This is a genomic window from Chthonomonas sp. (assembly GCA_016788115.1).
Taxonomy (GTDB): Bacteria; Armatimonadota; Fimbriimonadia; order Fimbriimonadales; family Fimbriimonadaceae; genus UBA2391.
This window is the reverse complement of record JAEURR010000005.1, coordinates 229,267-286,342: the sequence shown is the minus strand read 5'-3', so window position 1 is coordinate 286,342 and position 57,076 is coordinate 229,267. Positions and strand designations below refer to the sequence as shown.

The window sequence follows — 57,076 nt, the reverse complement described above, 5'->3', positions numbered from 1 at the left end:
ATAGACCTGGAACTCGTGGTTACCGGCAAGCCCGGCTGGGGCCCGGAGCTTTCGCACCCGCGGATCCGCCGAGTGGGGTACGTTTCCGATGCCCAGTTGGCAGCACTCTATGCTGCCGCCGAGGTGTATCTCGCTCCGAGTCGCCACGAAGGGTTCGGCATACCTTTGCTTGAGTCTTGGGCGGCTCGTACCCCGGTGATTGCGAGCTCGGGCGGGGCGTTTTCTGAGGTTGCAGGCGAGGCGGCGGTTATCGTTCCCAGTTGGGAGGCCGAGGCGTGGGCTCAGGCGATCACCTCACTGCTGTCCGATTCGACTAAAATAGAGCGTCTGAAATCGCTTGGCACGGAGCGGCTGCGAGAGTTCTCGTGGCAGCGAACTGCCGAGGCGACCGCTGCGGTGTACGCCGCGCTTGTACCGTGATGGAACCCGACTTTCTCGAACTGCTCGCTTGCCCCCGATGTGCCACTCGCCCGGCACTGGAGTTGCGGAGCGACCTGCTTGTCTGCACCGAGTGCGGATGCGGTTATCGAGTCGTGAATGGGATCCCTCATCTTTTGCCGGAGGACGCGATCGAATCCGAATCGCTGAAGGAGTTGCTGCGTGACCAATGAATCTCTGAAGGTGCTCGTCCTGCACGGGCCGAACCTGAATCTCACCGGATTTCGTGAGCCCGACCTGTACGGCAAGGAGCCTCTGGACAAAATTGACAGCCGGATCCAAGCGGCGGCAGCCACGCTCGACATTCAGGTCCGGATCGTCCAATCGAATCACGAAGGCACCCTGATCGACACCATTCAGGATCAGCGCAAGTGGGCGAATGCCATCGTCATCAATCCCGGCGGCCTGACCCACTACTCCATCGCCTTGCGCGATGCGCTTGCCAGCGTGCGCATTCCTGTCTTCGAAGTCCATCTCAGTAACACGTTCGCGCGCGAAGAGTTTCGACACCACTCGGTAGTCGCGCCGATCGCAGCGGGCGTCATTGTCGGGTGCGGTGCCATCGGCTACGTGCTCGCCCTCGAAGCGGCGAAAGACCACATTGCGGGAGTCGTCTAGTGAATCAAATCGACCGTATCCAACGACGACTGCTCGATCTCGATGCGCCCGCGGCCCTGATTGTCGATCCAGTCCACGTGCAATGGGCCACCGGATTTTCGGGCTCGTCCGGTGCCGTGATCGTGAGCGAGGCGGGCTCGGCGTTCGTGACCGACAGCCGGTACGGGGTTCAGGCGCACGAGGAAGTGACCGGTTGCTCTATCACGATCTTCCAAACGCCAAAGACGCTCTACCAAGTTGTCGCGGACGAACTCAAATCGCTTGGCGTCTCCGCGCTGATCGTGGAGGATTCGATGTCCTTGGCGGCCCTGTACGGTTGGCAGAACGCGCTGCAGGGCGTCGAGCTCACCCCGACCAAAGACATGCTCGCTCCGCTGGCGATGATCAAGACCTCGGAGGAGGTCGCGATCATTGAGGAGGCTTGCAAAGTCGCCGACGCGTGCTTCGACCACGTTCGCCGCATGATCCAAGTTGGAGTCAGCGAGATCGACATCGCCATAGACATCGACTTCTACATGCGCCGGCAGGGTGCAAGGAGCTCATTTGAGACGATTGCAGTGAGCGGACCGAACAGCGCAAAACCGCACGGCAAACCAACAGAGCGCAAGCTTCAACCCGGCGACTTCCTAACCCTCGATTTCGGCGCGATGGTTCAGAACTATTGCAGCGATATGACGCGAACGCTCATGATCGGCGAGCCGACGCCAAGGCACCTCCAAATCTACAATCGCGTGCTTGAATCGCAGGTCGCGGCGATCGAGGCGATCGCCCCGGGCGCAAACGGTAAGGAGGTGGATGGATTGGTGCGGACGATCCTCGACAAGGACGACTTTGCCAAGTACTTCGGGCACGGTCTCGGGCACGGCCTGGGGCGGCGGGTCCACGACCCAGGCGCGCTCAGCATGACTCGCGATCAGCCCATCGAGGTGGGACAGGTGTGGACGGTCGAACCCGGCGTGTACATCGAAGGGTTCGGCGGTGTTCGGATCGAGGACGACGTGGTCGTTACCCCCGAGGGGTGCCGGGTACTCACCCATAGCCCCAAAGAGCTCATTGTCTGCAGCTAGAAATGCACGTCTTGCTTGACTCGGTTGCCCTGAGCACACAGGCGTCCCCGTTGAGCCTCACGCTCTCGGCGGGCGGGAGTCTTGCGATCATGGGACGTCCTGGCAGCGGCAAGACGCACTTCCTTGAGGTCCTCGTGCGACGGAAGCGTGCGCCGCGGGGCGCGGTTCGACTCGATGCGCCGGTTTGCACCGCAGGCAATGTCGCGATGGATCGGCGCTCCACACCCCAGTCGATTGCGACTGAGCTGGTCGGTCGGCGTGCGACCGAGAAAATCGCCGAAGCCCTCACCCGGCTCGGGCTTTGGGAGGTGCGCCGTTCCTCAGTGACTGGGCTGAGCCCCGGATTTCGCGCAGCAGCCGATCTGCTTGCGATCTTCTTGGCCGACCCCGGCGTGCTCGTCATCGACGGGCACCTGGACTTGCTTGATCCGTGGAACCTCGAATCGGTCCTCGAAGGCTTGGCCATGCGTTGCCAACGCGGTTCCAGCCTAGTGCTGACGACCGCGCGTCCGGACATCGCCGAAAGGTGCGAGCGTTTGCTGGTTCTCGCCAGCCAGAGGGTGGTTTTCTGTGGCACGCATGCGGAACTCAACGCTCGGTTTGGGCCGATCGTCGTAGAGGTCCAGACGAACGATTCCGCGCTTGTGCGCCAAGCAGTGCGCCCATTCCAGGTACGGGCCGTGACCCAGGCGGAAGGCACCGTCCGGTTCGAAGCCGAGGCGGGCCAAGCAGTGGTGGCGTCACTGCTCCGAGACGGGTACGGCGTCGTCCAGTCGGTGACGACCCGCCAGCGGTCGTTCGCCGAGATTCTGAGCCAGCTAGACCGAGATACAATGGTGCGATGAGCCTCGCTTTTCTCGCTGGACTCGCGTTCGCCCAACAGCCAGTCTCAATGACGTTCGCTTGGGGCGATTCGGGCGGGGGCAAGCGACCGCTCTATGCCGTCTCTGACACGTTCTTGAGCTCAGCTGAGCCACACCGAAATTTCGGGAAGGACCCGCTCCTCGAAGGTGGACCCGGAAAAGTCATCCTGATCCGATTCGATGACCTCCGTCAGCGGCTGGGATCCATGAAGCTGACCTCCGCGAGCCTCATGCTGACCAAGGTCGAAGGATCCGATTTCAGCCTGCTCGGTGTCGCCGGGCTGAACTCGCCGTGGGTGGAAGGGGGCGATCGAAGGAACTTCGCGACGATGGGCTTCACGCGTCCCGGCGCGCCGCGCGTAGAATCCGGCGCGACTTGGAGTTCGCGCTGGGGCGGCGCCTCGCCCGCTGCGTGGCAGGCACCTGGCGCAGGCGGTCCGAGCGATGCGTCGGGGCTGAAGGGCCTGACGATCCTGGATGAGGGACCAGTTGTCACGCTCGACGGCCTCGCCGAAACCCTCAACGACCCTCGCGCCTGGGGCATCGCGTTACGCTTTGCAAAACCGGTTTCATTTGTCAGTAGCAACGGACGGACGGGCAAGCCCCGACTCACCTTGAGCGTTGGCGGGGGCCAGACCGACGGGGCCAACCTGGCCATCGACCAAGTCGACGCGCCTGCGGGCGAACTGCGAGTCACCGTCCGAAACCTCAGCGATCGGGCGACAACGGGCCGAGTTACCGCATGGATCGATGGGCGCGCTCAGAACGAAATGAATCTGCCGGCCATCAAGCCCGGTGAGACCGCTTCGGTGCGCATGGCAACCGCCAGCTTGAATGTGTCCCAGCGCGTCTTCCTGCGAGTCGAGCCCGAAGGCGACGACACCGATTGGAGCGATAACACGCTTGAGTTTCGCGGCGACCCAAAGCCGCTCAACGCGCCCTTGGCGATGATCCAGTACGCCAACACCACGATGTTTCCCCGAAGCCAATTCAGCTTTGCACCGGACGGCGCGTTGGCATCGTTCGTTCCGTCCAGCAACGGCCCCAAGTGGGACCCCGCGAGCGGGCTGGCAGGACTCCGTGCCGCGCTTGCCTTGCCGAATTGGAATGCGATGGTGCGCTCGACGCTTCTTGGCACCGATCATAGCGGACCCACCGACGTCTTTCCCGGGCTGGCTGGCGGCGATTCGCGCGACGACACCGAGGTGTCGCCGCTCATGTCCATCCCATACGATTTCGCTCAGAGCAACCTCATCGACGGTGCTTACATGCCCGCCACCGAGTTGCTCAGCGCGACAGACGTCGCGGTGTTGAATTCGCGACTCCCTTGGACCAAGCTGATGCCGCAGAGCATCGCGGTCAAGATCTTGGCGGAGGGCGGGGCACCGCTCGGAAACACCAAGGTCGAGATCTTTGGGATCGGTGCCGAGGGGAAGCCCGATCAAGTCACCGTCACCACCTCAAGCGGGCTCGTTTCGCTAGACCCTGCGGCATTCGCCGCTGCGGGCTGCCTGGAGATTCGCGCGCGCACCAGCGACGGACTTCGCTCGGGGGTGGTCAAAGCCTGGCAGGCGGTTGATTCTGTCCAGCGCTCGGGCGGCACGCTCGCGATCCTGACCGTCGCCACACGCCGTGTGCTCCTGCCCGAGATGCTCGGCGAGGACTTGGCGGCCGACCGACTGGTGCTGGATTCGGCTGGCAGTCGTCCTGCTGAACTCGCGTCCCTTGTGGACGGTAATCCACAGACGGCACTGGATGTTTCGCCTGGGCAGTGGGTGGAGATCGATCTGAGCCGGGACCGGACAATTTCGGCGGTGGAGCTTCAGATTGACGACTCTTCGACTGCGACAAGCGTTCAAATCTCCGGGCGCAACACGGGCATGCGCGCTAGCGAGGCGACATCGCTTGCCTCACTGACACCCGTGGTATGGTGGGCACGAAACTTTGGGACCAGTCGAGACGGTCGATCCGCGGTTTTGATTCCGCTCGCGACGCAGACCACGCGCACCGTCCGGATCTCCCCGACGGGCGGGACTCTCAGGCTGGCGGGAGTTCGCCTGCTTCCGCTCGCGCCAACCAGGTAAACCATGCAGAGAATGAACCGACTGATGACCATCGCGGCCCTCTTCGCGAGCACCTTGGCCATGGCCCAAACAGACAACCCCATCAAACCGCTAGAAGGACGCTTTGATCTCGACGCCCCACTGCCCACCTTGCCCGCGCTCAAGCTTGAAACGGGATACAACGCTATCGGCGTCGCTCAGCAGACGGCGAAGAGCAAAGGCGTCCAAGCCCGAATTCTGTGGGTGGACGCGACCGCAAACTTGGACCGGGTCAACTCGGTCGCCAAGATCCAGAGCCTGGTCCGCACCGTCAAATCCGCAGGATTCAACTCGATCGTTTTCGATGTCAAGCCGATCGTCGGCTACACGCTCTATCCGAGCAAGCTCACCGACAAGCTCACCAAGTGGAAGGGACAAACCCTGCCCATGGACTTCGACCCGCTCAAGGCGATGGTCGCCGCGTGCAAGGCCGAGGCGATCCCGCTGTACGCGAGCATGAATACTTTCTCTGAGGGGCACCGCAGCGTGGTATTGGATCCGAATGGGCGCGACCTTTTCGGTCTCCCGGGTCCAGGTTTCGAGCGCCCTGAGGACCAAACCGTTTTGTATGAGCCGGAGCCGGTGCTTTCGCTCGTCTGGGGTGGCCCCGAGTATCCGGTGTTGGCTGAACCGAACAAGCTCGATCCCTCTGGTCAGAAGCTTGCGGTGTTCACGCGGGTTAGCGCGCCACGCACGGCCCCTGCCGGAGCATACGGGGTGATCGTCGATGGCGACGGCATCGTATTGATGGCGGTCACAGGTGAGAACTGGTCGTTCCCTGGCATCCCCGAGGGGGGGAGCCTCATTCTGGGTCAGGGTGCAGCCGCGGATTATCTGCGTGCGAACCTCGGCGGCGGGGCACGCGTCCGGTTCAAGTCAATTCCGAAGTTTGTGAAGATCTCCGAGCGACTGGACCAACAGACCCCACTCATGTTGAATCCGCACAAGCAGAGCGTGCGCGAGCGGGTGTGGTCGTTCGCTGAAGAGATCGCCGAGAACTACGATGTGGCAGGGGTCGTCTTTGACGATCGCTTGCGCTACGGCAACCTCAATGCCGATTTCAGTCCGGAGGCGCGTGCGGGATTTGAGGCCTTCGTCGGCCAGCAGATCAACTGGCCAAACGACGTTTTCGAGCTCAGTTTCAACTTGGACCTAACGAAGGGGATGCGGGCTGGCCGATTCTTCGATGCATGGTGGGCTTGGCGGGCTCAGCAGATGACCGATTGGGTCGCCGAGGCCAAGCGGCGTGTAGCGAAAGCCCGCCCGGGCACCCAGCTTGGGGTGTACGCGGGGTCGTGGTATGGCGAATACTGGCGATACGGCAACAACTATGCCTCGCGGCAGTTCCAGGCCGGGTTCACGTTCTTGAACGATCAGTACCGAAAGACCGGTTTCGCCCAGGACATCGACTTCTTGATGACCGGATGCTACTATCCGACCGCGACGGTCTACGATGCTCTCTCTCGGAACTTGCCAGCGGGCCGGACCGTGGAAGCCGCGGGGCAGCTAAGCAATCGTGCGGTCCGCGATGAGACCTGGGTCTACGCAGGAATCGAGCTCATGAAGTTTAAGGGGCGCCCCAACGCTCTCATGGACGCCTTGCAGGCGGCGTGTGGAGCGACCCAAGGGGTGATGGTCTTCGACCTGTCCCACGATATCGAACAATTCTGGCCCATCTTCAAGCGGGCCTTCGCCCAACCCAAGGTTGCTCCGCACTCGGTCGCGGGATTGCTGGACGAGGTGCGCCACCGCCGGGCCTCCATCGACGCGACCAGAGTGCGCGACTATCCCGTCGTGATCCGAGAAGGTGCCGCTGGGACGGGAATGTAGTCGGTGCGGATTTGGATACTGACCGTCGGAGAACCGCTCCCGGTCGACGGTTCGAACGAACGGCTCTTCCGGAGCGGGTTGTTAGCCCAGGAGCTCGCACGTCGTGGCCATGATGTGACCTTTTGGTCTAGCGCATTCGACCACGTCCGAAAGCAGTGGCGGACTGGGCAAACTGAGACCCGGAAGATTCACGATCCCGCGCCGTACGAGCTGGTGCTACTCAAGGGCACGGGATATCGCCGCAACATCTCGCTGGCCCGGATGCGCGACCATCGTGCCGTCGCCCGGGAGTTCGCCCGACTGTGGCCTTCGCTCCCTCGGCCCGACGTCATCCTGTGCAGCATTCCCATTGTCGAGCTCGCGACCGAAGCACTCAAAGTCGGATGTCCCGTGGCCCTGGACTGCCGCGACATGTGGCCGGATATCTTCGCCGATGCGGGGCCGAGTATTGCGCGGCCAGCGATCAAGAGGCTCCTGTCGCCTCTTGCCAGGGAGACCACGGCGGCGTTCCGCAAGGCGGATGCGGTGCTCGGGCACACCGCGCCGTTTGTGGACTGGGGATTGCAATACGCGGGACGCGCGAAGACCAAGTGGGATCGGGACTTTCCGTTTGGCTACACCAGCCAAGAGCCCGACGCGCAGCAGCTTGAGGCGGCCAAGGCGTTCTGGGATGTCCTAGGTGTCGGCACCGACCCCCATCGCAAGGTGCTCTGCTTTTTTGGAGCGATCTCGCACCAGTTCGAGTTTGACGAGCTGGTGATGGCGCTGCGCACGTTGAGCCCCGAGCGCAGGCGGTCTGTGCAGATGGTGCTGTGCGGCGACGGCGAAAACCGCGCCGGGCTTGCAGCGGCGGCAGCAGACTTGGCCGACGGTTCGCTGGTGGTGCCCGGGTGGGTAGACCGAGCAGCGATCTGGGAGCTCATGCGCCGGAGCTCGATGGGGCTCGCGCCGTATCAGGATGAGCCGATGTACCACAGTTCGATTCCGAACAAGGTCATCGAGTACTTCAGCGCCGGTCTTCCGGTCGCGTGGCGGTTGAGCACTGGGCTCGTGGCGGATATGGTCGCCCAGACCGGCTGCGGGATGGTTTACGGCACGGCGCAGCGTCTTCTGAGCACCGAGTTCGTAGATGGACCTGCGGCACGCCAAGCGGCCGCAGCTCTCTTTGATCACCGGTTCAAGGCCGACATTGTCTACCCGGCATTCGCCGATCACCTCGAGGCTCTCGCAAAGAAATAGGGTGCCTCCGACTCAGAGTCGAAAGCACCCTATGGGATCCTCGTTCTGAACTTACGGTCGAACGGTGATCTGCGAGGTCTTGGTGATTCCCAAACGAGCCGCGGTGAACGTGACGTTCGTGGCTGCAGATACAGCCGACGTTCGTACGTTTACGACCACCGTCTTGCGTCCCGCCGGGATCTGAACCGAAGCAGGGACTGGCGCTATCGCCGAGTTGCTGCTTGACAGAGTCACGGTTGAACCGCCTGTCGGTGCCGGGCCGTTGAGGCTGACCGTCAGCTTGAGCGTCTGGCCACCGACCGGGTCGCTCGGCGACGAGACCAGCGAAGTGAGCGACGTTCGGAGCACGGTCAGATCCGCCTCGGCTTCGCTACCCAAGCGGCTGGCTCGGATGATGACCGTCGATTGCGACGTGACCGGCTTTGTGCGGATCTTGAATTCACCGGTCGTCTTGCCCGGCGGGATCAGGATCCAGTTGCGGGTTGACTTGGCAACGCCAGGTAGGTCGCTCGTGATCACCACAGCTGCGCCGTACTGAGCCGCGGGAGCGTTCAGCGTGACGAAGCCGGTCGCGGTGTTGCCGCCGACGACTGCGTCGGGGTCGAGCGTCAAGCTGCCGATGCCGATCGGGAGAACGTGGAGGAGCACGCTGCGGTTGCCAAGGCTACTCGCGGCGATGATCGTCACGTCTACCGAGCTTCGACCCGGAGCCGGGCGTACCGACGCGGTCGTAATCGGAATAGTGACCGAAGACTGGCCTTGCGGGACGGTCACGGTGGACGGGACCGACGCTGCGCTCGGATTGCTGCTCGTGAGGCTGACGACGTGATCATCCGTGGCAGGGTCGACCAGTGTCAGCGTGGCGGCCGCGTTCTCGACACCACCTACGGCTGCGCTTGGGGCCAGCGTGAGTGCCTCATATCCATCAGGAGCGATGGCCGTGGTGACGACGCTAACCGCTTGGCTACCCGTCGGCAACAGCGAGCCACCCTTGTGGCTAATCTCAACGGTGTACAGACCGGGCGTCGGGACCGAGATGTAGACTTGCTCCACATTGTCGCGGAAGTTGTCCCCGAACGTCGCAAGGTTGCCCGGGTTCGCCGGGTCTAGGACCCAAGGCATGAACACCTGGTTGTCTGAATTTCGAACGACTCGGAGATCCAGGTCGTTGACCAGCTTCGGAGTGCGGTCATTGGCTGCGATTGGGCCGCTTGTACCCGCGGGGTCGGTCCAAGCAATCGTCACCTTGACTGGGCCCGCATTGGTTGCTGCGATTGGGAACTGTAACGTCTGCCCTTGATTCAGGACCAACTCCTGAATCGCTAGCGGATCAAACGAAGCGCGGTTGATCTGCTGGGCAGCAGCTGCCGCATCCACCAATCCCCAGCCGAACAGGTAGTCGGGACCGACGCGAGGCTGAACGAGGAACGGCTGATTCACCCGACCTGCTTCCTTGGCAGTGTGGATGAGCAGTGCCTTCATGGTTGCTGCCAGCGGTCGCGAGCCGATGACCTGCTTGTAATGTTGGTTCACCAAGCCTGCGGTACCGGCCACGTTTGGCGAGGACATGCTGGTGCCGCTAAATCGCGCGTAGCCGTTACCCGGGACGGACGAAAGGACTTGGACACCGACGCCGACGACGTCGGGCTTGATGCGTCCGTCATCGGTTGGTCCGGTGCTCGAAAAGTCGGCGAGTCGAACACTGGAGGGGTTCAGGTAGTTTCCGTCGGTCGTTTCGACCGCGCCGACAGAAAGCACGTTCTTGGACGACTGCTCACCGGTAATGGTGTCATAGTACTCCTGCGCATCGCGAGCTGCGGTGACGTCGGTCCAAGCGGTACCGTTCCACACCTTGTGCTGGAAAGCCGTCGTCGGAACGCCGGGATAGCGCTGGTTACCCGAGGACCAGCACGACAGGTAGTACGGTGCGGCGTACAGAAGGTCGTCCCACTGGCGGCAACCGAAATCGTAACGTCCAAACGTGTAGTCGTAGAAGGCGTCAACGCCCGGGTCGCCGTACCAGTACCACTCACCGAGCCATTGGAAACCGCTGCGGGCACCGTACGAGTGGTTCGAGATTTCCAGCCCGCCAGCAGCCTCAATCGCTGCTTCACTCGCATCATTAAACGCGTCGTACGCGCTCAAGTTCGCCTGGTACGACATCCCCTTTGCCAGCGGATTGATTCCTCCCGCTGCCATGATGCCCGCGACGTGGGTCGCGTGGTCGCTGACCGTTACGTTTCCATCCCGGATTGTGATTCGGCCACCGAACTCAACATGAGTCGTTTCGGGGTTTCCACCTGCTTCCCAGATACCCAGTGTTTCACCCGCACCCGTGAGGCCCAATCCCAAGTCACCGCCAGGCCACAGTCGATCCACTTCTACCGTCTTGGCGTCCGAGAGGCCCCAAGTCTGAACGTAGATCGGTCGGTTGTTTTCGATGCGGCTCAAGATGCTGATTCCCCCGTTTGGGAGCACCTGCCGCATGGGTAGACCCGTGCGCTCGGCAAATTTCTGGACCGCCGCCTGCTCGCGATCGGCTTGCCGCTTTGAGCTCGCCTCGATGCGCTTGAGCGCTGTAACGTTTGTGAATGTCTGCGCGTGCGCAACGTTACTTACGGCCATGACGCCCAGCAACGCTGTGGTCAGCGCGCCAAGCCTGAGCATGGGTGGGCAGGATCGGGTGCGCTGCCTCAGGTTGAAAATCGGGATTCGCCGTTTCATGTTTGCGTGTTTACTCCAGTCTGCTTGTCAGGCGCAAGCACATGCTATCTTACACCGCATTTTATCCGGCGACGCTGAGAACTTGTCTGCATTGTTCTAGGACCTGTCACCCAGATGTCGAATCATCGGGACTCGTTTCTTGTAAACTACTCGCCAATGGGAGATTCGGTGCTAGGCGATGTTCAAAGACGAGTCTGGGGCAGCCTGCTGTTTTGCCATGCCACGCTCACGCGCAAGTTCAACGCCGAGCTGGAGCAACGGGGGCACCTGACACTGGAGCTCTATGATGTGTTGCTGGCTCTCGAAGACGCGCCCGATCAGCGCATGACGATGAGCGAGCTGGCTCGGCGCGTCGTTTTCAGCCCCAGCGGCCTGACACGGTTGGTGGACCGTCTTGAACGGAAGGGATTTGTCCAGCGAATCGTCCATCCTCAAGATCGTCGCAGCTACCTCTGTGCGCTCCTCCCGCAAGGAGAGCAAGCGCGCAAGGAGACTTGGCCGTGCTACGCCGCGCTCATCCAAGAACATTTCGCAGTGCACATGAGCCCCGATGAGGCCGCGTGCATGCGCTCAGTACTTCATCGAACTTTAGGCAATCCTCAGAACCCGCTCCTGTAAGTTGACCGGGGTTGGTACACTCCGCATTGCACGATGTACCCTGTCCGCGATAACGCGCACTCCCGCCAAACACCCGTGGTGACGTACACGTTGATCGCGCTCAACGTGATCATTTACTTGTGGGACCGGAATGGTGCGCTGCTCGGACCGAGCGTCGTCTTTTCGGATCTCACCATGAAGCCGCGCGATGTGGTCGCCGCCGTCACGGGCCACGGCGACTGGAAGGCGATGACGACCCTGTTCACATCGCTGTTCCTCCACGGCAACCTCACCCACCTGATCGGCAACCTGATCTTCTTGCTGACCTTTGGCGAGAACGTCGAGGCGGCCATGGGCCCAGCACGCTACACCGTGATGTACTTGTTCTGGGGCTTGTTTGCCTCGGTCGCGCACGTACTCGTTCTGGCAAGCTCGGGCGTCCCCACTTTGGGCGCATCGGGGGCCATCGGCGGGGTTCTTGGAGCCTACTTCCTGCTTTTCCCCGCAAACCGCATTACACTGATCGTCTTTCCGTTCCTGTTTTGGCCCGTCGAAGTTGCCGCATGGATCCTTCTTAGCCTTTGGTTCCTGTGGCAGATCATTTTCCCCCAGCAGGGCGTAGCCAATTGGGCCCATGCGGGCGGGTTCCTCGCTGGCATGCTGACCGTGATCATCGCAGGGGGACCTCAGCGATTGCTCAGAGGAAAGCAGTTCTCATTTGACCATGACTGATTCTCGTCCTCAATTCCCTCGCTGGGTCGCGATCGTGATGGTCGTTACTGCCCTTGCGGCGCTGCTTTCGATCAAGGAACGCATTTCGGTCGAATCGCACAATGAAGCGACGACGCTGGCCATGGAGATGTCAATCCTCGAAGGGTCCGCCGCCGGCGATGTGGGCGGGCTCCTTGCTCGGGCCAAACAGGCTGGGCTCGGCGCAGTGGTGCTGTCCGAAGAGACCATCGGCGAAGCCCTTGATGAGGGAAAACTGTGGGCAGTTCCCACTGATGCAGGGATCACTGTTCGCGGCATCCCGTCGGTGGTCGCGCGTGTCAAGGTGGTTTTGGATCGCCGGGCTCCGAAGAGCTACATCAACCTCATCCCCGACCAAAGTCAGGGGCTCCAATTGGTGAACGTCTCCCTCGAAACCATTCGCGGCTATTCGCTGGGGATCGATCCAGACCGTGCGCGCGTCATCGTCACTGCCGGACTTCCGATCATCGCTCGACATTCGAATGGATTCGGGCTTGATGCGACCGAGATCGCGGAGCTGCTGAAACTTTCGAAAGCGCGCGGAGCGATTGGTTACCTGCCGGAAGGCGAGCAGGTGCTGGGCCAGCGGGGGCTTGTGAAGGAGACTGCAGAATTGCTCGCGCAGCTTCAGCTGAACTATTACTCGCCAGAGTTCGCCAAGATCGCTGGGGATACCTGGATGGCCGAGTTGTGCGAAGATCGGCTGATCCGGCTCCACAGCATGCAGTCCGCGGAAGTCGACAAGGCCTCGCCCGCCGAGTACGTGGAACGGTACAGCAAGGCCGCCCGGGAACGGAACATTCGGACTTTGCTCCTTCGGCCCGTCACCACCGCGAGCGCGGCATCGGACGAACCGATCCTGGAGTCGCTACGACTGGTCCGGAGTGGCCTCGGTCGAGAAGGTGTTGCCATCGGCCCGGCCAAGCCGTTCGGCGAAACAGAAGTTCCGCGAGTGCTCAAACTGCTGATCGCTGCCGGGGGTGCGCTCGTCGCAGTGTGGCTGGGACAGACCCTGTTCCGATCGTTTTCGTTACAAGTAGCCATCGGCGTCATGGCCCTGCTCGCTGCGGCAGCGAGCCAAGTCCCTTCGGTGGCGTGGGTCCCTGCATTCCTCGCGGCGCTCATTTTCCCGGTGGCAGCCATCGTTTGGCTGGAGTCGCGCGAGCGCGTAAGCCCGTGGCTCTGCTACCTCGTCTTGACCGCCATCAGCCTTGTGGGTGGCCTCAGCATCGCGGGGATCCTCAACGGTCGCGCCTACTTCCTGCACATAGATGAGTTCTCGGGGGTCAAGGCGGCGCACTTCCTGCCGCTCCTCGTCATCGGCGTCTATCTGCTGCAGCGGCGCGTTTCGATGCGTGCTCTTCTTGCCAAACCCGCGACGTGGCTCGGAATCGTAGCTGGCCTGGGTGCACTCGTCGTCGTGAGCATGCTGCTCGCCCGCACCGGGAACGACAATCCCGCGGCGGTCAGCGGTTTGGAGCTCAAACTCCGAAGCTTGCTCGACTGGGTCCTCTACACCCGGCCTCGCACTAAGGAGTTTCTGATCGGCCACCCTGCGATGGTTGTCGGACTGATGCTCTTGGCTCTTGGCCACAAGCGCGAAAGCAAAGGCCTCGAATTGGCGGCGGTCGCGTGCATCACCGTGGGGACCATCGCCCTGACAAGCGTCGTCAATACGCTCTGCCATCTGCACACTCCGATCTTGCTAGGTCTGGCCCGCATCGGCATCGGGTGGGTCATCGGCGGGCTCTTTGGATATGCGCTGTGGCTTGTGTTGAGACGGCTGGTGCCAACTCTACGGGAGGCGAACTAGCCGTGCGAAAGGTCATTTTGGCAGGCTACTTTGGTGAGGGCAACCTTGGCGATGACGCCATCATGGGCGGCTGTCTCGAAGCCCTGCATGCAGCTCAGATAGAACCGGTCGTCATGTACGGCGGCCAGGCTGGCTCCGTCCAGGGGTACGCGGTGCGGTGCATTCCGCGGCGAACCATGTCCGCCTACGCGCAGGAGATCCAAAACGCCGATGCGCTGGTCCTCGGCGGCGGAAGCATCTTCCAGGACGTCACCAGTTGGCGAAGCACCCTGTACTACGCGAACCTCGTGAAGGTCGCCAAGAAGGCGGGAAAGAAGGTCGTGATGTTGGGCCAAGGAGTCGGCCCGCTGACCCACTGTCTCGGAAAGAAGGCGGCAACCGCCGCCTTCAATGCCGCCGATGCCATCGTCGTTCGCGATCCTGGTTCAGTGCAGACTCTGAAGAGCCTAGGTGTCAAGCAGATTCCGCGCGTGGGGGCCGACATGGCTTACTTGCTGCCGAACGCCGAGCCGGGGGGAGCGGTAGAGAGCTTTTCCGTTGGCGGCATGCCCGCCATCGGCATCTCTCCGCGTCCATTTGGCAATGACGATTCCACCATTGCCCTCTTCTCAGATCTCTGCTCGCTCTTCATCAAGGGCAAAATGGTGCCCGTGCTCATCGCGATGGACCGTGGAGAGGACGCCAAGCTCATCGCTGCAATCCGCGAGAAGAGCGGGGGGCGCATTCCCACGCTGAAGGACATCACGACTCCCGGCGACTTCCAACGCCAGATCATGCGACTGGATGGTTTGGTCGCGATGCGCTTGCACGCGGGGATCCTCGCGGCGTGCGCGGGGACCGCCCCCTTCATGCTTAGTTACGATCCCAAAGTTTCGGCGTTTAGTCAATTGATGGGATTGCCAGCAGCCATGTCGATGAAAGGGATCAGCGCGCAGCGTGTGTTCGACGCGTACGCGTCGTTCTACGAAGCCCGGGAGAAAATGCAGCGCGCCGTGACGAACGCGGTCGCGAAGCAACGGGTTGAGGCCCAAAAGAACATCGACGTCCTTCTCGGGTGCCTTGGTTGAGAGCGGCGTTCCCGTGCCTGATCTTGCTGGCTTCAGGGGTTGCGCTGGCGCAGACACCACCACCTACGGCTGAGACGCCGGTTCAAACGCTCCCGCCTGTTGTCAAGAAGAAGCCCAAGAGGACGCTGATCCAAGAGGTTCAAGCCCAAGTGGTCAAGCGGATCCAGCTGAGCGGCTACCGCCGGCTGAGCTACCACAACCACCAAGTGAGCGGGGACCGCGGCGCGTATGACTCGCTGAACTACTTCGGGCAGGGGCAGAAGCGGTTTACCGACTTTGGGCAGATCGACTTCACAGGCCGGAACGTTTTGGGGCTATTCAACTTTGAGGGGACGCTGCTTGACTCCCGCCTGAACGATCCGCAGGGCCAGCGTTTCAGCCTGGACTACATCAAGCGCGGCGTTACCGTTAATGCCGGTGATATCTACGCCTCGCTACTCAACACCAACCGATTCGCGACGGTGAACAAGAGCTTGCGCGGGATTCAGGCGAGCGTGCGCACGGGCAACTTGACGACGAAGGTCCTTCAGAGCAAGGTGCGGGGCACCGCGAGGACGATTTCGCTGCAAGGGGCCAACTCTGCGGGGCCGTACTACCTCCAGTCCAACCAGATTTTGCGGGGCACGGAGCGGATCCAAGTAGACGGGGTTACGCAGGTCACGGGCACGGACTACGTCATCGACTACGACGCAGGCGCGATCCAATTCGTGAACCGAGTCATCGCGCCAACGAGCACGATCGTCGCGACCTACGAAGCACTCGGGTTCGGTACCAAGGCGGGGACGCTGCGTGGCGGGGCAGTGAACTACCAGATGGGCAAGGCCGGGCGCATCGGCGCGAGCATCGTCCAGCAGATTGCGGCAGGAGGCAGCCAATCGAGCCAGCGACTTGAGAAGTTCGAGGGGTTCGGGGCACCGAGCACGCCGTACTTCCTCCAGTTTGAGCCGATCAACGCGGCGAGCGTGACGATCCGCGTGAACGGCATCATCCAAACGCTCGGCTTGGACTACCGATTTGACCAGGACAATCTTGCCGTCTTCTACTTCTCGCGATTCATGCCGTCGACGGATCGGATCGACGTGATCTACACGCCTAAGCCGCGCAGTACGGTTGACGGGGATCGCCAAGTGCTCGGCCTCGACTACTCGATCCCGTTGGGACGTCGCGGAAATCAGGGCGAATTCTCGATCTACCAAGCCACGGGCCGCTTGATGAAGACGGTCACTCCGAGCAGCGGAACCGCGCGGGGAGCGCAGGTGCGCTACCAGTCAGGCAAGGCGATCTGGACCGCCAGCGTCCGCAATGTACCCACGGGGTTCGTCGGTATCGAGACCACCGGTTTCAACCGCAACGAGCAGGCGCATGACGCCCGCGTGGAACTACGCCCGAGCGATCGGATGACGCTGGCCCTGAGCGAAAGCAACGCGCGGATCAGCACTCGAAGCACGAGTACGACCGGCAAGACGGTTTTCAATGCTGCGCGCGTAACGTCCGCCATTGGGACCGCGACCTACCGCCCAACAGACGACACGCGCTGGACGATGCAGCATGCGCGGTCTCGCACAAACTTGGCGACCAGCCGCTCACAGTCCGACGCGACCGACCTTACGGGCAGTCACCGGCTCGGTCCCATCGACCTGCGCTTGGGTCTCAATCGGACGAGTGGCCGCACGAGCAACACAACAGCTACAACCCCGTTCAACGTCTTTGGAGCCAAGCTCGGCGCGAGCTACGCGTACCGCAATCGGTTCAACGTGAGCACGAACGTTGGATACAACGCAGTGAAGTCTGGCACAGCGCGCGGGACGGCCCGGGACTACGAACTGCTGGCCAATTTCCAGCCCTCGGAACGGCTAGAGTTTCGAGCACGTTATGCGCTTGCCGATGCTGGCAACCAAGTCAATTTGCTTGGCTACCAGGGCGGGTCGGGCATCGGGTTTGATGGCAACGGGTTCAGCGGCGGGGCCGAAAGCAACCTCCTCAGCGGAGCATCGAACTACGAATTGTGGTCGCTAGGGGCCCGATACCTGGTTACCACCGGATTGCAGCTCGACCTTTCTGCCAGGAACACTCGCACAAGCGGGAACGTCAGTGCCAACGCGGTGACCCGGGCCACAAGCATCGGACTGAGCTACGACGCTCCTGCAAACCACCGACTCAACGTCACCCTCGACCGGAGCAACACGAGGTACATCACCTCGCCGCTCACCGCCGGGGCGACCAACGTCAACTTCTTCTTGGACGGCAGCCCCAAAGGCCGCTTTTCGTACACGTTCGGCAGCAGCCTGTTCCATGCCTCGGGGAATTCTTCACTCGGTCAAGACAGCAACTCGCTCTTCGGCAATGTGCGCTACCTGCTGAACGACCGACACTCGATGAGTCTTGACTATTACGGCGCCCGATCGAGCGGATATCTGCCACAGTCCAGCAGCGATCTCGGTCTGACCTACAGCTACCGCATCTGGTCCACGCTGGCGCTCAACGCGGGCTATCGGTGGCGGCGCGTCCAGAGCCGCGATCCGCAAGTCACGAGCGGCGCGTATCGCTCAAACGGTTTCGATCTAACGCTTGAGTTTTCATTCGCCCGCTGACTCGTGTTAGAGTAAGACATGCGTCGCATTTTTGTTGCCGTCGCGGTCTTAGTTGCCGCCGTCAGTTCCCAAGCGCAGATCAAAAAGGTCGTCATCTTCGGGGATAGTCTCAGCGACGTGGGGAATACGAACTCGGTGACGTTTGGGTTTGCGCCAGGTTCGGGCTATTGGAGTGGGCGGTTCTCGAATGGTCCGGTATGGATCGAGCGCTTCTCCACGAGGTTTCACCTTGGGTCGGTCGTCCGCAGTCAGGCGAATGGTTGGAACTACGCGTTCGGTGGTGCCAAAACAGGCTCGGGATACGTGAGCCTGGTGATCGCTAACTGTGCGACCCAAGTGAGCCGGTACCTGAGCCGTACCAGCCCGGCTGCGACTGATCTGTTCGTTCTTTGGATCGGCGGAAACGACTACCTGGATGGCGCGACGAACTGGACCACGGCCATCAACAATATCGGCTCGGACATCACTCGCCTTGCGAGCGCCGGTGCTCGTCTGATCCTCGTCCCCAATTTGCCTCCCCTCGGACTGATCCCACGCTACGTCGGCGGCGCGAACCAGAACGCGATGACGAACTTGACCACGGGCCACAACGCGGCCTTGGCCGCGCGGATTGCTCTGCTCCGGAGCCTGTATCCGGCGACGACCATGGTGCTCCTCGACATTGAGCAGAAGCTCAAGGACATCGTGATGTCGCCGCAGGCCTATGGGTTCACAAACGTCACCTCGCAAGCCATGGGTCTCAGCGGAATCAACCCTGATGCGTACCTGTTCTGGGACGACGTTCATCCCACTCGGCGTGCTCACGAACTTTTGGGCCAGCTGGCTGGCAAGGCGCTTGCCGAGTACATGGTCAGAACGAGCAGGTAGGCCGGTCCCACCGCGCGGAGCCGCACGGGGGTAACTTTCCGGCGTGGACATCGCACGAGAACTTGAGACCCTGGCCCGTTCGCGCTACCCGATCCTGTACGTGGTGAGCTGGGAGGAGAGGCGCGTCGAAGAGGCGCTGCAGCAGGTGTGCAAGACGCTCGATCGGACGCTGCACTCGTGGTCGCTCACGCAGGGGATGTCGCCGAGCCCGGTCAGCGCCGAGGTGGCGGAGAAGCTCAAGTCGCTCGCGAGCGAACTTCAAGTGCTGGCCTTGATCCGCGAGAGTTCGGACGGAAAGATCTACTTGCTACGCGATTTCCACCCGTACATGAAGGACCCCCGCGTGGTACGCCTGCTGCGGGACCTGGCATTCGGGTTGCGTAGCCGCAAGCAGACGCTGGTCATCGTTGCGCCGACGCTCGTCCTGCCCACTGAGTTGGAGAAGGACCTCACCGTCATCGAGTTTCCGCTCCCCGAGCGCAAGGACATTGAAGCGCAGTTGGACGAAACGTTGAACAACGTGAAGGACGTCGCTGGCGTCTCGACCGAAGTCGCACCCGACTTGCGCGAGTTGCTCATCAAGTCGGCCCAAGGGTTGACGCGTGATGAGATCGAGAGCGCGTTCATGCGCTCGGTGGTCGAGAGGAAGAAGATTGACATCGACGTCATCATCGAAGAGAAGAAGCAGATCGTCCGCAAGTCGGGGCTGCTTGAGTTCTATCCCGCCGAGCACAGTTTCGCGGACGTAGGCGGCCACGACCTGCTCAAGGACTGGCTCAACAAGCGCACCAAGAGTTTCACTGACCGAGCTAAGGAGTTCGGAATCCCCGCGCCCAAAGGCATCTTGCTCCTGGGTGTCCAGGGTTGTGGAAAGTCTCTGGTGGCTAAGGCGATCGCAGCGACGTGGAATCTACCCATGCTGAAGCTGGACGTCGGTCGTATCTTCGGTTCGCTGGTCGGACAGAGCGAAGAGAACATCCGCAAGGCGATCCGGACCGCTGAGTCGCTCGCGCCGTGCTGTCTGTGGGCCGATGAGCTTGAGAAGGGTTTTGCCGGAGTCGCGGGCTCGGGCTCTGGAGACAGTGGTACCGCGAAGCGTGTGTTCGCGACTTTCCTCACCTGGATGCAGGAGAAGCAGAAACCGGTCTTCCTCATCGCGACCGCCAATGACGTCAGTCAACTCCCTCCCGAGTTGCTCCGCAAAGGGCGCTTCGACGAGATCTTCTTCGTGGACCTTCCGGGGGCAAAGGAGCGCGAAGAGATCTTCGCGATCCACCTGAGCAAGCGCAAACGTGACCCGAAGGGCTACGACCTTCCCGCTCTCAGCGCGGCCACCAAAGGATTCTCGGGGGCCGAGATTGAGCAAGTGGTGATTGCCGGGCTGTTCCATGCCTTCGATGCCGGCCGGGAACTTGCCATGGACGATCTGCTCGAAGAGTCCAAGACCCAGGTGCCTCTCAGCCGCATGATGGCGGAAGAGATCGACGAACTACGGACTTGGGCGAGCATGCGTGCTCGGCCGAGCGCGATCGTGCAGTCTGACGCCTAGCCGTTCGGGGTCGAAGAGATACACTAGGGGCATGACACCAAGTTCTGCACTGTCGACTGCCCACGCCGAAGTCGTGCGGCGGCTGATCCCCAACCTTGATCGCTTCGCGGGTTCGGACCTGACGGTCCACTCGCCGGTGGACGGGCAGCCGCTCGCTCAGCTCAAGTTCGACTCGAAGGCCGAGGTCGATTCCAAGATCGCCCGGTCGGTCGCAGCGTTCCGCTCCTGGCGCGAAGTCCCCGGCCCCATTCGCGGCGAACTCGTCCGGCGTTACGGCGAGGCCCTGCGCGCGCACAAGGAAGAACTGGCGCAACTGGTGACCCTGGAGTGCGGCAAGATTCTGGAAGAGGGCCGCGGCGAAGTTCAGGAGATGATCGACATCTGCGATTTCGCGGTTGGTCTCAGCCGCCAGCTTTACGGATTGACCATCGCAAGCGAGCGACCGAACCACACGATGCAAGAGAACTGGCTCCCGCTCGGTCCCATCGGCATCATCAGCGCCTTCAATTTTCCGGTCGCAGTGTGGGCGTGGAATGCGTGCTTGGCGTTGGTTTGCGGCGACTCGTGCCTCTGGAAGCCTAGCGAGAAGACCCCACTCACTGCTCTCGCGTGTCAGAGCCTCTTTGACGAGGTCGCCAAGGACTTCCCGCAAGCTCCAGAAGGGCTCAGTCAGGTTATTCTTGGCGCAGTCGAGCAGGGCAGTCAGATGGTTGAAGACCACCGCATCCCGCTCATCAGCGCCACGGGAAGTAGCCGCATGGGTAGCATCGTCGGCCCCAAAGTCGCAGCGCGGTTTGGGCGCAGCCTGCTCGAACTTGGCGGTAACAACGCGATCATCGTGACCCCGAGCGCGGACCTGGAAATCGCCATCCCGTCGATCCTGTTTGGGTCCGTCGGGACGGCCGGTCAGCGCTGCACGAGCACGCGACGGGTTTTTGTCCATCGCTCGCTCATCGAGAAAGTGGTTGCGAACCTGAAGACGGCTTACGAGTTCATCGGCGAAAACAAGGTCGGTGACCCGCTCCAGCCCACCACGCTCGTCGGTCCGCTGATCGACCGTCTGGCTTACGATGGTATGCAGGCGGCGCTGGATCGAGTCCGCGGCGAGGCCCTCGACATCGTCGGTGGCACCCGAACGCTCGAGACGATGGGCGCGGAAGCGTACTATGTAAAGCCTGCCCTCGTGCACTTGCCGGCGCACAGTGCCACGATTCACGCGGAGACCTTTGCGCCGATCACCTACGTAATGCCCTACGACGATCTGGAATCGGTCATGGAGCTTCATAACGAGGTCCCGCAGGGGCTGAGCTCATCGATCATGACCACCGACGTTCGCGAGGCCGAGTACTTCAAGCGACACAGCGATTGCGGCATCGCCAACGTGAACATCGGCACGAGCGGTGCGGAGATCGGCGGCGCGTTTGGCGGGGAGAAGGAGACGGGCGGTGGCCGCGAGTCGGGCTCTGACAGTTGGAAGGCGTACATGCGCCGACAGACCAGCACAACGTACTTTGGCCGAGAGAAGCCAGCTCTGGCACAAGGGATTCGGTTCGACGTCTAATAGCGGGGGCGACGTCGTCCGATACGGTTCTCAAGACTGACGATACGCGCGGCCTCGTAGGGAGCTCGCGCGTATCCGAGCTTTCGTCGTAGATCGTTGGCTTGCCTCAAGTCTCGGAGGGCGCGTTCCTCCTCGCCCGCTTGCTCTGCGGCCAACGCATCGGCCTCCAAAACCATGGTGCGTAAGCACAGTGGCATCGGCTCATGCTGCCGGAACCGCTGTTCGAGATTTGCGCCCGCAGAGAGTGCCTTGTACGGATCGCCCGACAGCGTGGCGGCGAGCATGCCGGCGTATTCAAACACGACCGGTAAACGCCAATCCTCCACTTCGGCGAGGAGCCCTTCCGAAAGCATCCGCTGTTGTTCGTAGATCTCGGGCGACCCCAGGTCCCGTGCCATGACCGCGTAGTTCGAGCGAGCATGAACGAGATCGATGGGCGATTCGGAGCATTCAAGATGCTTGATCGCTGCGCAGAGCTCCAGCTCAGCCTGCTTGAACTCCCGATGATGCCAAAGGATGGCTCCATGCAAGTGGTGGGCGCGACCGAGGGTGAGGCGATCTTGGGTCTCGGTTCCCAGATCGAACAGCCACCGAACGATCCTTGCGGCGGAGCGGTACTCGCGCGCCTCGGTGAGCGAAAAGGTCATCCAAAACGCCGCCTGTGCCGACATCGCGAATTCTTTCGCCCGGCGACCGATATGGAAAGCGTCTTGCAGGACAGGCTTCGCCTGCACCGCATGCCCCGAACTCATCAATCCCGCGCCCTGCAAAGCGAGGACCCATCCTCGGTCTGTGCCGCCTCCCTGAACGCGCAGCAATCGCTTGGTGAGGTTAACCAGCACGTCGCCCTCAATCGCGGAGGCGACTTGCCACGCGTCGGCCAAGAGCTTCATCCCCGCGAGCGGATCGCGCTCGGAGTACCAGTCGATAAGCTTGGCGAGCTCCCGCTTAGGCGAGTCTTGAAGACCAGCCACGGCAAGGCCCGCCGCCCAGGCGTGAGGGTCGAAAGACCCGTCGCAGTCCTGTTCTTCGACCAATGTTCGGAATCCGGCGCAATCGACCCCCTGGTCGCTCGAAACGTTGTACGGCCCAAGATGAATCGTCGATTCGGCCAGTTGCACGATGTCCGGATCGCCGAGGTCGCGCCGCATGCGGACGAGCAGCTGGCGAAGGTTGGCGTCGGCCTTGGTCGGACTTGCTTCGGGCCAGAGCCAGGCTGCGGTTTGACTTCGCGATAGACTGTGCCGGGGCGTCGACACCAACCTCGAAAGAAGAGGCACCGCCTTGCGAGGCGAGAGCTTACGCTCTTTCCCGTTTAGGAGCACGCGGAAACCTCGCTCCCATTCGACTCGCAGAGACTTATCCGATTGGCCCATTGCCTAGGTCATTGTAGGACAGAGTTAGACCATTCGGGGAACCGATATTGAAGGACCCGTACAAATAGGGGTTACTTATCGGCATTTCGCTTGAATGGGAAGTCAACGGACACTTGCTTGCCGTCTTGTTCGCCCGACAAAACGCATGTCATGGAGTCCTTGTCAAGCTTTGTGTAGGTGATCGAGCGGGGGAACTCTTTCTCCTCGCACACCCAAGACACTCTCTTGTCGCTTGCCTCTTTGAGCACGAACGCGGAGGACTTCAAGTCGGTGCGGTTGAGCCGCTGAGGAAGGACCCACATGGTGAGCGTGCCGTCGGCGTTCGCCTCGATCGTCATGTGTTCGATGGTCTTGGTCTTCCCATCCACGAAGTGGCGGCCCGTGCCGACCATCGTGCCGTCTCGAGGAAGCGACCAACGCTCCTCGAACTTGCCGCCCCAGACCTCGCAGGTCCAGTCTCCGCTCATCCAGCTCAAATCAGTGATTGTAGGTGTCGTCATGGCCATCAGCAGCAGACTCAACATTGTGCCCAGCATAGCACTTTCTGTGGATAGGATCACGGTGGAAAGCTGTATTCCTGGCTGAGCCCCCTTGACCTGAGGCACTGGTCCGTGCCCAAATGGAGGCGTGCAGTCGATTCGACCCCTGGACCTCATAGCCGCCAAACGTGACGGGCGCGAGCATACGACCGACGAAATCCACGCTTTGGTGTCGATGGCGACTTCGGGTGAAATGCCGGATTATCAAGTCTCAGCGTGGCTTATGGCCGCGTTCCTGAACCCGCTGACTCCGCGCGAGACCGCCGACTTGACCCTGGCGATGGCGCGCAGCGGCGAGCGGCTCGACCTCGGACGGTTGCCCCGTCCGTGGGTAGACAAGCACAGCACGGGCGGAGTAGGCGACAAGACGACCCTCGTCGTCCTGCCGATGCTCGCCGCCTGCGGCCTGACAGTCGTGAAGATGAGCGGTCGGGGTCTGGGCATCACCGGCGGGACAGTCGACAAGCTCGCAAGCGTGCCCGGATTCCGGTTGGACCTTTCACCCACCGAAATGCTCGAGCAAGCCGCGAAGATCGGCATTGCGCTCACGGGGCAAACTCCCAGTCTCGCCCCCGCCGACAAGGTCCTCTATGCGCTGCGCGACGTGACCGGCACCGTGCAATCGATCCCGCTCATCGTCAGTAGCGTCCTCAGTAAGAAAATCGCGGGTGGCGCGGAGACCGTCGTGCTGGACGTGAAGGCGGGTAGTGGCGCGTTCATGAATACGACGAACCAGGCGCGTGAGCTGGCGATCGGACTGAAAGCGTGCGCGAGCTTGGTGGGTCTGAACGTGCGGATCGCGATCACCGACATGGATCAACCGCTGGGCAAGACGTGTGGCAACGCGCTGGAAGTCCGCGAGGCGATCGACACACTGGCGTGGGATCACGAGTCGCGCTTGGCCCGGCTGTGCATTGAGCTGACTGCTATGACCCTCGAAGCGTCCGGGCTCGTGGGCAACATCGAGCTCGCCCGATCCCAGGCGAAAGAGTCGCTCAAGGGTGGCCACGCCCTCGCCAAAGCGCGTCAATGGTTCGAGGCGCAGGGTGCGAGCGCGAAGGTGTTCGACGATCCTACGTCGGTGCTCCCGCAGGCCCCGTACACCCAGAAGATCTTCGCCCATGAAGAGGGTTGGGTCGGCCGTGTGGATGCTGCGGCTATCGGCGCAGCGGTGGTGAAGTTGGGAGGAGGACGGATGCGCAAGGAAGACTCCATCGACACCTCGGTCGGGATCGAAGTCGAGCTTGAGGTCGGCGACGAGGTCACGGATCACGAGTTGCTGGCGGTTATTTTTGCGAAGCGGCAGTCTGATGCCGAAGCCGTAGCGGAAGAGGTGCGCGCGGCGTTCCAGATCTCGAGTGAGCCAGTCTCGGTGCCCAACTTGATCCACGAGACCATGTAGTCTGGATTGAACTGAAGAGAGTTCATGGTGCGCGGGAAAGGACTCGAACCTTCACGCCTTGTGAGCACTACCACCTCAAGGTAGCGTGTCTACCAATTTCACCACCCGCGCACGCTGGGAAGTTGGGAGATTATACCAAAGAATTCTCGGGATCGCGTGCGGCGTCCTTTCCTACCAGCTTCTGTGCGGCGTCCCAAGCTTTGACGATGTCGGCGACCAGTAGTGAGAACCCGCCGTCAGTTGTGGGCGACTGTTGTCGAAGGATGTACGCGGGGTGCAGCGTGGCGATCGCTGTACGCGCAAACTCGCACGGGAAGTAAAGTCCTCGCTCGCGCGTGATCTTGAAGTCCTTCTTGATGAGGTTCTTGGCACTGGGTGCCCCGACGCATAGGATCACTTTGGGCGCGATAAAGCCAAGTTGCGGGACGAGCCACTGCCGGCACGCCTGAGTCTCGGCGTCGGTGGGCGGCCGGTTGACCGGCTTGCCCGTGCTCCAGTCGCAGGCGCGGCATTTCACCGTGTTGCAGATGTACACCTGTTCGCGTGCGAGCCCTGCTTCCGCCAGCGCTCGATCGAGCACTTGACCTGCGCGTCCGACGAACGGTCGACCGGTCTTGTCCTCCTGGTCGCCTGGCCCCTCGCCCACCAGCACGAGCGGCGAACGGGGGTCCCCTTCGCCAAAGACGACGTTCGTGCGGCGCTCCGACAGGGCGCACGCGGCGCATTGCAGAGCCTGTACGCGCAAATCGTCAAACGTCATGGTCCGATGACCGCGCGCAGCCGGTCATAGCTGTCCTCAAGGCTCTGGGGAAGGACCCGGACGCCGCCGACGGTGGTCATGTAGTTCGTATCGCCGCTCCACCGTGGGACGATGTGCCAGTGCACATGGGTCGGGATGCCCGCACCCCCGGCCTCGCCCAGGTTCACGCCAATATTGAAGCCCTGGGGCCGATACGCGGCGGTGATCCACTCCACGGCGCGGGTTACAAGCTGCTGGATCTCCAGCTGCTCGGCGTCAGACAACTCGCTCAGGTTGGCCGTGTGCTGATACGGCGCGACCATCAGGTGGCCACTTGTGTAGGGGAAGCGATTGAGCATGACGAAAGCGTGTTCGCCCCGGTGCAAGATGAGGTTTTCGCGGTCGTTCTGCTCGGCGGGCAGATCGACGAAGATGCAGCCGCCATTGCTCCCTTCGGTACTCGCCCGTTCGATGTACTCCAGCCTCCATGGGGCCCACAATTGCTCCGCCATGGGGCCAGTATAGCGGACCCGCCGGGCCGGGCGGAGGGGGGCGCTCAGGTATCCTAACGGGGTAATGAGCGAACGTTTGATCTTTACGTCCGAGAGTGTGAGCGACGGGCACCCGGACAAAGTTGCGGACCAGATTTCCGACGCACTCCTCGATGAATTTCTCGCCCAGGACCCCGGCTCGCGGGTCGCGATTGAGACGCTCTTGACTCGCGGTCTTGCGATCGTCGCAGGCGAAGTCTCCACCGCTGGCTACGTGGATATCGCGAACATTGTCCGCAAGACGATTAACGACGTCGGCTACACGGATACCGACCTCGGTTTCGATGGAAACACTTGTGGCGTCATGGTCGCCATCCAGGAGCAGTCGCGAGACATCGCCATGGGCGTAGACCGAGGCGGCGCAGGTGACCAGGGAATGATGTTTGGCATGGCGACGCGCGAGACTCCCGAGCTGATGCCGCTGCCCATCTCCATCGCGCATGCTTTGACCCGACGCGCAAGCGAAGCGCGACGCAAGCACGCCTCTCTGGGCCTGCGACCGGACGTCAAGAGCCAAGTTTCGGTGCTGTACGAGAGCGGCAAGCCCAAGGCGATCGAGACGGTCGTCCTTTCGCAGCAGCACGGCCCGCAGCACACCCAAGAAGCGGTTCGCCAGATCGTTCACGAGTACATCATTCAGCCGGTACTGAACGAGTACTCGGAGTACGTGGGCAACGACATTACGATGCACATCAACCCCACCGGGCAGTTCATTGTAGGTGGACCTCAGGGCGACACCGGCGTGACCGGTCGCAAGATCATCGTGGACACCTATGGCGGCATGTGCCCGCACGGCGGCGGCGCGTTCAGTGGCAAGGATCCCACCAAGGTGGACCGATCTGCGGCCTACATGGCCCGCCACGTGGCCAAGTGCGTCGTCGCGTCAGGGCTGGCCGACAAGGTTCAGGTCGCGCTTGCCTATGCCATCGGCGTCGAGCAGCCAGTCTCCGTCGCGATTGAGACGTATGGCACCCACCATGTGGACAATGACGAGATCGTCAAGCGCGTGCGCGACGTCTTCGACCTGTCCCCGCGCGGCATCGCCAAGCACCTGGACCTGCTCAAGCAGCGCTACCTGCCGACGGCTAAGAACGGTCACTTTGGCAACCCGGCATTCACTTGGGAGCAGACCAAGCCAGCCGAAGCCCTCAAGAAGTAAGCTCAACGCGTACCTCAGAAGAAAGCCCCTCCGTTGGAAACCAGAGGGGCTTTCTTGTTGGCCGAGGATCGTCCGTGCTTAGCGGCGACCCAGGATGTTGATGCCGAACCGGTCGAGCACAAAGAGGGCGTTTGCCACCGCATTAGCGACTTCACCGATGCGTCCTCCACTCGGGGTCTTGGTATCGGGAATGAAGACGATGTCGCCCGGCTGCAGGACCACGTTCTGCGATGCGTCGCCTTTGCGGACGAAGTTCACGTAGTTGGCGGTGATGCGCTCGTAGCTTCCCGGCATCCCCTGGCGCTCGCGAATGATGAGCGTCTCGGAGAGCTTGGATCGGAATTGTACGTCGCCTCGGGCGAGCGAAATCGCGTCGGCCAGCGTCATCGGCTCGCGGTAGCCGTACGTGCCCGGGGATTGGACTGCGCCCAGCACCATGATCCGGTTGCGTGTTTCTTCTGGAATCGTCAAGACGTCGCCATCAGCCAGGGTGTAGTCCTGGGAGCGGTCGCCCTTCACGAGCAGTGCGTACAGGTCGATCGGGATCAGTTCTTTGCTGTGGCCACGCTGGAGCGTTGCGCGCTTGAGGTCGCTGCGACCTTCGAGCAGTGCGCCGCCGCCCTGAGTGACGAGCGCAATGAGTGTATCTGTCGGACGGATTTCGTAACGGCCCGGTCGGTTCACTGCACCGCCGATGCTGGCAAAAATGGGTCGATAGCGCGAGATAGTGACCGAGACGCGGGGGTCGCGAAGTCGGAGCTTGCGCACGTACTCTTGGGCGAGGTCGGCTTCCAGTTCGGTCGTCGTCTTGCCTTCCGCTCGCATGATGCCCACGAACGGAGCGCTGATGTTCCCGTCTCGGCCCACCTGGACCTCGGCGTTCACCTGGCTCTCGTTGTAGATCTGAATTCGGATTACGTCTTCGGGCTGCAGTCGATAGGTAGTCTCCTGCGCCCATGCGCTCACGCACAACGTGAGCAAGATGACCATCAATCCCAGTATCCGTTTCATAAGAATTTGCAGACTCTTCCGCCAGCTTCGAACGATAATCTTACCTGCGGAGTTCCGCCGGTGTAATCCTCAAGACGCTTCGAAGGGATTTTCAGCGGCTGAATCTTGCGTTTTTCTCTTATCGGCACGTCGGAGTCCTTCGAATACCACCGTGAACTCCCCTTTTCGCGGCATTTCGCCATCCGGGGGCGATACCGGCAAAACTCCGCGCACCACTTGCTGGTGCATTTTGGTCAACTCCCGCGTGATGGCATAGCGTCGGGGGCCGAGCGCCTCCCCCGCCGCGCGCAGGAGAGTATCGATCCGGAATGGTGATTCAAAGAGAACGAGGGTCAGCGGTGACTCGGCGAACGCCTTGAGTTCTTTACGCATGTCGCCTTCTTTGCGTCCCAAGAATCCAAGGAACGCGAACCGCTGGGCGAAGAAGCCGCTGAGCATGAGTGCGGTGATGGGCGCGCTCGGGCCCGGGATCGCGTCAATGTCGATGCCTGCTTCCGCTGCGGCATCGACCACCAAGCTGCCAGGGTCGCTGATGCACGGCGCACCGCCATCACTCATGAGCGCTGCGCACTCCCCGGACTCGAGGCGCTGGACGATTGCTTGGATTTGGCCGGGACGAACGTGGTCGTTGACCACGACCATCGGCTTCTTCACGCCCAAGTGGACGCCCAATCGGCCGCTGACGCGCGAGTCCTCAACGATCCAAAAGTCGGCTTCCTGCAATGCCGCCGCCACTCGGGGCGAGAGATCGCCCAAGTTGCCGATGGGAGTCGCGACGAGCACGAGCCGTCCGGCCATGATCGATTACGGCTTGCTCGGCGGCGTTTGCGGCTTGGTCAGATCGGAGCTGCTCACCCCACCGCTTGGCTTGGTCAGGTCGCTGCTATTGACGCCTTCGGTGGGGGTTTTCGGCTGTGCAGTCGCGCCAGCAGCCTTCTTGCGCGCCTCTTCCGCCTTGCGATTCTCCTCTTCGGCCTTCTTGTTCTCTTCGTCGATCTTCTTCTGCTCTTCGGCCTGCCTCTTCTGTTCTGCTGCGTAGGCTGCCCTGTTTGCGACGAACTGCGAAAGGCTAGCCTCGATCTGCTTCACCTCATCGGGGGTCGCGAGCTTTTTGGTTTTGGCGATGGCGAACTGAGCTTGAAGCTTTTGCGAGTACTCGCCACCCGCGATTCCAATACTGCCTGCGTTCGCGCTCGCCGCACGTACCAGCTGATCACCCATCCCGACATCCCCTTTCTCGCCGAGCAAGGTGGCAACATCAATACGGATGCTCACATCCTCAAGTTCTGCGAGGACGCGCATGAGCTGTTCGATGCGTGCGTCACGATTCTGCTGCTTCTCAGCGGCGGTGTACTTCGACCAGAGCTGGTTGCTCGCAAGCAGCTGAGCGAATGCCATGTACCGCTGCGAGCCGGGCTCGGGATTGGCCGAGTCTGTGGCGATGGTGGTCAGCGTCTCGCGGTCGGCGGCGGTGAAGTCCCCGCTCATCATGATCTTCCTGACTTGGTACAGATATTGGAATGACCGGTCGGTCCACTTGAGGTCGGTATTGGCTCGGCTATCCACTTGCGCCAGGAGTTGCTGGGTCCCTACCTGAGCGGCGACCGACGACTGTAGCTGTGGCTTCTCCTTGGCGAAGTCCTTCGGCGGGTTCGATTTCACGGACACCAGTTTGTAGATCGCCCTGCCTCCATCGATTTCGATAATGGGTGTTGTCTTGCCTGCAGCGAGGGTCTTTAGCGACGCGAGCTCCTTCTTTGCGATCAGAGTCGCATACGACATCGGGGGCTCGGGACGCTCTTGCTGCGGAACCTGTGCGTTGACTTCCTTTCTTACCGCGTCGAAATCTTTGCCCGCGGCGAGGTCGGCCGCTGCTTTCTTCAGCACGACCTCCTTGTCTCCGGGGACGAAAATGCGCTGAACATTGAACATGTCGTTGGCGCGCTTGAGGTCCTCGTCGGTGAAGGTGAGCTTTGCCACGAGCTTCTTTTGAAGCTCTTCAACGGACAGGGAGACTGCTCGCTGCGCTTTCTCAGTCGGAGAGCCCATTGTGCTCTCGATGAATTCGGCCTTCATGTCTGCAAGCGGCTTTCCGGTCTCCTTAGCAAACACCTCGGCGAATTGAGCGTCCGTCGCGGTGGCGGCGAGCTTTTTCGACCCCACGAGCGACTGCCGGAACTGGCTTACTCGCATGTCGAACTCGCTCGTAACCGCTGTCTTGATCGCGTCATCGGAGATTGTGATCCCTTGCTCCGATGCCAGCACATTGAGGAGTCGGATCTGGGTCTCTTGGAAGACTGCTTCGGCGGCGGTCATCGCATCTGACTCGGCGGGCGGTGTATCCAAGGAGTTGCCCATGCTCGCAGTCTGACTAAGCGCCTTCGTTATGGCATCGTCAAACATCACGTGGGTGAGCTTTGTCTCGCCGATGGTCGCTACGGCGGGAGACGCCCCGGCAGCGGCTCTTTCGTCTTCGATCCGCTTACTCTTGGAACAACTTCCAGACCAGATGCCGACGACCATCATTAGGGCGATCACGATGCCGACGATCAGGCCGCATCCGGACTTTTCAATGAAGTTACGAATCGAAGTAATGGACAACCGAGTCTCCTGGAAAAAGCGGTGGCACGCACGCGTGCTCAAGCTCAAGAATTATGGCACGTCAAGTCAACTCGTGAGAAAAGCGGTGAAAATGAGTAGACATGTTGCTATCAGAATGCAACGCGTGTAAACTAGTTCACCAGGAGCGAACACATGGCGAAACATCTCACATCACGGCAAGAAGGGATTCTGCAGTACATCTTGGGATACGTGCAGAGGCATGGCTATCCACCCTCAATCCGCGAGATCGGCGCCGAGTTTGACATTGGGTCGCTGAGAGGTGTCACCGTGCACCTAGACGCTTTGGAGAAGAAGGGCTATATCACCCGAGCCAAGACCCCTCGGTCCATCCGCGTAGTGCACCCAGCCTATCAGGCGGAAAGCCGCGTGACGATGTTGCCATTGGTCGGGACCATCGCCGCTGGCACGCCTATCCTGGCCGACGAGCAGATCGATGACCTGATCCCCGTCCCCAGCGATATGGTGCGAAACATGCAAGGTGCGTTCATGCTCCGGATCAAGGGCGACTCGATGCGTGATGAAGGAATCATGCCACGCGATTTGGTCGTCATCAAGCCTCAAAGCACCGCCAACCAAGGGGATATCGTCGCCTTCTTGCTCAACAATGACGCCACCGTCAAGCGGTTCAGCAAGGACAAGAATGGGATCCGGCTCTTGCCAAGCAACCCAGCTTATGAGCCGATCGTCGTGCAACCTGATGACGACGCCAGGGTGATCGGCAAAGTCGTTGGCTTGATCCGAGACTACGAAGGAATGGCGTTCTGATGGTCCGGTCGCTCCACACCATCGTCATCGAAGTTGACGACATGGCGGCGGCCACCACCTTCTACCGAGATGTCCTCGGGCTGAAAACACAAATCGAATCGCCCTATTGGACGAGTCTCGATTGCTTTGGCACGACGCTCGGCCTGCATCCTCCGTTTGTGCCTGGCGAGACACCACGCGGAGGTGTTGTGCTGTGTCTGGCGGTGGCCGACTTGGTCGCCGCGCAAGCAGCTCTGAGAGCAGTGGGAGCGTGGTGCGCCGACGCATTTCACGGCACACCCTCCGGGGCGGTCCTCGATATCAAGGACCCGAGTGGCAATCCTCTGCAGCTCATCCAACTCGGACTCAGCGTTTAGGTTCGCCTAGCTCGACTGACCGTCGAAACGCCGCCATCACCGCATTCCCGATGGCGGGCCGAAAACCTGCCCGGTCGAGTTCGTGGAGCGCCTCGGCGGAAGTGCCGCCGGGGGATGTCACATCATTGCGCAATTGCGCCAGATGGTGGCCGGTCAGCTGAGCGTACTCGGCTGAGCCCTTCACCGTTTGGAGCACCAGCCGCTCGGCCAGGTACCGGGGCAGCCCCATCCGCACTCCAGCATCCACCAGGGACTCCATGAACAGGAGCACGTACATGGGACCCGTTCCGCTCAGCGCGGTCGCCATGTCGATGTACCGCTCATGCTCGACGAAAACTTCATCGCCAAGCGCGCTCAGGAGGGCCGCCGCCTGCCGCTTCTGAACCTCAGTGACGGCCTCGGAGCAAGTCCAAACCGTAATGCCCGCGTTGATCTTGCCAGGGGTGTTCGGCATCGCCCGAACGACGGCGGGGTGTCCCAGGCCCTCGGACAGCGTTGCAAGTGTGATGCCCGCCGCGATGGAAACCACCAGCGCATCCCTTTTGATGACCGGGGCGAGCTCGGGCAGAACCGGTGCGGCCATCTGAGGCTTGATGCCCAGCAGAACGATGTCCGCACCCTCGACCGCAGCGCGATTGTCGGTCGTGGTGCGGATCCCGTACTGCGCGGCGAGCTTGTCGCCGCGGGAAGCGCGCGGGCCGCTACCGATGACTTGGTACGGCGCGATCGAGCCCTGGCTCAGCAGCCCACCCAGCACGGCCTCGGCCATCTGGCCCGAGCCCACGATCGCGATCTTCGAAGAACTAAGCATGGTCTTGGCCCGGTGTCAGCATATCGATGACTACTCTGTCACCGAGCCCGCTGATTCCTTAAGTTACTCCCAGGTGCCGACTGTTACCGACTCCATGATCGCGGGGTTATCCTCGTTTGGATTGTCGCGACCATCGCGAGGAAGGTTGGCGATCGCATCCACGACGTCCATGCCCTCGATCACCTGACCGAAGACGGTGTACTGTCCGTCCAGCGAGTCCACGTGGCGGTTGTGCATGATGAAAAACTGACTACCTGCCGAGTTCGGATCGCTCGTGCGCGCCATGCTAAGGATGCCCGGAGTGTGGGGGATGTGATTGAATTCTGCGTTCAGCTTCTTCTCAGGACCGCCGGTTCCGTGCATACCACGGGGCATGTCGCGTGAGTTCGGGTCGCCGCCCTGAATCATGAAACCCGGGATGACGCGGTGGAACCGAACCCCGTCGTAATAGCCCTCTGCCGCCAGCGACGTAAAGTTCGCGACGTGGCCAGGAGCGACCTCGGGGAAGAACTTAAGGACGATTCGACCGTGATTCGTCTCAACAATGGCGATGGTGTCACCGGCCGCAGGCGCAGTCGCGCCAGGAGCAGCGGTGGCGGAAAGAGTCATTTCAGGCATACAGAGAGTTTGACAGAACCGCCGCCTAGACGTCGCGGAACCGCCCAAGGAAGGCAGACTCCAGAAACTCCATGGTGTGCACTACCTTGATCTCCTGTCCCTTCTCCCGAGCCGCCTGACCGATCCATGCGTGGCAGCCGGGATTGCCGGTGACCACGACCGATGCACCCGTCGCCTGGATGTGCTTGAACTTCCGGTCCAGGAGTTGGCGCGCCATTGTCGGCTGCAAGACGTTGTAGATGCCCGCGCTCCCACAGCACATATCCGACTCGGTCAGCTCGACGAGGCTGACGCCGGGCACCGCCGCGATGAGTTGCCGTGGGGCTTCCTTGATCCGTTGGCCGTGGGCAAGGTGGCAGGCATCGTGGTAGGTGACGGTCAAGTCGCGGAATCCCAGGGAAGACTTCAGGAGTTCGACGAGCCCCGCGGACAGAAGAAACTCGCTGGCATCGACGGTTGCCTTGGCCACGCGGTCGAACTCGGTGTCCATGTGGCCGTACTCCTTCATGGTCGAACCGCAGCCCGCGGAGTTGACGACGATGGGAACCGGCTCGGTGACCTCCTTGCAGAGAGCATGCGCCATTTGCCTCGCTTCGGCGAGGGAACCATTGTGGGCGTGAAGCGCGCCGCAGCATCCCAAATCGCAATCAACAATCTGCACGCCAACGCGCTGCACAAGCCTTGCTGTCGCCTCGTTCACGCGAGGAAAGAGCACGCGCATGGCGCAGCCTTGCAGTAGGTATGCCTTTGACTGGGCTGACGGTAACGTCAGGGATGGCCACGGTTCTCCGAGCTCAGCCCGAGGCAGGTCGGCTTCGGCAGGTTGACCGCTGATCCAGCGGCTCATGCCGGCGGGCATCCGCTTGCCCGGCCAAAGCTTGGCGAGCGCAAGTTGGATGCGCATGGTCTGTGGGTTGGTCACTGCACTCAGCAACAGGGCCTTGCCTCGCTGTGGACTTTCTTGCTCTATGCGATCTCGTGCAAGTTCAAGAATCGCGCCGTACTCAACTCCACTTGGGCAAGCGGTCTCGCACGCGCGGCAACCGAGGCATTGGTCGAGGTGTGGTCGGACGTCGTCCTGCCAACTAAGCTTGCCCTCCGCGGCACTGCGAACCAGATAGATGCGGCCCCGTGGCGAGTCGGCCTCTTCGCCATGGGCGGTGAACGTGGGACAGCTCTCCAGGCAGAATCCGCAACGGATGCACTGGGCGGTCAGGTCTTGGAGGTCGCGCTTCACGGTGGGTGACTTGTAGCATACACCCGCTTCCCTTAAATTGGGCGAAAATAGAGACGTGGACAAGCAGAGCCCCTTGGATGCCGAGCAAGCCGTTGAGATCTCGTACCGGCCTGCACTGTCTACGCACCTGAGCTCAGTGGCGGTTGTTGGCTCATTCAACAACTGGGACAAGACGAAGCACCCGCTTTCCGAGAGCAAGGGCGGGGAGTGGACAGGAACGTTCCCTCTGAAACCGGGTGTTTACTCGTGCCTTTTCGTCGTCAATGAAGATAAATGGATACCAATTCCTGGACTTCCGACGAAAAACGATCTCAATGGCAACGTAAACTCGCTGCTGACTGTCGAACCCGCGCTCTTCAAGAACCGAACCGGGATTACCTATGCGGCGCTGCTCCATGATCCAACGCGTGTGTTCACCGTCCGCCGCTCGTCGCATGAGTTTGGGCTAAAGCTGAGGACTCGGAAGGGGGACGCGCGCGCAATTCGGATCCTACTGGAAGATGGAAACAGCGCGACGATGCGGCGAATCGGCGGAGACGCCCTATTCGATCAGTGGTACGGACTCGTAACCTTGGCGCAACTTGAGGTGCGGTATGCATTCGAAATCCGAGGCGAATCCGAAACAGCGCGCTATCCACGAGAGTGGTTTGAGCAGAACTTTGCGAAGATCCCGCTACCTAGCCCTCAAAATTGGGTCAAGGACGCGATTTTCTACCAGATATTCCCGGATCGCTTCGCTACTGAGGACGCGGACAGAACAATGTGGGGCGCTATCCCCGCGCAGAAGGGGTGGGCAGGCGGGAACCTCGCCGGGATCACCCGGCATCTGAGCCACCTGAAGGAGCTGGGAGTCAATGCCATCTATCTTAACCCGATATTTCCAGCGGGAAGTTACCACGCCTACGATACCGATGATTATCTTGACATAGAACCTCATTTTGGTTCGCTGTCCGATTTCCGCGAGCTCGTCAAGCAGTCACATGCAACCGGTATTCGGATCATGCTGGATGGGGTCTATAACCACACAAGCGTTAACCACCCATTTTTCAAGGATCTGATAAAAAACGAGGCGCGATCTGAGTACTCCAAGTGGTACTTCCCCCTGAGTTTTCCGATCTCGACCAAAGAAGGGCAGCAGACATACGTGGGATGGGCAGGCGTCCACCGGATGCCAAAGCTTAACACAGGCAATCCAGCGGTGCAAGAGTTCGTTGGGCGGGTTGGCCAGTTCTGGGTGGGTGAAATGGGGGCAGATGCGTGGCGATTGGACGTGGCCGACGAGGTCGATCCCGAGTGCTGGCGCAAGTTCCGTATCGCAGTGCGGTCAGCCAACCCCGAGGCGTACATTGTCGGAGAAGCGTGGCACGACCCCGCTCCCTGGGTGCAGGGCGACCAGCACGATGCGACCATGAATTACCAGTGGCGCGAAGCTGTGCTGCAGTTCTTTGGGAATCGTACGCTGACGGCGCGTCAATTTGATGCGCGGCTGCGCGACCTTAGAGAACTTATTCCGGAAGAGGTGACATCAGTACAGTACAATTTGCTCGGCAGTCATGACACGCCACGGCTGCTGACGCTTATGGGCGGCGACAAGGCACGGATGGCCCAGGCGGTGGTGTTCCAGTTCCTCTATCCCGGAGTGCCGAGCATCTACTACGGCGATGAGATCGGGATGGTGGGATGGCATGACCCGGATTGCCGTCGCGGCATGATCTGGAGTCGCCGTAAGTGGGACATGTCCGTTTTCAAGTTGTACAGAAAAATGATATCGCTCCGCTCTCGGTCCGAAGCGGTGCGGCGCGGTTCGTACCGCACGGTAGCTGCCGAATCGAGGCCGGGACTGTTCGTCTTCGAGCGGCAGCTCGGACGCCAGCGGGTCCGGGCCGCTTTCAACGTGGGAAACCATCCGATCGAGCTACCCGACGCTCCCGGGTTCCGTGCCCTCGACCTGAGCCCCAAGTCAGGGGATCTGCAGCCGGGGGCCTTTCGCATTCTCGTTCGCTCGCGGTAATGTGAAGTGAAGCGTGGGGATATAGCTCAGCTGGGAGAGCGGTTCGTTCGCAACGAACAGGTCACGGGTTCGAGTCCCGTTATCTCCACCAAATTCAAGATAACCGGATGGGATTCGCAACTCCGCTTTTCCGAATCGCGTCCAGACTTCTCCTCCATTGTACAGATTTGATTGTGACGAGGCCGTTATCGACGGTCTCGTTTTCGTTGTGGGACGCCGATTCTACGAGACTCAGCATCAAATCGAAGAACTCGTGGAGTTCCACTTCGAGCGTTCCGTCCACCCAAGAGGAGTTCGAGTACATGACCTTGATCCGCTCGCGCTCTTGTCCCAAATCGGCGTCTTTGAACCTTAGATGGGATCAGGGCGCCTGTTCTGAGACCTTGATGATTCACGACGGTGGGCAGGTGGAGCTGTGGATCGGCCGAAGAATCATCCTGGAGGCTCAGCAGCCGCGGCGGCGCGTAGCACCGACCGATGCATGCTGTTGTTAGACCTCAAAAGCGTTACCTTTCCCGAGATTGCATCTGGAGCACTTTGTGGCCAAGTTCTCTGGAACTGTCTCACCACCCTTTGACCAAGGCACAATGTGGTCAACGTGCAGCTCTGTGCCAGGGCTCTGTAGCGGACTTGCGCCACACGCGTTGCATTTGAAGCCGTCTCTAACCAAGATGCGAAATCTCATCCGCTCGCTGATCTCTCGTTTGGTTCTACGAGGTTGGGCTTTTGCGTTCCGCAGGCTTTCTGCTCCGATGTGAAATTCATCTTGGTCCGCGGCTTCATCAGCGTTGGCCCATTCAACGAATTGCAGAAGGGCCTGTGACCAGCTGCCGAATCGGTTCGCATATGTCCCGGCGGAGTACGCCGACAGTGGGGCATTGATTTCACCGTAGCTCGGCTGCCGTCCGAGTGACACCCAAACAGCCCGAAGGTTCTCGAAAAGGTCGTCCTCAGATACTCCAATGTGGGATCGACTGGGCTTAAGGCCAGCATTCTCCAGTGCCTTGAACCACGAGCGAAAGCGCCGCTGAATGGTCGTTGCGTGACCGAGTCCATGCTCGGTGTAGTCAGAGATAGTTACCGTCTCTCGGCCAAGCTTGCGGGCAACACGCCGGAGATCTTCCAGCAACTCATCATCGCTCAGGCCTCGCGCCGTCTTTCGAAGTTCGAACTTCATCGATGCCAGAAGAGGCCTCCTATATGAGGCCAAGTTTCTTATTCTCTCGCACGGTACCCTCCTCGAGGTTCCTAGCGCTAGCCATCTTTGCACTTAGCGGCATAGCTAGTTGGCACACCTCGCCAAACCTCTGAGTTGCCATATTCTCAGGCACACGTTCGCAACCCTCACGCTGGAAAACGGCTACGAAATCCGTACCGTTCAGGAACCATTTGGGCACAGGGATTTCCGCACGACAATGGCGTACACCCAGGTCCTGATCGCTCTGAGCTGAACGTCCCTGGCTTGCCCTACTGAGCCTCCGCTCTGTCGGCGCCGCGAAGGCGGAGAGTAGAAAGGACTCGCCAACCCGTCTCAAAGTCACGGGAGCAACTGCTCTGGTAGCAGCTGGTTTGAGTTTCGAAACGCGTCCAGGAATCTCCACCAAGCACTCGCCTTTGACGCTGAGCCTCGAAGGCCGAGAGCGTCTAAGACAGCATTGCCAATGCCTTAGCGACCAGTTCGCGGACGGACTGCTCCTCTTCAAGAATTGGGATTGGCTGGGCCTCGCCGCAGGACGCACGAAGCTGGTCGCCGTAGCTTTGGTGGATCGGCGAGTTGGGAATATTCGCTCTTCGCCTCAGGTGGTCACTTTGGTTCAGAAGCGCCATCGCCTCTTCCGCGCGACCCAAATGAACGAGACCAAAGGCACAGTAGTCAATGGCCCGCAAGGTTCGCCTGTCGGATTTGAGCCGATGAATTCGAGCCAGACCCTTTCTTAGTTGATCCACGCCGTCCACGAAGTTTCCAAGCAGGATCTGACACAGCCCCAGGGCGGGCATCATGAGGTCAGCGGCAGACGCGTGGCCGGCATCGTGGGCCAGAGCAGTGCATCGCTCAAGGCACTTCTTCGCGGCCGCTGTCTCGCCATCGTAAAGGTGTACGAGACCAATGTAGCCGTTGAGAGTCGCGCGACCCACGCGCGCATTATGTTCATCGTACTGGCCGAGGCGATGCTCGATCTCAGTCAGCACAGCTAGAGTCTCTGTGGCTTTGCCGAGTTCCCATTCGATCACGGCGCGCTGGGCCATCACCAAGTCGATGCCTGGGATGTTGCCCACCGCAATGGCGTGCGTAAGGGCTCTTTCATAGCTGACGAGTGCTGGAACGAACTGTCCCCGGTTCAGATATGCTCCCGCGCGCATGGTCTCGGCCGCTCTCAATCGGGTGGGATCGGAGTCAAAGTTGGCAACTTCTTGGCCCAGGGCCAGAATACGTGCATCGCTCCCGGAGAGGGTGTACGCCATCATCGCGTAGACAGCGCATTGCATGCGGGCTGGTGCGCCGCCGGTGGTGCATGCAAGCACCCGTTCCAAGAGGTCGGCCGCCTTGACTGGAGACTGAAACACCTCCAGACGAAACTCCTCCGAGCCCAGAAACTCCGCCGCCCGTAGCGGAGCCGATTCGATCTGACGGGAGATCGTTCTCGCGATCATTTCTATCTGCTCCGCGGACAGACTGCTGGCGGAATGATCGCCGCGTCTTGCCTGCTGGGCAAGCTGACGAAGCGAAGAACTGAAATCAGAACCCAGCGCATTCCGCAACTGCTGACGGGCCCTGGCGAACCGATCGCAAACTTCGACATGTTGGCCCAACCGCGCCTGCACTCGAATCAGGCCCGTCCATGCGCGCTCATCGTAGGGGGATAGCGACAAGCTTCGCTCAAGGAATCGCGCGGCGCTCTCCAGGTTCTCTCGCTCCTGCTCGATGGTCGCCAGCCGCAGCAGCGCCTCGACCGTGCGCCGACACCATTCCTCGCGCTCATGCGATAAGAACTCGGGCATCTCCGGCAATAGCACTCCGGAGGTGAGATCACTCAGACGGGAGAGCGCTTCAAACTCAGCGCTCGCGTCGGGAGCCAGTCCGGCACGACGCCATTCGGCCTGAGCCTCCCACAGATCCACCTGAAAATCGGCCGGGACCAGCCTCAGCGAATTGCGTCCGCCCTCCCAGGAAACGTTGTCCCCTAGGGCGCGGCGTGCGCTCGCCAGCGTTGTGCGCAGACGCTCCCGAGCGCCGGGACCGTCGGTCGCTGGCCAAACATGCGAGGCAATGCGGGCTCGATCCCAGGTCGTGCCAGGCCGCAGGCACAGGAGCGCAATCAGCCTTCTGGCAGCCGAAAGGCGAATCGGTTCTGCCCCGCCTTCTATCCGAAACTGACCAAATAGTGTGAGCTTCATCGGGGTGCCCAGTCGGCATTCGTTTCTCCGATGCAATACATCGAGACAGTATCCGACTAGTTTACGATAAATTTGCGATCCTGACCTATAGTAGGGGGTGAATTGAAGTGAGAAGACAATGAGTAAGCGTAAGTACTGGGCTTTGTTACTGCTGGCGTTGATTTACGGCATCCTCGCAATCGTAGGTTGCGGTGGATCGGGGGGACAGCCGCCCGCAGAGACTTTGGCGAGCGAAACTCGCTTTGCAGCCATGGACACGTTGGAGGCGCTTCAGGCTTCGCTGACCACGTCCACGCCAGCCGAAGTATCGACGCAGCTGGCAGCGAAAATGGCCACGATGCCCGAGTTCTCCGAATCGGGAGTCACTCCGGATCACTGTGCGTACGGTCGGTTTACGGATGGTCGCATCATCATCTTCGCCAACAACCGTCAACCTGCGTCCGAGATGGCGAGTTACCCGGTAAGCGCGCCGAGGGGGCGGCTTGGTGGTGCATCCCTGATCCCCGGGAAGTTCCGGCTCATCGACACCATGGGCACCCTATTCCAGCATCCGGCGGTCGCGATGCACCCGACCCTTGTCGCCGCGGGGATGGAACCGGCTGGCCCTATCCAGAAGGGGACTGTCGAGGAATTCAAAGCTTTAAAAGACGATGGTTTCGTTTATCTCGATGCCCACGGCATGAATGTCACGCTCAAATCAGGAGACGAGGTGACGGCCATCTGGACAGCTACCAAAGTGACCAAGGAGTTGGACCAGACCTACCAGAGCATGCTGAGCGCGGAAGAACTGGTCTACGTCGTCGGGGCGAACGACTCGGGCAAGCCTGCTGAGAAGCACTATGGCATGACGCCATCGTTCATCAGCAAGTACATCTCGTTCGGCAAGAACTCTGTGGTGTTCTTCAACGCCTGCCATAGCGGTAATCCAGATGTTGCTAAGGCTTGCACCTCGGCCGGTGCGGGCGTCTACATGGGTTGGGACGACTCGACCGAGGATCTGTCCGCGATCTATGCAGCCTACTATCTGCTGGATCGCACGCTAGGGCTGTACAACTTGGAACCCAAACCCGCGAACCCAGGCGAAAAGCAGTCACTCGATATCAAGGAGCTCATCGCGGACATGGCCACGAGCAAGTGCCCCCAGACCCGCGAGGTTTACAGCACCTCCCGGGCGACCAATGCTAAGCTGAAGTTCGTTCCGGGGAACGAGACACTGGGCGCAATCAAGCCGATTATTCGCGATGCGACGATGGATGCCACGACGGGGGTCATCACCATCGAGGGTCAGTTTGGCGAAACGAAGGACACGGTCCTGCAGAACGTGACCACAAGCTCTGCGGGTGTACCCTTAACAGTCCTCACATGGTCCAGCACAACCATTACCGCGCAGGGATCCAAGGGGACGGACAGCGTATCGGTCAAGGTGGGTGCTCGGTCCAGCAAGCCGCAACCGTTGGGAGGGACGTTCGTGCTCTCCGGGAACCAACCGGTCGGCGGAGCTGCTTTCGGCCCGTTCGAGGTTCGGTCCAAATTGGTTGTGCAGGTGAACGGTGTCGAAATTTACGCCGACCCAGATGGAGCCATTCGAGGGAACCGCGGTCCGCTTACCTTCACAGCTAAGAAGGGGGACATGCTCAAGATTCTGGTCTTCACCAGTGAGATTTACGGGGGAACTGGTGAGATATTCCTCACGGGGCCCAACGGGACAACGTACCGACTCGTCGCCAAGACTCTGGACTACATCGCGGACAAAACTACAGGACAGGCATTCCAGCGTGAGTGGGACCTCCGGTATTACTTCTAGTAACGGAGATCGCAACTTGCGCAGCGATCGGTCCATGGGTTCGGAACCTGTGGTCTCTCCTGCGGATCAAGTCTCGGTTGTGACCGAAGACGATGACCAAGCCGAAGAGGCCCCCCAGTGCTTGTTCGTGATCTCGAATTCGATCCAATATCGGTCGATGTCACACTCCAGCACATTTTTGACGAAGGACCCTTAAGATGCGAATTGCGAAGATCTACTGTCTCGCGTTGGTCGCGGGTTTGGCTCCGTCGGCCTTCGCCAACATCACCGGATTTACGGCAGCCGTCAACTCAGGGGTCGTGCACAAAAACGCCTCATCGAATCCTCTGAACGTGTACTATGCCAGCGCGAGTGGGATCCCTCACAGCTTTTCCGATCCGCTGACGATTTCCTCGCCAGGCACGATGAACTACTCCAGCCAGGTATCGACCGCGGGACAAATGACAATCAATACACCGACGGTCTGGGAGTATCGATCGACCTTCGCTGGCGATGTGGGATGCTACGGTTCGCCAAACATGGGCATCAGCACGGGCTATGCCGAGATCGGGTTCTCCAGCTGGTTCACGGTGACGTTGGACGCCCCCGGGACCCTATACGCCTACTCGACGAATACAGTCGCGAACCTGACGTTCGGGTCGCTGCAATCAACGGCCGCCCTTCGTAAATCGATTCAAGTCAATGGCGTGTTCATTCACGGCACGTTCAGTGATGGTGCCTATGTGGTGCCGCTCGCTGCTGGCGTGCATTCGGTGCAGATCGATGAGCAGGCGCTTGCAAGCTTCGTCGCGTCACCTCTGAACCCGACCGACAGCGCCTTTGCCTACGGCACCAGCCGCACGCGGGTCCGCATCGAGTCTGTCCCCGAACCGGGCACCATGGCCGTCGGACTTGGGCTCGCGGCGCTGCTCCTTCGCCGCCGCCGCTGACCGGTGGTGTCCCGAACCCCGGCGGCTTGTTCGCATGCGGGACCCGGATTTCTGCTTGGCGCATCCGTCCTACCCATCGCCTCGGGTAGCTACTTCGCGGGCATTGCCAAGAGTGGCGGCTCATCTCAGGTCGTCCAACGCCTACCCCTGGATGCGGACTCTTGAGCGAAACAAAGCTCGGTGATCACTGAATATCCGCTGCGCCGTTGAGTTCCTTGTCCGTCTCTTCGCCAACTGCGTTCACGAAGAAAATGCAGTCTTTCAACGCTTTGACGAGTTTGTCTTCGGCCTTGGGGATTTCCGGCATATCGGTCGCGTCGAACTTGACGTTGTAGCGCAAGGTCCACGTGTCATGGGAATCCTTGAATAGGTAAAACGCTCCAAGCTTCTTGGTTCTTCCCAGAATCTTGCGCATGAGGGCATCGTCGGGCGCGTCTTTGCTGTACCAGACCTGGGTGTATAGGTTGTAGGTGATCAGCTTGCCAGGGCGGTTCGGGGTCAAGCTCATGTAGACCGTATGCTGCCGGTTCTCGGGATGCGTGAAGACGATCGAGTAGTTCTTCCCGCTGGCGGTCGTCTCGAATTTGAGCCCCGTGGCCTCGAGCGCCTTCTTGGCTTGATCCTTGACCGCTTCGTCCGATTGGAGTGCGGAGCTTGTCAGTATCGAGAGCGTGGTTAACAGACCGAGGAACTTCATAGTTTGTCCTCCGCGCCGAGTTCTTTCTCGATCCCGTCCGCTGTACCGCCCACATACTGCAAATACGTTTTGAGCCGTTCTGCGGTCGTGTTGGTTGGCACGTCGATCTTGAAACGAATACGCCAAAGCTCTTGGTCCTTCGAAGGCTCTTCCAAGATCAAACCCCCGATGCTAAAGCTCTTCTGGAAGACTTTTCGCAGCAGCTCCGTATCCGGCGCGGTTTTACTCTCATAGCACAGCGAGTACGACTCCTGAACGCTCAGGCTCTCGTATGTATCCACTCGTTTCCGAATGTATGAGTCCTGGTGCCGCTTGGTGTCCGAGTAGTCGTACCGGAGCTTGTAGAAGCCCCCGATATCGGTGTGGATGAGTCCTGTTGCGCGCAGGGTGTTGCCCACCGGATCGGATTCGGCGGGGGTCGGGTTCTGCTGGTGCCCCGACAGAACCGAGACGACGCCCGCAAGGACGCAAACAATGGGCAAGCGCAGCATCTCTCCATGCTGGCAGAGGAGCCATCTGGCTGTCAACGCGAACGTACGCTTGGCGATCTCACGATTTTGGGACGACGAAGTTGATGCACGGCATTTCAAGTCGCCCCTTGTACTGTTTGCCTTTGAACGTTCCGACCTTGTCCACCTTTGGCTCTGCCGCCGCATAGATGCGGCCCCCTTTCGGGAACGGGACGGTCACGTTTCCTTTCTTGTCCGTGCGCCAGAACTTGTCGAGCGGGATGCCCTCTCCGAACACCTCGACGCGGCAGTCTGGCACCGGCTTCTTGTTCCCGGTGAGATGAAACACCACGTTCGTGCCCACTCGTCTGGCAGTGAACTCGTAATCCAGACCGAGCGTGGTTGATGCGTCTCGGACGGTTGCGCAGCCCTTGGCGTACCAGGTGATCAAGTCCGGGCCGTGGATACCGTAAGTAAGCTGGACCGCTGCGAAAGGCCTGAGTGCCTCCGCGAGGAGCGAATTGCCGTTCTCGCTCGCCGCTAGCTTGCCAATGTTCCACCGTTGCAGCGCGGTTTGGCTGCCGCCCTTTACCTTCATGGGGACTGCGGGCTTGGTCGGGTCATCCGCGACAAAGACCTGACCCGTCTTGCCCTTCGCGTCAAGTTGCAGCCACATATGGTGTGCCGACGCGGAGACGGTGGCCAGTAATGTCAGCACGGATGTAATTGAAATCAGTTTGATTTTCATAGACGGACCCCGGCGCTGTTCAAGGAACCCTTGCGCCAAGACAGAGCGTAGTCCCTCTCGATCAGAGAGCTTTGGACATTGGGCCGCCGAGTGTCCAGTACCGCTCCAATTGGCCCAATCCCATGAGCACCAGCGCGCACCCCTCCCCCGCCCAGCATGCGCTCCAGATAGCGCTCGTCGACCTAGCGATCGAGCAGGGATACGATTGCGCGACCGTCCAATTGATCGCGCAGCGAGCAGGAGTCGCCCGTTCCACTTTCTATGGCCATTACGGTTGCAAAGACGACCTGTTCGCGGCGACGCTGAGCCGTCTGCATCACTCGATGGTCGACCACTGGCGACAGTCGCAGCGGGTCAGGCCAACACCCGGCGAACTGAGCTTTCTCCGTCCATTGATCTACCATTTGTGTGCGCGCCGTGACCTCTGGTGTGCGTTGCGCAACTCCTCGGCTCGGCGCCTGCTTGTGAAGGGCTTCAAGACGATGATCGCGGATCTCGCAGCGCGTGATCTGGGTCTGGAGAAGCCGCCCAGCATGAGCGATCAGGCGATGCTTTCGTGTCTTGCCGGTGCCTTTCTTGAGATGATGGATCGTTGGTTGCGCGGGGAACTCCGCGGCCCAAAAGAAGAGATCGCACTCAACTTTGAGAGAGCCGCTCAAGCAGTGACGCGATCGTGGCGAGCCTAGATCGACTCGCCCTCGGCAACCGGGCAACTGAGGCTTTTGCTGTACATGCCGGAGCGGTCGAAACAGCAGACCCGTCGCTTGCCCGAGGCCAGCATTTCGCACGCCTTCTCGATACGGAGCGCCCGGGTCTCCGCCTTCTTGCCGGATACGATCCACTGGATCCAATCGCGACGCGCCACTGCAGTGGTGCTGTCCCAGGTCGCCTGAGCTTTGGCCGGAGCGCGCTCAAGTGCCTGCAAAAGGTCTTCAGGGACAACGGGCTCGGGCTCGACGGAGACTGGGGCGATCTCGAAATCGACGGTTGAGCCGACCGAGAGCGCGAGCTTCTGGTCCACTCGGAACCAATGACCACCTTGACCGTCCGGTTCCAAGGTCACGGCGAATGGGTGCCCGTCTGCCGTGCCCTCCACCGACACCATGCCCCGCGAAGGCAGCGCCTGGCTCGCATCTTCGGGCAGACGAACGAATGCGAACAGCTCCTCGGTCGCCTGCAAGAGAGTCGTTTGGAATCGAATCGCGTGCGCCATCAGCTACTATACTTTACGGCATCCTCCGCTGGATGCCGTCGCCCCGTGTCGTCTTGTTCGCTTGATTCCTTTCGAAACAAACTGGTTGGATATCTACACAAACTCTTGTAGAATGCCGGAATGGGGAGGATTTCGCTCGTTCTGGGCGCGTTGCTTTGCGGTGCTTGTATTTCGTCAGCTTCGTTCGATCTTGTCTTGGCTTCCGATTCGGCATCCGGGTCGGTGAAGAGGTACGACGGCGACTCGGGCGCCTATCTCGGAGAATTCGGGAAGGGCTATTTCAGCCAAGTCGACCAGATCTACGCAGATGGAAGCACTGGGCTCGCCTACGTGACCGATCAGATTCGGAACAGCGTTTCCGTTTTCAACTACAGCACGGGCGCATTCGTACGTGAGTGGTTCATGGGATCACCGACCGCCACATCTGTATCCTCGGGAGTGGTTCGTATGGCCGATGGCAACCTTGCGGTGACCTCGAACCAAACCCTGTTCAAGTACACGCTCACCGGTACGTTGCTAGCAACCTATACCAGCACCTCCAGCTTCTATAGCATCACGGCAGACTCCTTCGGGAACGTCCTCGCTTTCACTTCAGGGGCACAGTACATCCGGTTGAACTCTTCGCTGACAGTGCTAAACGGTCCGATGGCCTCCAGCAGCAATCTCTACGGAAACGGCCTCTTCAGGTCCGGAAAACTGTTTGTTGCGGACTATTCCGCGGGCGCGGTCCGCAGCTATACCGTATCTTCGGGTGGCACGCTCACGGGTGGGCCAACTTTCTTGGATGCACAGCTTCTTTCTGGTGCGCTGTCCGTCGCTGCTGGTCACGACCAGATGATTTATTCCTCGGGCAATGCGGTCGGTGGGGGCTCCTCAATCTATCGCACGTCCACCTTCTCCAACTTGCTGGCCCCGCAGCTGGTTGTGAACGTTCCGTCAGGAGTGAGTTTCCGAGCCGTCGCTACCGTCATCGCACCCGAGCCCACAGCGCTGCTTCCTCTCGGCATCGGCGCAGCACTGCTGTGCCGCAGCCGCAAGCAAGGGTCCAAGAAATGAACAGACGCAACAGATCCAGGGCCACCGTCCTCGGGGCTTTCCTTGTAGCCTCACTCGTGGCTAACGCCAGCTATGACATGGTCGTAATGCTCGACTATTCCACCAAATCGCTCAAGCGATTCGACGGCCAGACCGGTGCCTACCTCGGAGAGATCGGCGCGGGCCGCATGATTCGCCCGCGGTTCGTTGAGCGCGGGCCCAACGCGGGCGAGATCGTGGTGACCGACGAGCTGGATCCCGTCCTCAAGTACTCCACGATCCACGTCTTCAACGTCCACACAGGTGAACTGAAGCGGCAACTGTACGAAACCGGGTTTCAGAGTCTGGCGGGTATCCACCGAGACCCGACCACTGGGGCCTATACTGTCGCTGACGTCACTACCTCAACGACTCTGAGGCTCCACACTATCAATTCCGCTTTGACCGGGGTGACCGGCTTCAACGCGGCCACGATTGCCGGGGTCAGCGTCACTGCGTTTGGAGCCGACGTTGCGGTGATCGGCGGCGTGCCGTGGGTGGCTGGGTACTCGAATGCTTACCGTAGAGTTGATACTTCCGCCTCATCGACCTCCTTTAGCAATGGTGGCATGGGTGTGACAACCTGCTTCGGGACCATGCGATCTCGAACTGGTGCTGCCTTCACATACGTTGGTAGCAATGGGGGTGGGACACTTGCTGCGATCGGCGCAACTGCGATTAGTACTACGCTCACGAGCGTGTATGGGATCGGCAGTGGCCATGAGTACGATTACGTGGCAGGCTACCGTGGCGGCTTACCCGTCATTGACGTCTATAACCGCAGCTTCCTCACCGGATCGTTTGGCACGGCGCAGATCACCAACCCTGCTGACATGGTGGTGATCACCGCTCCAGAACCCGCCGCGTGGCTGGGTCTCAGCGTGGGTCTGCTGGTGTTGCTGAAGCGTCGTCGCTAGGTTTCTGGGCGGGATTTTGAATCCCCGTGGGCTCATGTTTCGTTCTCCCTTTGGAGTAGTCAACGCAACATGGTCACCATTGGGATCTTTTTTCTCGTCATCGGCATCTCGATCTATCGCGCGGCAAAGCGCGAAGAGCATCCTGCTCAGCGAGCGGGGAAACTCGGCGCGGGTGGTTTCTTCACGCTTTTTGGTTTGATCCTCACGCTCACGAGCTGCATCAAAGTCGTGCAATCGGGACACGTCGGCGTCGTACGGATCTTTGGCTCCGTGCAACCTGTTGCTCTCGCCGAGGGGCTCCACGTCGTCAACCCATTTGCTACCGTCGAATCGGTCTCCATCCGAACCGAGGAGTACACCATGTCGGGCGTACGAGGTGAGGGTGCGGTTTCCGGCGACGATGCGATCCGGACCCTGAGCCGAGACGGTCTGCCGCTCCCGGTCGATGTCACGGTGAACTACCGCGTGATGCCGGGATCGGTGCCGTGGCTGTTCCGCAACGTGGGCATCGCGGAAGACTACATCGCCAAGATCGTTCGACCGTCAGCCCGCGCGGCGGTTCGAGATGCCGTCTCGCAGTTCACCGCGCAAGAGGCCTACTCAAGCAAGCGCGACGCCTTGGCAGACCTGGTGTCCCAGCGACTTTCGCACTACATCGAATCGACGCTCAGCCGCAGCGAAGGCTACAAAGGTTCGGCGTTCATCGTCCAGCAGGTCCTCATCCGCAACATCGAGTTGCCCGATCGCCTCAAGGCCAGCATTGAGGCCAAGCTGACCGCGGAACAAGAGGCCCTGCGCATGCAGTACATCCTCGACAAGGAGAAGCAGGAAGCCGAGCGTAAGCGGATCGAAGCGCGCGGTATCGCCGACTTCCAAGCGATCGTCAGTCAGGGACTTACTGACAAGCTGCTGATGTGGAAGGGGATCGAGGCGACTCAAGATCTCGCAAAGTCGGATAACAGCAAGGTCGTCATCGTGGGTGGCGGCAAGGGTGGCCTTCCCGTGATCCTGAACGCCGACTCGCTAAGCACTGGGAAATAAGCAACAAATCTGTTGCATTTCTCCAGGCGAGGCAGTAATATGCAATCACCATGTTGCATATTGCTGACTCCATCACTCGCTCGGTGTTCGTTAACGCCGCTCCCGTCGTCGTCTGGGAGCGGTCGTTCGCGACTCCGGCGGCCCTCGCCTCTTGGTTTCCGGACCGAATCGAGGGCGAGTTCGTCTTGGGTCAGACTTTCGCGCTCATCTGGGGTGAGCACCGGTGCGAAGCGCGGCTCGTGGAAATCGTTCCCTGCCAATCGCTCGCCTATCAATGGCATCCGGCCGACACGTTCACCCTCGATGCCCTGCCTGAATCCGAACTTACGACGGTGAGATTCACGCTCGCCGAATCGTCTGGCGGCACGACGATTACTGTTGTGGAAACCGGTTTCTCCAAAATCGCTGAGTCTCGCGCAGCCTTTGCTTTCGAGCAGAACAACGCTGGCTGGGACGAGGAACTGCCCAAGCTGTCGCGGAGCTACGAAGTTTGACCGACGACGCATTCTTTGCCCTGGCCGATCCTGTCCGGCGCGAGATCGTCAGGCGGCTCAGCGACCAAGGGCCGACGCCGACGCTTCGGCTTCTCGACGGGTTGGGCTCAACGCGCCAAGGTGCCACGCGGCATTTGACAGTCCTGGAGCGGTCGGGTTTAGTGATCAGCGAACGCAAGGGGCGCGAGATCGTTCGGAGGCTCGATGCGCAGCCGCTCGCGGAGATGTTGGCCTGGCTGGGCGAGTTGGACAGGCAGTGGCAAATGCGACTGAATCGCCTGGCCGAGCAGTACGATGCATAGAGGTTTCTGGGTTCAGGCCGGTTTTTTGTTCGCAATTCCTTGAATTCACTGTCTGTCCCTGCTATTCTGAGTTTCTATTCAGCCCGTGGAGGGACAAATGAAACATCTGTGGTTCTTTATTTTGGCGTTAGCGGCGCTTATCGGTTGCGGCGGTGGCGGGGGCGGCACGTCCGGTGGTGGCGGTGGAACGGTTCTCGACCCGACCCCATTTATCGGCAGTTGGACTGGTAACTGGAACAACCTGACGTACAGCACGACGGGTCCGGCATCGATGACTTTTGGTGCGAATACCACCACCAAAGCTGCTAACTGGACGATGGACCTTGACGGAAACGTCTTTGGAGGCCCGAATCCTCCCGCGGATAACCTGGTTGGGAGCTATACGGACTCGGCGCTGTCGGTAACAGGTTCCTCGCCGACGTTTGGGACCTTGTCGTTCACGGTCGACAAGAATGGCAATGTGACCGGAGGCTCCACGACGGTTCCAGGTGGATTCGTCCAGTCGATCACCTACTCGGGGACGATTACTCCGACGAGCATGAACCTTACTTACGTGATCACCTTTGTGAACCCGGCCATTGCCCCCGCGAATGGAACCTTGATCATGACCAAGTCGACGGGCGCGACGTTTGCCATTGCCCCGCTCCTGGGTACCTACAACGGGACATGGTCGGACAATAACACGGGTACAGGCACCACCAGCCTTCAGTTCCAAGAGCCCTCGACCGGGACGGCGACCGTTATCTGGACGCTGACGGGCAACCCGTTCGGGACAGCAAATCCCGCGGATGATGCCTGGACGGGTTTGATCTCAACATCCGGCGTGACGATGTCCTCACTCCTGCAGACGCACGGGCCGCTATCGATCACACTCAACGCAAATGGCACGCTCACTGGCAGCATGTCGAACATTCCCGGATCCATGGCCGCTTCGGCGACTTTCTCGGGAACGTACAGTGCGTCCAGCATTGTGGTCAATTACGTGATCACGCTGGAAGCAGGGGGCACGATCAACGGCACCCTTTCGGCCACGAAGTAGTTCGACTGGCCTATCGATGCGTCCGAGTTGCCGTCTGCAATTCGGGCGCATCGTCGTTTTCGCGTGACGGTACGCAAGGTCACGGGGTACACCTAGACCCATGGATCTGGGCTCGATTCTCCAGGCGAACCTGCTGTCGCCGATGGTGCTCGCGTTCCTGCTTGGCGCACTGGCCACCATTATCAAGAGCGATCTGTCCCTCCCCGAGGGGCTCTACACCTCGCTGTCCATGTACCTGCTCTTCGCCATCGGGCTCAAGGGTGGAGTCGAGCTGTCGCTCACGCCGATCGAGCACATCATCTGGCCCGTTCTGGCCACCATCGCCCTTTCCCTCCTCACCACTGGGATCGCCTACTTCGCCTCGCGCAAGCTTGGAAAGGTGGACCACCTGAACTCCGCCGCGCTCGCCGCTCACTACGGCTCGGTCTCCGCGGTTACGTTTATCGCGGCGGTGACCTTCGCGACGACGGTCAAGACGCCCGCCGAAGGGTTCATGCCCGCGCTGGTCGCGCTGCTCGAAGTTCCCGCGCTGTTGTTAGCCCTGAGCCTGGGTTCGTCTGAAACCCCGAACCAGGCCCGGCGCGAACTCATCCGCGAGCTGTTCACCGGTCGCACGATCCTCCTACTCCTTGGCGGCATGGCCATCGGTGTCGTCTCGGGCAAGACCGGCGTCGAGCAAGTGCAGCCGCTTTTCGGAGATCTGTTCAAAGGCGCGCTGACCTTCTTCTTGCTCGAAATGGGGTTGGTCGCCGCGCGACGTCTGAGCGATCTGCGAAAGCACGCCCTGTTCCTCGGGTTGTACGGGGTGGGTGTGCCGCTCGTGAATGGTGCGATCGGCGTCGGGATCGGCACGCTCGCGGGTCTGTCTGCCGGTGGATCGGGGGTGCTGGGTGCGATGGCCGCGAGCGCAAGCTATATCGCTGCGCCCGCGGCGGTGCGGGTCGCCATCCCATCCGCGAATCCGAGTCTGTACCTGACCGCGTCGCTGGCGGTGACCTTCCCGTTCAATCTTGTGCTCGGGATTCCGCTCTACAACCAGCTCGCTTCCGCGCTAGCGCACCGCTGACGAAGGGAGCCGCGAGCGGCGGTACTGCGGATGAGCGAGGCCGATGGCGGCGGAGAGAATCATCCCACCCCCCATGATCAGAAACATCGTGGAGACCCCGAGCCGCGCGACGCCGACCCCCGCAAAGGTGTTGCTGAGCGGGATGGCCACCATCGCCGACATCGTCATGAACGAGTGGACGCGACCTCTCAGCGCGTCCGGTACCGCTGTCTGAAAGTACATCTGCATGGGGATCTGGGCGATGGGCAGCGCCAGGCCGCACAAGAAGTTCAGCACAAGATACGGATAGAACCACGGCGCGAAGGCCATGCACGCGACGAGTACGCCGATAGCGAGCATCGAACCGATGAACGCCATGCCCGGTCGCACGATCCTGAGACGCGGCATCATCAGCGCCATGATCACCGCAGCACCGATGAATGCCGATTCGAAAATCGACACCGTACGCAGTCGGTCGTCGAACCACTGTTTGTTGACCGCGAGGTGGACCACCATGAACGGTGCGATAAACAGGTTCACCAGCAGCGCTTGGAGAGCAGAGACCCACAGGACGGCGTCTTTCAGACATGCCTGCCAACCTTCTCGCAGGTCGCGTCCGAAGTGCGGTTCCTCGCGGTCGGTAGTGTCTGGGGCGAGCTGGGGGAGTAGCCAGATCGCGCGTGCCGAAACTAAGAACGTGAGGCCGTTGCACGCGGCCGCGACGGGGAACAGGGCGTTCGGCGCAAGTAGTTCGAGCTGTCCCAGCACCGCCGCGGAGATCGCCAGTCCGAGCAGAGGCATAAAGTGCTGGGTCGTCGCCGAGAGCGAGTTCGCCTCCTGCAACCGGTCCGCCGGGACGAGCCTCGGGATCGCCGCTGACTTCGCGGGCAAGAAGAACGTGTTTACCGAGGCAAGGAGCGTCGCCGAGGCGAAGATCAGCCAGAGCGGCGGCGTGGCGTCGAACGTCAGGTAGGCCGCCAGCCCGAGCATCAGCGCCGCGCTGCACAGGTCAGTGCCAAGTAGGACCGTTCGCCGATCCACTCGGTCGGCAAGGACCCCGGCGTAAGGCGAGAGCAGCAACGGCGGCAGTGCTTGGACGGCTCCGATCCACCCCACGATCATGGCGTTCCCGGTGAGCCGCTGCACCATGTACAGGAACATGAGCATGTACAGCATGTCGCCGAATTGCGACACGGCCTGACCGATCAATAGCCGTCGAAACGGCGTGATTTCCAAGACCCGAAACATAGAAATGACCGCGAATGGGGAACGCCCTTACTGTCAATTACCGCTGATTTTGGCACTCGAAAGGGGGTCTCGTAATTTTGTCTTGCCGACCGCATCTCCCGAAGTGGCACGACAGAGTTGCGGTGCGTGCGCGCACCCCATCGAAAAGTGAGGCGCGAGGTGGAGGGTGAGGATTTGACCTGATCTCTCCGAAATGATCACTGGGCTAGAAGGAACGGAGCGAAACCATCAATGTACGAATCTTACTGGGGACTCAAAGAGCCAGCGTTTGGATTGACGCCAGACCCACGATTTCTGTATCTGAGTCGTGGGCATGCCGACGCACTGACGATGTTGCAGTACGCCATCCAGAGAAACATGGGTGCGGCGCTGCTTGCCGGTGACATTGGTCTGGGTAAGACCACGGTCAGCCGAAAGCTCGTCGAAGAGCTTGATGCACGCCAGCACCGACTGGTCCTGATCGTCAACCCAATCTTGTCACCGACGCAGATGTTGGCCGAGATTTTGACGCAATTGCATTCCGAGCCAGGCAACAAGAATCGCCAGAAGCTCATTCAGCAACTGCACGAGCGGTTGCTTGAGCTCTACACCCGCGGCGAGCGGGTGGTCCTGATGATCGACGAGGCGCACTTGATCAAGAGCGCGGGCACGTTCGAGGAATTGCGCATGGTCCTCAACTGCCAGCTCAACGATCAGTTCCTCATCACGCTCATTCTGCTGGGCCAGCGCGAATTACGAGAGAAGCTCTCAAAGGTTCCTGCGCTCGAACAGCGACTCTCAGTGCGATGCGCGCTGGAACCGCTGGATGTCCAGGAGACCGGCGAACTGATCCTCCACCGATTACGCGTAGCGGGCTTCAGCGGCGAGCGAAACGTCTTCACCCCCGATGCGGTTTACCAACTCCATAAGGTGAGCCAGGGCTACCCGCGCATGATCTCGACTCTCGCGGATCATGCACTTTTGGTGGGTGCCAGCCAGAAAGTCAGCTTGATCGACGCCTACATGATGCACGACGTGTGCACTCAACACCTGGGAGCTGCCGCATGAGACTTGTGGACGCCATTCGCAATGCAACGGTGCAAGCCGCTGCTGCTGCCCGAACCGATGAGCCGATCGCCCATCAGGCCCCCATGGAGGTTGCCGTGGCCCATGCTTACGAATCCGATCCGACCGTGGATCAGTCCGATTTTGAACGGGCAACGAATGCTGCCCAGGCGACCCCGGGGATGAACATCGTTCGCCTCGAGCTGTTCCTCACCCAGGAACAAGTGCATTCGCTGCTGCGAGGAGCACTGGCCACGCACCGCGCGGTCATGACGACCAAGGAAGTGGCCAGCTACCTGCGCTTGCACATGGCGACCGTCGATGAGATGGCTGCATCGGGTGCTCTTCCTGCGTTCCAGGCAGAAGGTACTTGGCGGTTCCTGAAATCGTCGGTGGACGCCTGGCTGCAGAAGCAGGCGGGGCAGGAGGGGACAGAACATGCCGCTTAAATTTGGCAAGAAACAGAATCTCGTCGGTCTTGATATCGGTCACCACTCGATCAAGCTCGTTGCCATGGAACCGATGACCTCGGGCTGGCGACTCACTCGGGTGCTGTCCGTTCCGACGCCGCCCGATTCGGTGCGTGATTCGATCGTGACCGATCCCGAGGCCCTGTCGCAAGCGATCCAGACCCTCGTCCGAAACGCAAAGATGCCGATCAGTGGTTGCCACGTGTCGGTCGCAGGCGCATCGGTCGTGGTCCGCAGCGTGCGCGTTCCGAAGATGTCGGAAGCCATGCTCCGCAAATCGATTAAGTTCGAGGCAGGCCGTTACATCCCGTCCAGCGTCGAAGACAGCTATGTCGAGTTCGAGATTGCTGGCGAGACTGAGGACGGACAGATGGACGTCATCATCGCCGCCGCTCCGCGCGACCTGGTGGACTTTCGCATCAAGGCGTGCGAGCTTGCGGGTTTGCCTGTCGAGTCGGTCGACATCGAGCCATTCGCTGCATACCGAGCGCTGGTGCAAGCGAACTACAACATCGATCTGAACAAGGACACCGTCGCGCTTGTGGACTTTGGTCACACCAGCACGAACGTGAGCGTGATCGACAAGGGTAGTTTCGCCATGACCCGTACGATCAATCAGGGCGGTCTGGCCCTGACGGAAGCTTTGCAAAAGTACTTCAAGCTCAGCTACCAAGATGCGGAAGAGGGCAAGACGCAGCTTGACCTGTTGGGCCTGCTGAAGGACAATCAGCCAGCGGAGAACCCGCCTCTGCGCGTGATCCAGCCGCACTTGGACGACCTCGTGCGTGAAATGCGCCGCTCTTTGAACTACTTCCAGTCGCAGCAAGCAGAAGCCGGATCTTCGAACCCGGTCACGTGGATGCTGCTGAGCGGTGGTGGCGCAAAGATGCAGGGAATCGCCGACTACATGAGCAACCGCCTTGGCCTCAAGGTCTACGCGGCCGGAGTCTTTGACAATCCACGCTTCGCCTACGTGGGCGACCAGTTCTTTGGACAAGGTGCCGACCTGTCGGTGGCATCGGGACTTGCCATGAGGAGCTACTCGCACGCCGCCTAAGGTGCGCAGGGAAACGCCATGCCGTACATCAATCTGATTCATGAGCAGCGAATGCTGCAGCAGCAGAACGAACGCAAAGCGAGATTCGCCTTTGTCGGGTTCGTCGGTGCAACCACACTCTTCACCGTCCTCGCGGGGTTCCAAATTATCGCGAAGGAAGGGGTCGACGGGGAGACCGCCGATCTCAAGAAGAACCTCTCCAAGATCCAGCCGATGTTGAAAGACATTTCGGTCATGGAGAAGGACCTCGCCGAACTCAAGCCAAGGCTGCAAACGTTGCAGAACGCTCAGGAAATGACCCGCAAGTGGACCGAGATCCTGAAGCATATGACGACGAGCACGCCCGAGAGCCTGTGGTTGACGGACATCCGCAGTAAGTCGAGCAAGTCGAACGAGGGCGTCCAGTTTTCGATCAAGGGCAAGACGATGGCGGGTGAGACCACGGACCAGAATTCTCAGGGCCGTGTTGGCTCGTTCATGCAGCGACTGCAGTTGTGCAGCGCCATGGACAAGTGGGACCTGAAGTACACCGAGATGGACCGCGTTCAGGAGCACCAGGTCTTGAGCTTCGAGATCATCGCCCGAGTCGCTGGCACCTTGGAAGAGGATCCGAAATCCAAGAGCACGAAGAAGGCAGGATTTAGCGATCGTCGTAAATCGGAGGCGGAGGCATCGGCATGAACACAAGCAAACGAATGAAGGTCTTTGCGATTCTCGCAGCCGTCGCGGTTGTCACTGGCAGCGGCGCAAACTATTGGTTGATGTCGGAGCGTGGAAGCGCGGCGTCCAAGCGTGACGAGATCAAGAAGCAGATTCAAGACGAGGATGATGTCGCGGCGAAGCAGCTCAAGATCAGAACCGAAGTTGAAGAGTCGCAGCAGTTTCTCGATCACCTTGAGGCGAACGTCGCAGAGAACGCGTACATCCCGACGCTTGTCACCGAGCTTGAAACTCTTGGAAACGCCAAGGGCTTGACCATCACCGGTGTCAAGCCGAAGCGCATCGAAGAGAAGAAGGTCAAGGTTGACCCCAATGCCTCGGAAGAAGACAAGAAGAAGGCCAAGAAGAAGCAGCCTGCCAAGAAGCCTTATGACGAGTGGCAAATCGAAGTGAATGCAACGGGTTTCTATCCCGCGATTCTCGATTTCATCAATTCACTCCAAGAGTTCAGCAAGATTGTTGAGGTCTACACAGTCGGCCTGAACGAGCTGAACGGTCCGGAGAAGAAGTACGGGC

Annotated in this window: 55 protein-coding genes and 2 tRNA genes (2 of these 57 running past the window's edge); 38 read left to right on the top strand and 19 right to left on the bottom strand. The window is 60.5% G+C overall.

The features are described 5' to 3' along the window. The 8 genes in view from JNM85_03955 to JNM85_03920 are tightly spaced (at most 12 nt apart) and all read left to right on the top strand, a layout consistent with a single transcriptional unit that may run on beyond the window. Positions 1–420, top strand: partial view of a glycosyltransferase family 4 protein gene (locus tag JNM85_03955; GenBank protein ID MBL8087209.1) — the final stretch only. 657 nt of this gene lie to the left of the window's left edge; the window shows 420 of its 1,077 coding nt (coding positions 658–1,077); the start codon falls outside the window, past its left edge; it ends in the stop codon at positions 418–420. Beyond that, positions 420–611 carry a Trm112 family protein gene (locus tag JNM85_03950; GenBank protein MBL8087208.1) on the top strand — a complete coding sequence of 64 codons (192 nt, stop codon included), beginning with the start codon at positions 420–422 and terminating at the stop codon, positions 609–611. The genes JNM85_03955 and JNM85_03950 overlap by 1 nt, the downstream gene beginning before the upstream one ends. After that, the gene (gene aroQ, locus JNM85_03945) at positions 601–1,056 is read left to right on the top strand and encodes a type II 3-dehydroquinate dehydratase (GenBank protein MBL8087207.1); all 456 of its coding nucleotides are present in this window, start codon (positions 601–603) and stop codon (positions 1,054–1,056) included. The genes JNM85_03950 and aroQ overlap by 11 nt, the downstream gene beginning before the upstream one ends. Continuing rightward, positions 1,056–2,123, top strand: coding sequence for an aminopeptidase P family protein (locus JNM85_03940; protein MBL8087206.1), 1,068 nt, complete (start codon positions 1,056–1,058; stop codon positions 2,121–2,123). The genes aroQ and JNM85_03940 overlap by 1 nt, the downstream gene beginning before the upstream one ends. Before the next feature lie 2 nt (positions 2,124–2,125). Continuing rightward, positions 2,126–2,968, top strand: a complete 843-nt coding sequence (locus tag JNM85_03935) for an ATP-binding cassette domain-containing protein (GenBank protein ID MBL8087205.1) — start codon at positions 2,126–2,128, stop codon at positions 2,966–2,968. Continuing rightward, on the top strand, positions 2,965–5,070 hold the full coding sequence (locus JNM85_03930) for a hypothetical protein (GenBank protein ID MBL8087204.1): 2,106 nt from the start codon (positions 2,965–2,967) through the stop codon (positions 5,068–5,070). The genes JNM85_03935 and JNM85_03930 overlap by 4 nt, the downstream gene beginning before the upstream one ends. 12 nt (positions 5,071–5,082) lie before the next feature. Further along, positions 5,083–6,918: a hypothetical protein gene (locus JNM85_03925; GenBank protein MBL8087203.1), complete on the top strand. Its 1,836-nt coding sequence runs from the start codon at positions 5,083–5,085 to the stop codon at positions 6,916–6,918. 3 nt (positions 6,919–6,921) lie between these two features. Continuing rightward, positions 6,922–8,157, top strand: a complete 1,236-nt coding sequence (locus JNM85_03920; GenBank protein MBL8087202.1) for a glycosyltransferase — start codon at positions 6,922–6,924, stop codon at positions 8,155–8,157. Positions 8,158–8,208: 51 nt separating this feature from the next. Here the strand turns inward: JNM85_03920 and JNM85_03915 are convergent, their stop codons facing one another. Next, positions 8,209–10,881, bottom strand: a complete 2,673-nt coding sequence (locus JNM85_03915) for a S8 family serine peptidase (protein MBL8087201.1) — start codon at positions 10,879–10,881, stop codon at positions 8,209–8,211. A gap of 114 nt (positions 10,882–10,995) precedes the next feature. Here JNM85_03915 and JNM85_03910 point away from each other — a divergent pair, with 114 nt between their 5' ends. The 8 genes from JNM85_03910 to JNM85_03875 all read left to right on the top strand — a co-directional run bounded on the left by JNM85_03910 (position 10,996) and on the right by JNM85_03875 (position 21,676). Beyond that, entirely contained in the window at positions 10,996–11,499 is a 504-nt protein-coding gene (locus JNM85_03910) for a MarR family transcriptional regulator (GenBank protein ID MBL8087200.1), read from the top strand. A gap of 75 nt (positions 11,500–11,574) precedes the next feature. Continuing rightward, positions 11,575–12,210, top strand: coding sequence for a rhomboid family intramembrane serine protease (locus tag JNM85_03905; protein MBL8087199.1), 636 nt, complete (start codon positions 11,575–11,577; stop codon positions 12,208–12,210). Beyond that, complete coding sequence (locus tag JNM85_03900; GenBank protein ID MBL8087198.1) at positions 12,203–14,041, top strand: hypothetical protein; 1,839 nt, start codon at positions 12,203–12,205, stop codon at positions 14,039–14,041. Before JNM85_03905 ends, JNM85_03900 begins: the two co-directional genes overlap by 8 nt. A gap of 2 nt (positions 14,042–14,043) precedes the next feature. After that, positions 14,044–15,108 carry a polysaccharide pyruvyl transferase CsaB gene (gene csaB / locus JNM85_03895; GenBank protein ID MBL8087197.1) on the top strand — a complete coding sequence of 355 codons (1,065 nt, stop codon included), beginning with the start codon at positions 14,044–14,046 and terminating at the stop codon, positions 15,106–15,108. Continuing rightward, positions 15,096–17,699, top strand: a complete 2,604-nt coding sequence (locus tag JNM85_03890) for a hypothetical protein (GenBank protein MBL8087196.1) — start codon at positions 15,096–15,098, stop codon at positions 17,697–17,699. Before csaB ends, JNM85_03890 begins: the two co-directional genes overlap by 13 nt. An 18-nt stretch (positions 17,700–17,717) precedes the next feature. Continuing rightward, entirely contained in the window at positions 17,718–18,566 is an 849-nt protein-coding gene (locus JNM85_03885; GenBank protein MBL8087195.1) for an SGNH/GDSL hydrolase family protein, read from the top strand. A gap of 43 nt (positions 18,567–18,609) precedes the next feature. Beyond that, positions 18,610–20,115: an AAA family ATPase gene (locus JNM85_03880; GenBank protein MBL8087194.1), complete on the top strand. Its 1,506-nt coding sequence runs from the start codon at positions 18,610–18,612 to the stop codon at positions 20,113–20,115. 31 nt (positions 20,116–20,146) lie between these two features. Further along, positions 20,147–21,676: an aldehyde dehydrogenase family protein gene (locus JNM85_03875; GenBank protein ID MBL8087193.1), complete on the top strand. Its 1,530-nt coding sequence runs from the start codon at positions 20,147–20,149 to the stop codon at positions 21,674–21,676. Here JNM85_03875 and JNM85_03870 read toward each other — a convergent pair. Both JNM85_03870 and JNM85_03865 read right to left on the bottom strand, forming a co-directional pair. After that, positions 21,673–23,052, bottom strand: a complete 1,380-nt coding sequence (locus JNM85_03870) for a hypothetical protein (GenBank protein MBL8087192.1) — start codon at positions 23,050–23,052, stop codon at positions 21,673–21,675. The genes JNM85_03875 and JNM85_03870 overlap by 4 nt on opposite strands. A gap of 71 nt (positions 23,053–23,123) precedes the next feature. Next, positions 23,124–23,588: a hypothetical protein gene (locus tag JNM85_03865; GenBank protein ID MBL8087191.1), complete on the bottom strand. Its 465-nt coding sequence runs from the start codon at positions 23,586–23,588 to the stop codon at positions 23,124–23,126. A 91-nt stretch (positions 23,589–23,679) separates the two neighbouring features. Here JNM85_03865 and JNM85_03860 point away from each other — a divergent pair, with 91 nt between their 5' ends. Next, complete coding sequence (locus JNM85_03860; protein ID MBL8087190.1) at positions 23,680–24,993, top strand: thymidine phosphorylase; 1,314 nt, start codon at positions 23,680–23,682, stop codon at positions 24,991–24,993. Positions 24,994–25,018: 25 nt separating this feature from the next. Here JNM85_03860 and JNM85_03855 read toward each other — a convergent pair. From JNM85_03855 to JNM85_03845, 3 genes are all read right to left on the bottom strand, one after another. Beyond that, positions 25,019–25,104 (bottom strand) — tRNA-Leu (locus tag JNM85_03855). A 19-nt stretch (positions 25,105–25,123) separates the two neighbouring features. After that, positions 25,124–25,753, bottom strand: a complete 630-nt coding sequence (locus JNM85_03850) for a uracil-DNA glycosylase (protein ID MBL8087189.1) — start codon at positions 25,751–25,753, stop codon at positions 25,124–25,126. After that, positions 25,750–26,244, bottom strand: a complete 495-nt coding sequence (locus JNM85_03845) for an HIT domain-containing protein (protein ID MBL8087188.1) — start codon at positions 26,242–26,244, stop codon at positions 25,750–25,752. The genes JNM85_03850 and JNM85_03845 overlap by 4 nt, the downstream gene beginning before the upstream one ends. Positions 26,245–26,308: 64 nt before the next feature. Here JNM85_03845 and JNM85_03840 point away from each other — a divergent pair, with 64 nt between their 5' ends. Continuing rightward, on the top strand, positions 26,309–27,442 hold the full coding sequence (locus JNM85_03840; GenBank protein MBL8087187.1) for a methionine adenosyltransferase: 1,134 nt from the start codon (positions 26,309–26,311) through the stop codon (positions 27,440–27,442). 78 nt (positions 27,443–27,520) lie between these two features. On the opposite strand, the gene JNM85_03835 is transcribed toward JNM85_03840, so the two are convergent. From JNM85_03835 to JNM85_03825, 3 genes are all read right to left on the bottom strand, one after another. Continuing rightward, entirely contained in the window at positions 27,521–28,453 is a 933-nt protein-coding gene (locus tag JNM85_03835; protein MBL8087186.1) for a polysaccharide export protein, read from the bottom strand. A gap of 69 nt (positions 28,454–28,522) precedes the next feature. After that, the gene (gene rsmI, locus JNM85_03830) at positions 28,523–29,251 is read right to left on the bottom strand and encodes a 16S rRNA (cytidine(1402)-2'-O)-methyltransferase (protein MBL8087185.1); all 729 of its coding nucleotides are present in this window, start codon (positions 29,249–29,251) and stop codon (positions 28,523–28,525) included. 6 nt (positions 29,252–29,257) lie between these two features. Then, positions 29,258–31,054 (bottom strand): SurA N-terminal domain-containing protein, encoded by a 1,797-nt coding sequence (locus tag JNM85_03825; protein MBL8087184.1) that lies wholly within the window; start codon positions 31,052–31,054, stop codon positions 29,258–29,260. 153 nt (positions 31,055–31,207) lie between these two features. Here JNM85_03825 and lexA point away from each other — a divergent pair, with 153 nt between their 5' ends. Then, a complete protein-coding gene (gene lexA, locus JNM85_03820) occupies positions 31,208–31,840 on the top strand; it encodes a transcriptional repressor LexA (protein MBL8087183.1) in 633 nt (210 codons plus the stop codon). Next, complete coding sequence (locus tag JNM85_03815; GenBank protein MBL8087182.1) at positions 31,840–32,196, top strand: VOC family protein; 357 nt, start codon at positions 31,840–31,842, stop codon at positions 32,194–32,196. The genes lexA and JNM85_03815 overlap by 1 nt, the downstream gene beginning before the upstream one ends. Here JNM85_03815 and JNM85_03810 read toward each other — a convergent pair. The 3 genes from JNM85_03810 to JNM85_03800 all read right to left on the bottom strand — a co-directional run bounded on the left by JNM85_03810 (position 32,186) and on the right by JNM85_03800 (position 34,862). After that, entirely contained in the window at positions 32,186–33,007 is an 822-nt protein-coding gene (locus JNM85_03810; GenBank protein MBL8087181.1) for a pyrroline-5-carboxylate reductase, read from the bottom strand. The two genes, JNM85_03815 and JNM85_03810, sit on opposite strands and share 11 nt — an antisense overlap. Before the next feature lie 63 nt (positions 33,008–33,070). Continuing rightward, the gene (locus tag JNM85_03805) at positions 33,071–33,616 is read right to left on the bottom strand and encodes a peptidylprolyl isomerase (GenBank protein MBL8087180.1); all 546 of its coding nucleotides are present in this window, start codon (positions 33,614–33,616) and stop codon (positions 33,071–33,073) included. Between the two features lie 34 nt (positions 33,617–33,650). Continuing rightward, on the bottom strand, positions 33,651–34,862 hold the full coding sequence (locus JNM85_03800; protein MBL8087179.1) for a 4Fe-4S dicluster domain-containing protein: 1,212 nt from the start codon (positions 34,860–34,862) through the stop codon (positions 33,651–33,653). 55 nt (positions 34,863–34,917) lie between these two features. Between JNM85_03800 and JNM85_03795 the strand changes: the two genes are divergently transcribed. After that, positions 34,918–36,873, top strand: coding sequence for an alpha amylase N-terminal ig-like domain-containing protein (locus JNM85_03795; GenBank protein MBL8087178.1), 1,956 nt, complete (start codon positions 34,918–34,920; stop codon positions 36,871–36,873). A gap of 15 nt (positions 36,874–36,888) precedes the next feature. Further along, positions 36,889–36,964: transfer RNA gene (locus JNM85_03790), tRNA-Ala, on the top strand. Between the two features lie 399 nt (positions 36,965–37,363). Here JNM85_03790 and JNM85_03785 read toward each other — a convergent pair. Then, positions 37,364–38,050: an HNH endonuclease gene (locus tag JNM85_03785; protein ID MBL8087177.1), complete on the bottom strand. Its 687-nt coding sequence runs from the start codon at positions 38,048–38,050 to the stop codon at positions 37,364–37,366. Between the two features lie 109 nt (positions 38,051–38,159). Between JNM85_03785 and JNM85_03780 the strand changes: the two genes are divergently transcribed. Further along, entirely contained in the window at positions 38,160–38,324 is a 165-nt protein-coding gene (locus JNM85_03780) for a tyrosine-type recombinase/integrase (GenBank protein ID MBL8087176.1), read from the top strand. Between the two features lie 193 nt (positions 38,325–38,517). On the opposite strand, the gene JNM85_03775 is transcribed toward JNM85_03780, so the two are convergent. After that, on the bottom strand, positions 38,518–40,269 hold the full coding sequence (locus tag JNM85_03775) for a tetratricopeptide repeat protein (protein MBL8087175.1): 1,752 nt from the start codon (positions 40,267–40,269) through the stop codon (positions 38,518–38,520). A gap of 118 nt (positions 40,270–40,387) precedes the next feature. On the opposite strand from JNM85_03775, the gene JNM85_03770 reads away from it, so the two are divergent. Next, positions 40,388–42,073 (top strand): hypothetical protein, encoded by a 1,686-nt coding sequence (locus JNM85_03770; GenBank protein MBL8087174.1) that lies wholly within the window; start codon positions 40,388–40,390, stop codon positions 42,071–42,073. A gap of 197 nt (positions 42,074–42,270) precedes the next feature. Further along, positions 42,271–43,002, top strand: coding sequence for a PEP-CTERM sorting domain-containing protein (locus JNM85_03765; GenBank protein MBL8087173.1), 732 nt, complete (start codon positions 42,271–42,273; stop codon positions 43,000–43,002). Between the two features lie 184 nt (positions 43,003–43,186). Here JNM85_03765 and JNM85_03760 read toward each other — a convergent pair whose 3' ends face one another. From JNM85_03760 to JNM85_03750, 3 genes are read right to left on the bottom strand one after another with little or no spacing between them, the layout of a single operon-like run. Continuing rightward, positions 43,187–43,699 (bottom strand): hypothetical protein, encoded by a 513-nt coding sequence (locus JNM85_03760; GenBank protein ID MBL8087172.1) that lies wholly within the window; start codon positions 43,697–43,699, stop codon positions 43,187–43,189. Next, complete coding sequence (locus JNM85_03755) at positions 43,696–44,190, bottom strand: hypothetical protein (protein ID MBL8087171.1); 495 nt, start codon at positions 44,188–44,190, stop codon at positions 43,696–43,698. The genes JNM85_03760 and JNM85_03755 overlap by 4 nt, the downstream gene beginning before the upstream one ends. A 58-nt stretch (positions 44,191–44,248) precedes the next feature. Then, positions 44,249–44,824, bottom strand: a complete 576-nt coding sequence (locus JNM85_03750) for a hypothetical protein (protein ID MBL8087170.1) — start codon at positions 44,822–44,824, stop codon at positions 44,249–44,251. A 194-nt stretch (positions 44,825–45,018) separates the two neighbouring features. Between JNM85_03750 and JNM85_03745 the strand changes: the two genes are divergently transcribed. Beyond that, entirely contained in the window at positions 45,019–45,582 is a 564-nt protein-coding gene (locus JNM85_03745) for a TetR/AcrR family transcriptional regulator (GenBank protein ID MBL8087169.1), read from the top strand. Here JNM85_03745 and JNM85_03740 read toward each other — a convergent pair. Next, entirely contained in the window at positions 45,579–46,109 is a 531-nt protein-coding gene (locus tag JNM85_03740; GenBank protein ID MBL8087168.1) for a DUF1905 domain-containing protein, read from the bottom strand. The two genes, JNM85_03745 and JNM85_03740, sit on opposite strands and share 4 nt — an antisense overlap. 222 nt (positions 46,110–46,331) lie before the next feature. Here JNM85_03740 and JNM85_03735 point away from each other — a divergent pair, with 222 nt between their 5' ends. The 7 genes from JNM85_03735 to JNM85_03705 all read left to right on the top strand — a co-directional run bounded on the left by JNM85_03735 (position 46,332) and on the right by JNM85_03705 (position 52,042). Next, positions 46,332–47,165 (top strand): hypothetical protein, encoded by an 834-nt coding sequence (locus tag JNM85_03735; protein MBL8087167.1) that lies wholly within the window; start codon positions 46,332–46,334, stop codon positions 47,163–47,165. A gap of 56 nt (positions 47,166–47,221) precedes the next feature. After that, positions 47,222–48,100, top strand: a complete 879-nt coding sequence (locus JNM85_03730; protein ID MBL8087166.1) for a PEP-CTERM sorting domain-containing protein — start codon at positions 47,222–47,224, stop codon at positions 48,098–48,100. A 69-nt stretch (positions 48,101–48,169) separates the two neighbouring features. Beyond that, positions 48,170–49,141 carry a prohibitin family protein gene (locus tag JNM85_03725; GenBank protein MBL8087165.1) on the top strand — a complete coding sequence of 324 codons (972 nt, stop codon included), beginning with the start codon at positions 48,170–48,172 and terminating at the stop codon, positions 49,139–49,141. Positions 49,142–49,191: 50 nt separating this feature from the next. Beyond that, the gene (locus JNM85_03720; protein MBL8087164.1) at positions 49,192–49,635 is read left to right on the top strand and encodes an SRPBCC domain-containing protein; all 444 of its coding nucleotides are present in this window, start codon (positions 49,192–49,194) and stop codon (positions 49,633–49,635) included. Then, positions 49,632–49,937 (top strand): helix-turn-helix transcriptional regulator, encoded by a 306-nt coding sequence (locus tag JNM85_03715; GenBank protein ID MBL8087163.1) that lies wholly within the window; start codon positions 49,632–49,634, stop codon positions 49,935–49,937. Before JNM85_03720 ends, JNM85_03715 begins: the two co-directional genes overlap by 4 nt. Before the next feature lie 97 nt (positions 49,938–50,034). After that, positions 50,035–50,976, top strand: a complete 942-nt coding sequence (locus JNM85_03710) for a hypothetical protein (GenBank protein ID MBL8087162.1) — start codon at positions 50,035–50,037, stop codon at positions 50,974–50,976. A gap of 100 nt (positions 50,977–51,076) precedes the next feature. Beyond that, positions 51,077–52,042 carry a sodium-dependent bicarbonate transport family permease gene (locus JNM85_03705; GenBank protein ID MBL8087161.1) on the top strand — a complete coding sequence of 322 codons (966 nt, stop codon included), beginning with the start codon at positions 51,077–51,079 and terminating at the stop codon, positions 52,040–52,042. Here JNM85_03705 and JNM85_03700 read toward each other — a convergent pair. Next, positions 52,028–53,269, bottom strand: coding sequence for an MFS transporter (locus tag JNM85_03700; protein ID MBL8087160.1), 1,242 nt, complete (start codon positions 53,267–53,269; stop codon positions 52,028–52,030). The two genes, JNM85_03705 and JNM85_03700, sit on opposite strands and share 15 nt — an antisense overlap. A 231-nt stretch (positions 53,270–53,500) precedes the next feature. On the opposite strand from JNM85_03700, the gene JNM85_03695 reads away from it, so the two are divergent. The 5 genes in view from JNM85_03695 to pilO are tightly spaced (at most 18 nt apart) and all read left to right on the top strand, a layout consistent with a single transcriptional unit that may run on beyond the window. Further along, a complete protein-coding gene (locus JNM85_03695; GenBank protein MBL8087159.1) occupies positions 53,501–54,316 on the top strand; it encodes an AAA family ATPase in 816 nt (271 codons plus the stop codon). Beyond that, entirely contained in the window at positions 54,313–54,762 is a 450-nt protein-coding gene (locus tag JNM85_03690; GenBank protein MBL8087158.1) for a helix-turn-helix domain-containing protein, read from the top strand. Before JNM85_03695 ends, JNM85_03690 begins: the two co-directional genes overlap by 4 nt. After that, the gene (gene pilM / locus JNM85_03685) at positions 54,752–55,840 is read left to right on the top strand and encodes a type IV pilus assembly protein PilM (protein ID MBL8087157.1); all 1,089 of its coding nucleotides are present in this window, start codon (positions 54,752–54,754) and stop codon (positions 55,838–55,840) included. The genes JNM85_03690 and pilM overlap by 11 nt, the downstream gene beginning before the upstream one ends. 18 nt (positions 55,841–55,858) lie before the next feature. After that, on the top strand, positions 55,859–56,521 hold the full coding sequence (locus JNM85_03680) for a hypothetical protein (protein MBL8087156.1): 663 nt from the start codon (positions 55,859–55,861) through the stop codon (positions 56,519–56,521). Next, positions 56,518–57,076, top strand: partial view of a type 4a pilus biogenesis protein PilO gene (pilO, locus tag JNM85_03675; GenBank protein MBL8087155.1) — the 5' portion only. It continues 110 nt past the right edge of the window; the window shows 559 of its 669 coding nt (coding positions 1–559); the start codon lies at positions 56,518–56,520; its stop codon lies beyond the right edge, outside the window. Before JNM85_03680 ends, pilO begins: the two co-directional genes overlap by 4 nt.

Bases quoted from the DNA above. Each gene is read 5' to 3' on its own strand.
- JNM85_03950 (MBL8087208.1), top strand. From the start codon at position 420: ATGGAACCCGACTTTCTCGAACTGCTCGCTTGCCCCCGATGTGCCACT.
- JNM85_03935 (MBL8087205.1), top strand. From the start codon at position 2,126: ATGCACGTCTTGCTTGACTCGGTTGCCCTGAGCACACAGGCGTCCCCG.
- JNM85_03930 (MBL8087204.1), top strand. From the start codon at position 2,965: ATGAGCCTCGCTTTTCTCGCTGGACTCGCGTTCGCCCAACAGCCAGTC.
- JNM85_03925 (MBL8087203.1), top strand. From the start codon at position 5,083: ATGAACCGACTGATGACCATCGCGGCCCTCTTCGCGAGCACCTTGGCC.
- JNM85_03915 (MBL8087201.1), bottom strand. From the start codon at position 10,881: ATGAAACGGCGAATCCCGATTTTCAACCTGAGGCAGCGCACCCGATCC.
- JNM85_03910 (MBL8087200.1), top strand. From the start codon at position 10,996: ATGTCGAATCATCGGGACTCGTTTCTTGTAAACTACTCGCCAATGGGA.
- JNM85_03900 (MBL8087198.1), top strand. From the start codon at position 12,203: ATGACTGATTCTCGTCCTCAATTCCCTCGCTGGGTCGCGATCGTGATG.
- JNM85_03885 (MBL8087195.1), top strand. From the start codon at position 17,718: ATGCGTCGCATTTTTGTTGCCGTCGCGGTCTTAGTTGCCGCCGTCAGT.
- JNM85_03875 (MBL8087193.1), top strand. From the start codon at position 20,147: ATGACACCAAGTTCTGCACTGTCGACTGCCCACGCCGAAGTCGTGCGG.
- JNM85_03870 (MBL8087192.1), bottom strand. From the start codon at position 23,052: ATGGGCCAATCGGATAAGTCTCTGCGAGTCGAATGGGAGCGAGGTTTC.
- JNM85_03865 (MBL8087191.1), bottom strand. From the start codon at position 23,588: ATGCTGGGCACAATGTTGAGTCTGCTGCTGATGGCCATGACGACACCT.
- JNM85_03850 (MBL8087189.1), bottom strand. From the start codon at position 25,753: ATGACGTTTGACGATTTGCGCGTACAGGCTCTGCAATGCGCCGCGTGC.
- JNM85_03845 (MBL8087188.1), bottom strand. From the start codon at position 26,244: ATGGCGGAGCAATTGTGGGCCCCATGGAGGCTGGAGTACATCGAACGG.
- JNM85_03840 (MBL8087187.1), top strand. From the start codon at position 26,309: ATGAGCGAACGTTTGATCTTTACGTCCGAGAGTGTGAGCGACGGGCAC.
- JNM85_03835 (MBL8087186.1), bottom strand. From the start codon at position 28,453: ATGAAACGGATACTGGGATTGATGGTCATCTTGCTCACGTTGTGCGTG.
- rsmI (MBL8087185.1), bottom strand. From the start codon at position 29,251: ATGGCCGGACGGCTCGTGCTCGTCGCGACTCCCATCGGCAACTTGGGC.
- lexA (MBL8087183.1), top strand. From the start codon at position 31,208: ATGGCGAAACATCTCACATCACGGCAAGAAGGGATTCTGCAGTACATC.
- JNM85_03815 (MBL8087182.1), top strand. From the start codon at position 31,840: ATGGTCCGGTCGCTCCACACCATCGTCATCGAAGTTGACGACATGGCG.
- JNM85_03810 (MBL8087181.1), bottom strand. From the start codon at position 33,007: ATGCTTAGTTCTTCGAAGATCGCGATCGTGGGCTCGGGCCAGATGGCC.
- JNM85_03805 (MBL8087180.1), bottom strand. From the start codon at position 33,616: ATGACTCTTTCCGCCACCGCTGCTCCTGGCGCGACTGCGCCTGCGGCC.
- JNM85_03785 (MBL8087177.1), bottom strand. From the start codon at position 38,050: ATGAAGTTCGAACTTCGAAAGACGGCGCGAGGCCTGAGCGATGATGAG.
- JNM85_03775 (MBL8087175.1), bottom strand. From the start codon at position 40,269: ATGAAGCTCACACTATTTGGTCAGTTTCGGATAGAAGGCGGGGCAGAA.
- JNM85_03770 (MBL8087174.1), top strand. From the start codon at position 40,388: ATGAGTAAGCGTAAGTACTGGGCTTTGTTACTGCTGGCGTTGATTTAC.
- JNM85_03765 (MBL8087173.1), top strand. From the start codon at position 42,271: ATGCGAATTGCGAAGATCTACTGTCTCGCGTTGGTCGCGGGTTTGGCT.
- JNM85_03760 (MBL8087172.1), bottom strand. From the start codon at position 43,699: ATGAAGTTCCTCGGTCTGTTAACCACGCTCTCGATACTGACAAGCTCC.
- JNM85_03755 (MBL8087171.1), bottom strand. From the start codon at position 44,190: ATGCTGCGCTTGCCCATTGTTTGCGTCCTTGCGGGCGTCGTCTCGGTT.
- JNM85_03750 (MBL8087170.1), bottom strand. From the start codon at position 44,824: ATGTGGCTGCAACTTGACGCGAAGGGCAAGACGGGTCAGGTCTTTGTC.
- JNM85_03745 (MBL8087169.1), top strand. From the start codon at position 45,019: ATGAGCACCAGCGCGCACCCCTCCCCCGCCCAGCATGCGCTCCAGATA.
- JNM85_03740 (MBL8087168.1), bottom strand. From the start codon at position 46,109: ATGGCGCACGCGATTCGATTCCAAACGACTCTCTTGCAGGCGACCGAG.
- JNM85_03725 (MBL8087165.1), top strand. From the start codon at position 48,170: ATGGTCACCATTGGGATCTTTTTTCTCGTCATCGGCATCTCGATCTAT.
- JNM85_03720 (MBL8087164.1), top strand. From the start codon at position 49,192: ATGTTGCATATTGCTGACTCCATCACTCGCTCGGTGTTCGTTAACGCC.
- JNM85_03710 (MBL8087162.1), top strand. From the start codon at position 50,035: ATGAAACATCTGTGGTTCTTTATTTTGGCGTTAGCGGCGCTTATCGGT.
- JNM85_03705 (MBL8087161.1), top strand. From the start codon at position 51,077: ATGGATCTGGGCTCGATTCTCCAGGCGAACCTGCTGTCGCCGATGGTG.
- JNM85_03700 (MBL8087160.1), bottom strand. From the start codon at position 53,269: ATGTTTCGGGTCTTGGAAATCACGCCGTTTCGACGGCTATTGATCGGT.
- JNM85_03695 (MBL8087159.1), top strand. From the start codon at position 53,501: ATGTACGAATCTTACTGGGGACTCAAAGAGCCAGCGTTTGGATTGACG.
- JNM85_03690 (MBL8087158.1), top strand. From the start codon at position 54,313: ATGAGACTTGTGGACGCCATTCGCAATGCAACGGTGCAAGCCGCTGCT.
- pilM (MBL8087157.1), top strand. From the start codon at position 54,752: ATGCCGCTTAAATTTGGCAAGAAACAGAATCTCGTCGGTCTTGATATC.
- JNM85_03680 (MBL8087156.1), top strand. From the start codon at position 55,859: ATGCCGTACATCAATCTGATTCATGAGCAGCGAATGCTGCAGCAGCAG.